This window comes from Nonomuraea sp. NPDC050663, from assembly GCF_044456985.1.
Lineage (GTDB): Bacteria > Actinomycetota > Actinomycetes > Streptosporangiales > Streptosporangiaceae > Nonomuraea.
This window is the reverse complement of the sequence record NZ_JBITGL010000007.1, coordinates 276061-333522: the sequence shown is the minus strand read 5'-3', so window position 1 is coordinate 333522 and position 57462 is coordinate 276061. Positions and strand designations below refer to the sequence as shown.

General features: G+C 72.8%; 47 protein-coding genes (2 of these 47 cut by a window edge). 13 read left to right on the top strand and 34 right to left on the bottom strand.

What is annotated here, in order from left to right:
• The 10 genes from ACIBH1_RS24205 to ACIBH1_RS24160 all read right to left on the bottom strand — a co-directional run.
• Positions 1-175 carry the start of a thioesterase II family protein gene (locus tag ACIBH1_RS24205; protein ID WP_397316158.1) on the bottom strand. 626 nt of this gene lie to the left of the window's left edge, so 175 of the gene's 801 nt are visible here — the first part of the coding sequence; its start codon is at positions 173-175; the stop codon falls past the left edge of the window.
• A gap of 7 nt (positions 176-182) precedes the next feature.
• A complete protein-coding gene (locus tag ACIBH1_RS24200; protein WP_397316157.1) occupies positions 183-1898 on the bottom strand; it encodes an ABC transporter ATP-binding protein in 1716 nt (571 codons plus the stop codon).
• On the bottom strand, positions 1895-3715 hold the full coding sequence (locus ACIBH1_RS24195) for an ABC transporter ATP-binding protein (protein WP_397316156.1): 1821 nt from the start codon (positions 3713-3715) through the stop codon (positions 1895-1897). The genes ACIBH1_RS24200 and ACIBH1_RS24195 overlap by 4 nt, the downstream gene beginning before the upstream one ends.
• A 70-nt stretch (positions 3716-3785) precedes the next feature.
• Positions 3786-4817, bottom strand: a complete 1032-nt coding sequence (locus ACIBH1_RS24190; RefSeq protein WP_397316155.1) for a Gfo/Idh/MocA family oxidoreductase — start codon at positions 4815-4817, stop codon at positions 3786-3788.
• Complete coding sequence (locus tag ACIBH1_RS24185; RefSeq protein ID WP_397316154.1) at positions 4814-8677, bottom strand: amino acid adenylation domain-containing protein; 3864 nt, start codon at positions 8675-8677, stop codon at positions 4814-4816. The genes ACIBH1_RS24190 and ACIBH1_RS24185 overlap by 4 nt, the downstream gene beginning before the upstream one ends.
• A complete protein-coding gene (locus ACIBH1_RS24180) occupies positions 8674-13227 on the bottom strand; it encodes an amino acid adenylation domain-containing protein (protein WP_397316153.1) in 4554 nt (1517 codons plus the stop codon). Before ACIBH1_RS24180 ends, ACIBH1_RS24185 begins: the two co-directional genes overlap by 4 nt.
• Before the next feature lie 28 nt (positions 13228-13255).
• The gene (locus ACIBH1_RS24175; protein ID WP_397316310.1) at positions 13256-14080 is read right to left on the bottom strand and encodes an alpha/beta hydrolase; all 825 of its coding nucleotides are present in this window, start codon (positions 14078-14080) and stop codon (positions 13256-13258) included.
• A gap of 87 nt (positions 14081-14167) precedes the next feature.
• On the bottom strand, positions 14168-15775 hold the full coding sequence (locus tag ACIBH1_RS24170) for a tryptophan halogenase family protein (protein WP_397316152.1): 1608 nt from the start codon (positions 15773-15775) through the stop codon (positions 14168-14170).
• The gene (locus ACIBH1_RS24165) at positions 15772-16566 is read right to left on the bottom strand and encodes a tryptophan 2,3-dioxygenase family protein (protein WP_397316151.1); all 795 of its coding nucleotides are present in this window, start codon (positions 16564-16566) and stop codon (positions 15772-15774) included. The genes ACIBH1_RS24170 and ACIBH1_RS24165 overlap by 4 nt, the downstream gene beginning before the upstream one ends.
• A gap of 27 nt (positions 16567-16593) precedes the next feature.
• Positions 16594-18207: a (2,3-dihydroxybenzoyl)adenylate synthase gene (locus ACIBH1_RS24160; RefSeq protein WP_397316150.1), complete on the bottom strand. Its 1614-nt coding sequence runs from the start codon at positions 18205-18207 to the stop codon at positions 16594-16596.
• Between the two features lie 119 nt (positions 18208-18326).
• Here ACIBH1_RS24160 and ACIBH1_RS24155 point away from each other — a divergent pair, with 119 nt between their 5' ends.
• The 6 genes from ACIBH1_RS24155 to ACIBH1_RS24130 are packed head-to-tail and all read left to right on the top strand — an operon-like array spanning position 18327 to position 23822.
• Positions 18327-19130, top strand: coding sequence for a thioesterase II family protein (locus ACIBH1_RS24155; RefSeq protein WP_397316149.1), 804 nt, complete (start codon positions 18327-18329; stop codon positions 19128-19130).
• Positions 19127-19873, top strand: coding sequence for an SDR family NAD(P)-dependent oxidoreductase (locus ACIBH1_RS24150; RefSeq protein WP_397316148.1), 747 nt, complete (start codon positions 19127-19129; stop codon positions 19871-19873). The genes ACIBH1_RS24155 and ACIBH1_RS24150 overlap by 4 nt, the downstream gene beginning before the upstream one ends.
• A 32-nt stretch (positions 19874-19905) precedes the next feature.
• A complete protein-coding gene (locus ACIBH1_RS24145; protein ID WP_397316147.1) occupies positions 19906-21147 on the top strand; it encodes a pyridoxal phosphate-dependent aminotransferase in 1242 nt (413 codons plus the stop codon).
• A 47-nt stretch (positions 21148-21194) separates the two neighbouring features.
• On the top strand, positions 21195-22748 hold the full coding sequence (locus tag ACIBH1_RS24140; protein WP_397316146.1) for a tryptophan halogenase family protein: 1554 nt from the start codon (positions 21195-21197) through the stop codon (positions 22746-22748).
• A gap of 34 nt (positions 22749-22782) precedes the next feature.
• The gene (locus ACIBH1_RS24135; protein ID WP_397316145.1) at positions 22783-23328 is read left to right on the top strand and encodes a flavin reductase family protein; all 546 of its coding nucleotides are present in this window, start codon (positions 22783-22785) and stop codon (positions 23326-23328) included.
• Positions 23325-23822 carry a winged helix-turn-helix transcriptional regulator gene (locus ACIBH1_RS24130; RefSeq protein WP_397316144.1) on the top strand — a complete coding sequence of 166 codons (498 nt, stop codon included), beginning with the start codon at positions 23325-23327 and terminating at the stop codon, positions 23820-23822. Before ACIBH1_RS24135 ends, ACIBH1_RS24130 begins: the two co-directional genes overlap by 4 nt.
• 62 nt (positions 23823-23884) lie before the next feature.
• On the opposite strand, the gene ACIBH1_RS24125 is transcribed toward ACIBH1_RS24130, so the two are convergent.
• Together ACIBH1_RS24125 and ACIBH1_RS24120 are read right to left on the bottom strand one after the other, a co-directional pair.
• Complete coding sequence (locus ACIBH1_RS24125; protein ID WP_397316143.1) at positions 23885-25831, bottom strand: multicopper oxidase family protein; 1947 nt, start codon at positions 25829-25831, stop codon at positions 23885-23887.
• Positions 25828-26247 carry a DUF6220 domain-containing protein gene (locus ACIBH1_RS24120; protein ID WP_397316142.1) on the bottom strand — a complete coding sequence of 140 codons (420 nt, stop codon included), beginning with the start codon at positions 26245-26247 and terminating at the stop codon, positions 25828-25830. The genes ACIBH1_RS24125 and ACIBH1_RS24120 overlap by 4 nt, the downstream gene beginning before the upstream one ends.
• A gap of 141 nt (positions 26248-26388) precedes the next feature.
• On the opposite strand from ACIBH1_RS24120, the gene ACIBH1_RS24115 reads away from it, so the two are divergent.
• The 3 genes from ACIBH1_RS24115 (at position 26389) to ACIBH1_RS24105 (ending at position 29568) form a co-directional block, all read left to right on the top strand.
• On the top strand, positions 26389-27624 hold the full coding sequence (locus ACIBH1_RS24115) for a sensor histidine kinase (RefSeq protein ID WP_397316141.1): 1236 nt from the start codon (positions 26389-26391) through the stop codon (positions 27622-27624).
• A gap of 5 nt (positions 27625-27629) precedes the next feature.
• A complete protein-coding gene (locus tag ACIBH1_RS24110) occupies positions 27630-28295 on the top strand; it encodes a response regulator (RefSeq protein WP_397316309.1) in 666 nt (221 codons plus the stop codon).
• Positions 28296-28356: 61 nt separating this feature from the next.
• Positions 28357-29568, top strand: coding sequence for a cytochrome P450 (locus ACIBH1_RS24105; protein WP_397316140.1), 1212 nt, complete (start codon positions 28357-28359; stop codon positions 29566-29568).
• Positions 29569-29620: 52 nt separating this feature from the next.
• Here ACIBH1_RS24105 and ACIBH1_RS24100 read toward each other — a convergent pair whose 3' ends face one another.
• From ACIBH1_RS24100 to ACIBH1_RS24085, 4 genes are read right to left on the bottom strand one after another with little or no spacing between them, the layout of a single operon-like run.
• On the bottom strand, positions 29621-31393 hold the full coding sequence (locus tag ACIBH1_RS24100) for a non-ribosomal peptide synthetase (RefSeq protein ID WP_397316139.1): 1773 nt from the start codon (positions 31391-31393) through the stop codon (positions 29621-29623).
• A gap of 29 nt (positions 31394-31422) precedes the next feature.
• Positions 31423-31923, bottom strand: coding sequence for a winged helix-turn-helix domain-containing protein (locus ACIBH1_RS24095; RefSeq protein ID WP_397316138.1), 501 nt, complete (start codon positions 31921-31923; stop codon positions 31423-31425).
• A 47-nt stretch (positions 31924-31970) separates the two neighbouring features.
• On the bottom strand, positions 31971-33362 hold the full coding sequence (locus ACIBH1_RS24090; RefSeq protein ID WP_397316137.1) for a cation:proton antiporter: 1392 nt from the start codon (positions 33360-33362) through the stop codon (positions 31971-31973).
• A gap of 4 nt (positions 33363-33366) precedes the next feature.
• A complete protein-coding gene (locus ACIBH1_RS24085) occupies positions 33367-33591 on the bottom strand; it encodes an MbtH family protein (protein WP_397316136.1) in 225 nt (74 codons plus the stop codon).
• 597 nt (positions 33592-34188) lie between these two features.
• Between ACIBH1_RS24085 and ACIBH1_RS24080 the strand changes: the two genes are divergently transcribed.
• The gene (locus tag ACIBH1_RS24080) at positions 34189-35070 is read left to right on the top strand and encodes an alpha/beta fold hydrolase (RefSeq protein WP_397316135.1); all 882 of its coding nucleotides are present in this window, start codon (positions 34189-34191) and stop codon (positions 35068-35070) included.
• 141 nt (positions 35071-35211) lie between these two features.
• On the opposite strand, the gene ACIBH1_RS24075 is transcribed toward ACIBH1_RS24080, so the two are convergent.
• The 14 genes from ACIBH1_RS24075 to ACIBH1_RS24010 form a co-directional block, all read right to left on the bottom strand.
• The gene (locus tag ACIBH1_RS24075; protein WP_397316134.1) at positions 35212-36252 is read right to left on the bottom strand and encodes an SDR family oxidoreductase; all 1041 of its coding nucleotides are present in this window, start codon (positions 36250-36252) and stop codon (positions 35212-35214) included.
• On the bottom strand, positions 36249-42377 hold the full coding sequence (locus ACIBH1_RS24070) for an SDR family NAD(P)-dependent oxidoreductase (protein WP_397316133.1): 6129 nt from the start codon (positions 42375-42377) through the stop codon (positions 36249-36251). The genes ACIBH1_RS24075 and ACIBH1_RS24070 overlap by 4 nt, the downstream gene beginning before the upstream one ends.
• Positions 42377-43951, bottom strand: coding sequence for an acyltransferase domain-containing protein (locus ACIBH1_RS24065; RefSeq protein ID WP_397316132.1), 1575 nt, complete (start codon positions 43949-43951; stop codon positions 42377-42379). Before ACIBH1_RS24065 ends, ACIBH1_RS24070 begins: the two co-directional genes overlap by 1 nt.
• Positions 43948-44187, bottom strand: a complete 240-nt coding sequence (locus ACIBH1_RS24060) for an acyl carrier protein (protein WP_181609620.1) — start codon at positions 44185-44187, stop codon at positions 43948-43950. Before ACIBH1_RS24060 ends, ACIBH1_RS24065 begins: the two co-directional genes overlap by 4 nt.
• Positions 44180-45199 (bottom strand): beta-ketoacyl-ACP synthase III, encoded by a 1020-nt coding sequence (locus tag ACIBH1_RS24055; protein ID WP_397316131.1) that lies wholly within the window; start codon positions 45197-45199, stop codon positions 44180-44182. The genes ACIBH1_RS24060 and ACIBH1_RS24055 overlap by 8 nt, the downstream gene beginning before the upstream one ends.
• A 153-nt stretch (positions 45200-45352) precedes the next feature.
• On the bottom strand, positions 45353-45928 hold the full coding sequence (locus tag ACIBH1_RS24050) for a 4'-phosphopantetheinyl transferase superfamily protein (protein WP_397316130.1): 576 nt from the start codon (positions 45926-45928) through the stop codon (positions 45353-45355).
• Between the two features lie 6 nt (positions 45929-45934).
• Positions 45935-46189 carry a hypothetical protein gene (locus tag ACIBH1_RS24045; RefSeq protein ID WP_397316129.1) on the bottom strand — a complete coding sequence of 85 codons (255 nt, stop codon included), beginning with the start codon at positions 46187-46189 and terminating at the stop codon, positions 45935-45937.
• Positions 46182-47045, bottom strand: coding sequence for an alpha/beta fold hydrolase (locus tag ACIBH1_RS24040; RefSeq protein WP_397316128.1), 864 nt, complete (start codon positions 47043-47045; stop codon positions 46182-46184). Before ACIBH1_RS24040 ends, ACIBH1_RS24045 begins: the two co-directional genes overlap by 8 nt.
• 6 nt (positions 47046-47051) lie before the next feature.
• Positions 47052-48035: an NAD(P)H-dependent flavin oxidoreductase gene (locus tag ACIBH1_RS24035; protein ID WP_397316127.1), complete on the bottom strand. Its 984-nt coding sequence runs from the start codon at positions 48033-48035 to the stop codon at positions 47052-47054.
• Positions 48035-48862, bottom strand: a complete 828-nt coding sequence (locus ACIBH1_RS24030; protein ID WP_397316126.1) for a hypothetical protein — start codon at positions 48860-48862, stop codon at positions 48035-48037. Before ACIBH1_RS24030 ends, ACIBH1_RS24035 begins: the two co-directional genes overlap by 1 nt.
• Positions 48863-48896: 34 nt before the next feature.
• The gene (locus tag ACIBH1_RS24025) at positions 48897-49724 is read right to left on the bottom strand and encodes a hypothetical protein (protein WP_397316125.1); all 828 of its coding nucleotides are present in this window, start codon (positions 49722-49724) and stop codon (positions 48897-48899) included.
• Positions 49721-49966, bottom strand: a complete 246-nt coding sequence (locus tag ACIBH1_RS24020) for a phosphopantetheine-binding protein (protein ID WP_397316124.1) — start codon at positions 49964-49966, stop codon at positions 49721-49723. Before ACIBH1_RS24020 ends, ACIBH1_RS24025 begins: the two co-directional genes overlap by 4 nt.
• The gene (locus tag ACIBH1_RS24015; RefSeq protein WP_397316123.1) at positions 49963-50844 is read right to left on the bottom strand and encodes a diiron oxygenase; all 882 of its coding nucleotides are present in this window, start codon (positions 50842-50844) and stop codon (positions 49963-49965) included. The genes ACIBH1_RS24020 and ACIBH1_RS24015 overlap by 4 nt, the downstream gene beginning before the upstream one ends.
• A 35-nt stretch (positions 50845-50879) precedes the next feature.
• Positions 50880-51815, bottom strand: coding sequence for a hypothetical protein (locus tag ACIBH1_RS24010; protein ID WP_397316122.1), 936 nt, complete (start codon positions 51813-51815; stop codon positions 50880-50882).
• A 267-nt stretch (positions 51816-52082) separates the two neighbouring features.
• Between ACIBH1_RS24010 and ACIBH1_RS24005 the strand changes: the two genes are divergently transcribed.
• Positions 52083-53039, top strand: a complete 957-nt coding sequence (locus ACIBH1_RS24005; protein WP_397316121.1) for an alpha/beta hydrolase — start codon at positions 52083-52085, stop codon at positions 53037-53039.
• On the opposite strand, the gene ACIBH1_RS24000 is transcribed toward ACIBH1_RS24005, so the two are convergent.
• Entirely contained in the window at positions 53036-53953 is a 918-nt protein-coding gene (locus ACIBH1_RS24000; RefSeq protein WP_397316120.1) for a hypothetical protein, read from the bottom strand. The genes ACIBH1_RS24005 and ACIBH1_RS24000 overlap by 4 nt on opposite strands.
• A gap of 443 nt (positions 53954-54396) precedes the next feature.
• Positions 54397-55002, bottom strand: coding sequence for a response regulator transcription factor (locus ACIBH1_RS23995; protein ID WP_397316119.1), 606 nt, complete (start codon positions 55000-55002; stop codon positions 54397-54399).
• A 257-nt stretch (positions 55003-55259) separates the two neighbouring features.
• Between ACIBH1_RS23995 and ACIBH1_RS23990 the strand changes: the two genes are divergently transcribed.
• A complete protein-coding gene (locus tag ACIBH1_RS23990) occupies positions 55260-55880 on the top strand; it encodes a maleylpyruvate isomerase N-terminal domain-containing protein (RefSeq protein ID WP_397316118.1) in 621 nt (206 codons plus the stop codon).
• A 27-nt stretch (positions 55881-55907) separates the two neighbouring features.
• Here ACIBH1_RS23990 and ACIBH1_RS23985 read toward each other — a convergent pair whose 3' ends face one another.
• Complete coding sequence (locus ACIBH1_RS23985; protein WP_397316117.1) at positions 55908-56261, bottom strand: nitroreductase/quinone reductase family protein; 354 nt, start codon at positions 56259-56261, stop codon at positions 55908-55910.
• A 60-nt stretch (positions 56262-56321) separates the two neighbouring features.
• Between ACIBH1_RS23985 and ACIBH1_RS23980 the strand changes: the two genes are divergently transcribed.
• Positions 56322-56951 carry a TetR/AcrR family transcriptional regulator gene (locus ACIBH1_RS23980; RefSeq protein WP_397316116.1) on the top strand — a complete coding sequence of 210 codons (630 nt, stop codon included), beginning with the start codon at positions 56322-56324 and terminating at the stop codon, positions 56949-56951.
• A gap of 185 nt (positions 56952-57136) precedes the next feature.
• Here the strand turns inward: ACIBH1_RS23980 and ACIBH1_RS23975 are convergent, their stop codons facing one another.
• Positions 57137-57462, bottom strand: partial view of a VWA domain-containing protein gene (locus ACIBH1_RS23975; protein WP_397316115.1) — the 3' portion only. It continues 733 nt past the right edge of the window; the window shows 326 of its 1059 coding nt (coding positions 734-1059); its start codon lies beyond the right edge, outside the window; it ends in the stop codon at positions 57137-57139.

The following is a 57462-nucleotide window of genomic DNA, read 5'->3' as shown; positions in this document are numbered from 1 at the left end:
ATTGCACGGCCACGAATTCGACGTCCCACGGCGCGGCGGCGCTCCAGGAGCGGTAGTAGCTGGCGCTGCCGCCGCCGTGGGGGAACAGCAGGACCCTGGCCCGGGCGTAGGGCCGGGGGTCGAGCCGGCGGAACGCGCCGGCCCGGTGGTCTCTGGGCAGGGGGTCGGTCAGCATGGCGGCCTCATTCGCTCGCGACCGGCGCCATGGAGATGCTCCAGAAGTCGGCGTAGCGCCCGCCACGCCGGAGCAGCTCGTCGTGGGTGCCCTCCTCGGCGACCCGTCCTTGGTCGAGGAAGACGATGCGGTCGGCGCGCTGCACGGTCCGCAGCCGGTGGGCGACCATCACGACGGTGCGCCCGGCCATGAGCCGTTCGATGCCTTCGTGCACGGCCGCCTCGTTGACGGGGTCGAGTGCGGAGGTGACCTCGTCGAGCAGGACGATGGGCGCGTCCTTGAGCAGGGCGCGCGCGATGGAGACACGCTGGCGTTCGCCGCCGGACAGCAGCGCGCCGCCTTCGCCGACGTCGGCCGACCAGCCGCCGGGCAGCCGTTCGACGACCTCGTCGAGGCGGGCGGCGCTCGCGGCGGCCCGCACCTCGGCGTCGGTGGCGTCGGGGCGGCCGAGGCGCACGTTCTCCTCGATCGTGCCGTCGAAGAGGTAGACGTTCTGGAAGACGATGGCGATGTGCCGCATGAGCTCCTCGGTGCTCATGGAGCGCACGTCGACGCCTCCGACGCGCACCGTTCCCGATTCGGCGTCGTAGAAGCGGGCGAGCAGTTGCAGCAGGGTGCTCTTGCCCGCGCCAGACGGTCCGACGACGGCCAGGCGCTGCCCTTCGGGCAGGGAGAGCGTGACGTCGTCGATGACCGTGCGGCCGTCGTGGCGGAAGGAGACGTTCTCGAAGGTGACGTCGTGGCCGGCGGGGAGGAGCGGCTCGGCGGGTTCCGGTAGCGGCTCGGTGCGCAGGACGGTGTCGAGCCGGTCGAGTTCGGAGCGGGCGCCGCGCAGCTTGCCGCCGATGTCGGACAGCGACAGCAGCGGGTCGGCGCACCGGGCGGCGAGCACGAGGATCGTGAGGATCTCGGCCGCGCCGATGCTTCCGCCGATGACCAGGTAGGCGCCCAGGACCAGCAGCGCGGTGAAGATCGCCTGCACGGTGAGGGTGAGGCCCACGGCGCCCGGCAGGACGGCCAGCACGGTGCGGCGGGAGGTGCTCTCCACCTCGCGCAGCGAGTCGTCGAGCAGGTCGAAGCGCTCGCCTGTCCTGCCGCCGGCGCGCAGCACGGGCTGGGCCTGGAGGAACTCGATGACGCGGCTGGTGGCCTCCTTGTCGCGGGTGTGGCGTTCGTGGTCGGTGGCGGCCATGGAGCGGGCCGTCCACGCCTGGATGGCGGCGACGACGGGCGCGGCGGCCAGCGCGGCGAGGCCGAGCTGCCAGTTGAAGGCGGTCATGACCACGACGATGGTCAGCGGCGTGACGCAGGCGGAGACGAAGGGGGCGAGCAGGTGCGCCGACACGCCCATGGCCTGCAGCAGGCCGCGGCTGGCCATGATCGACACCTCGCCGACCCTGCCGCTGTCGTACCAGCCGATGGGCAGGCGGGCCAGGTGCTCGCCGAGCCGGTAGTACATGCCGCGCAGCATCGTGGTGCCCACGCGCATGCCGGACAGGTCGCTGAAGTAGCGCAGCACGGCGTAGACGGCGACCGCGCCGCCGAAGCCGGCCAGCCAGGGCACGGCCTGGCCGGGGTCGTCGCCGAGCAGCGCGGCCAGGACGGGCACGAGCAGGGCGTAGGACAGGCCTTCGACGACCGCAGTGACGGTCATGAGGGCCACGGTGCGGCGCATGGACCGGGCGTAGTCGTCGCCCAGCACGCGCAACAGCATGCGGATCATCGGGGGTCGCCTCCTTGCTGTGCGTGACCCAGGGTGTCGATCTCGTCGTCGAGGACGGAGCGTTGCGCCTGCCAGAAGGCGGCGAACCTGCCGCCGCGTTCGAGCAGTTCGCCGGGGCTGCCGCTCTCGACGATGCGGCCGTCGTCGAGCACCACGACGGTGTCGGCGTCGGCGACGGTCTCCAGGCGGTGGGCGATCACCAGGATGGTGCGGTCGCCGCCGAGGCTCGCCAGCGCGTGCCGTACGGCCTGCTCGGTCTGGGGGTCGGCGAAGGCGGTCGCCTCGTCGAGCACCAGGACGGGCGCGTCGGCGAGCAGCGCGCGGGCGATCGCGATGCGTTGCGCCTCGCCGCCGGACAGGCCTGCCTCCTCGCCGATCACGGTCGCGTAGCCGTGGGGCAGTTGCAGGATGCGTTTGTGGATGTTGGCCAGCTCGGCGGCGCGCACGACGGCCTCGGGGTCGGCGTGTGGCACGGCGAGCGCGATGTTGTCGGCGACCGAGGCGCGCAGCAGGCGCACGTCCTGGAAGACGAAGGAGACGCGCTGGTACAGCTCGCGGCTGCCGATCTGGCGCAGGTCGACCCCGCCCAGGGTGACCGAGCCGCCGGTCGGGTCGAAGAAGCGGGGCAGCAGTTGCACCAGTGTGGACTTGCCGCTGCCGGAGGGTCCGACGACGGCGGTGACGGTGCCGGGTTCGAGGACCAGGTCGATGCCGCGCAGGACCTCGCGGTCGGTTTCGTAGCCGAAGCGCACATCGCGCAGCTCGACCCGGTGTCCGCTGGGCGTGACCGGTCGCGCCGGCTCCGGCAGCGGGGGCACGCCGAGGACCTCCTTGATGCGGCCGACGGCGCGGCCGGCGGCCTGCAGGTCGTCGAAGCCGTGGCCCAGGGCGGCGACCGGCGCGGTGAGGCCGAGGCCGAGCAGCAGGAACGGCAGCAGATCGACCGGCGCCAGGCCGCCCGAGGTGATGAGGAGCGTGCCGCCGGCGAGCACGACGAGCAGCACGAACGGCGGCGACAGCACGAGTTGCATGCCCGCGGCGACCAGCGACATGCCGCGCACCCACCGGAAGAAGGTGCCGACGAAGTCGTCGACGGCGGTGAGGAACGTGCGGTGGGAGCGTTCGGAGCCGCCGAACGCCTTGACCACGGCGATGCCCTGCACGAACTCGATCACGGAGCTGGCGATGCGTCCCATGGCGCCGTCGAACTCCTCCTGCTCGCGGGTGCGCGCGGGGAGCATGAGCAGCGGGACGTGCGCGATGGCCAGCACCACCGGGATCAGCGTGAACAGTGTCATCCGCCAGTCGATGGCGAACAGGTAGACCAGCGACACCAGCGGCACGACGAAGGCGGCCACCAGTTCGCCGGGGGCGTGGGCGATCAACGGGTGCACCGCGCTCACGTCCTCGCCCACCACCTTGGCCAGCTCGCCGGTGCGGCGCCTCGAGAACCAGCCGATCGGCACCCGCCCCAGATGGGCGGCGAGCTGCCGCCGGAAGGTCAGCTGCACCTTGCCGTCGAGCACGTGGCCGAGCCCGGAGGAGGCCGCGGTGAACACCAGGCGGACGAACAGGCCGGCCGCGCCCGCGATCACCACGAACCACACGTGGGCCTCGTCGACGGGCCCGGGTGTCAACAGGGTGCGGCCCAGCTCGACGACGGCCAGCAACGGCGCGAGGCCCGCGACGGCGCCTATCACCTGGAAGGCCACGACGGCGGCGAAGCTCCAGGCATGGGGGCGCAGCAGCCGTCCCATGCTCCAGCCGGGCGCGGGATCCGCCTCCCTCAGCGCCGCGGCGGAATCAAGTGCGCTCATGGCTCTCCCATCCGATTCGTACGCGTACGATTATCATCCTCCGTCTGGCCGGACAGCGCAACCGCACGCCTCAGAGATCGGCTGCCGTCAGAGGCTCTCCCGGCTCCGGCTTGGCCGCCTCGGGGTAGCCGAGAGCTTCGGTCAGCTCCCTCCAGGCGCGCGCGACGGTCAGGTGGCGCTGCCCGCCGCGCAGCGGGTCGGCGCCGAGTTCGACGCGCTCGCGCAGGGTGTCCAGGGCGGTCAGCACGCCCTGGCCCCAGACGTCGTTGACGGCCCGCGCCCAGGTGGGCGATTCGGCGGCGCCGACGAAGTCGCCGGTCACGCCCAGGCCATCGGACGGCAGGACCTGATCGTCCGGGTTCGACGGCAGCCGCAGCACCGGGCTCCAGATGACCGGGCCGTGCGTGTTGGCCAGCATGAGGTTGCCCGCGTCGGTGCCGACGGTGATCCGGTGCAGCAGCAGGCTGCTGCTGTCGTCGCCCTCCCGCATGCGGTTCTCCACCCGCAGCGTGAGCGGTACCCCGGCGACCTGCCCGTCCACGCTGGTGAACGGCCGTCCGCGCGGTACGGCCACGGCCGCCAGGCTCCAGGGGCGCAGCCCGTCGAAGATCCCGGCCAGGATGTCGAGCAGGTCGAAGGAGACCTGCACGGCGCACAGCGCGTCGACGAAGACGGGGGCGCGCAGCGCGACCAGGCGGCGGGCGGCGGCGGTGAAGCGGCGGACGGGTTCGAGGTGCGGGTAGAAGGTGTTGAGCACGTACTGGGTCCCGGCCTTGCGGGCCGCGCGCAGGCACGCGGCGAGCTCGTCCGGGTGCACCGGGTGCTCCTGCAGCACGTGGATGCCGCGCCCGAGCAGCTCCTGGGCGAGCTGGGCGCCCCTGCCGCCGCCGACCGCGCTCGACACCACGACGCACGCGGCGTCGACGTCGCCGGGCAGCCGCTCCACCGCGTCGTAGAGCGGCACGCCGTACTGCTCGGCCAGGGCCACGGAGCGGGCGCTTCCCCTGGCCAGGATGCCGGCGAGCCGGTAGCGGCCTGGGTCGCGGGCCAGGGCGGCCAGGTAGATCTGGCCGAAGCGGGTGCCGCAGACGACGACGTTCACCGCGCCTGTCCCCGCGGCGAGGTGATGGCCCGCGCGATGCTCGCCACGTGCGGCGGGAGCAGCCATCCGTCGGCGCCGCCAGGCAGGTCGAGAACCGTCAGGTCGCCAAGGCAGGTCTCGGCCCAGGCTCCGGCGCCGGACGCCGCGAGCAGGGTGATGTCGCCCGCGTAGGGCTCGTCCGGGGCCGGGCCGGGGGCGATGAGCGTCAGGCGGCCGACGGTCACGTCGGCCTCGGCGAGTGCGCGGGCCAGGTCCAGGGCGATCGGGGCGCCGGGACCGTGGCCGATGATCTCGACGTCGCCGATTCCCGCCTGCCGTACCTCGTGGGCGGGCGTTCGCGCGGTGACGCCCAGCAGCGGACCGGCGGCGGCGAGCTCGTCGATGAGCGCGCCGTAGCCGGTGCCGTCCTGCACGAGCAGGCGCACCGGCCCGGTTCCCGCCGTTGACAACGGCACGAGCGACGACGTGGAGGCGGCGGCCTCGGGCTGCGGTGGCAGGTCGGCGCGTGCCTGCAGCCACCGCGCCAGCCCGGCGACCGTGGGCTCGTCCAGCAGGGCGCGCAGCAGCACGTCGAAGGTGACCCGCGCGGCCTGCGGGAGCCGCTCGCGCACCTGGCCGACGAACTGCGCGGCCAGCAGCGAGTTGCCTCCCGCGTCGAAGAAGCCCTGCTCGCGGCTGGGCGGTTCGCCGCCGAGCACCTCGGCCCACAACCGCGCGATGCCGCTCTCGACCCCCGGCAGGGGCGGCTCGGACACGCGACCCTGGCGGGCGCCCGGCGCGGGAGCGGAGGCGAGCAGCCGCTTGCGGTCCACCTTCCCGTTCGCGGTCAGGGGAAGCGTCTCGACGACGCGGACCATCGCCGGGACCATGTGCGGCGGCAGCCGGTCGGCCACCCATCCGGCGAGCTCGCCCGGCTCGGCCGTGGCCCGGGGCTGCGGGACGACGAAGGCGACCAGGGCGCGCTCGAACGCGTCGCCGCCGGTCGCGAGCACGACGCAGGCGGCCACGCCCGGGTGCTCGCCGAGCACCGCCTCGATCTCGCCCGGCTCGATCCGGTGCCCGCGGATCTTGACCTGCTGGTCGGCGCGGCCGAGGAACTCGATCTCGCCGTCCTGCAGGTACCGTCCGAGGTCGCCGGTGCGGTAGAGCCGCTCCCCCGTCGCCGGGTGCACGATGAAGCGCTCGGCGGTGCGCCCTGGATCGCCGAGGTAGCCGTCGGCCAGCCCGGCGCCCGCGATGTGGAGCTCGCCCGTGACCAGGTCGGGGCAGTCGCGCAGGGCGCCGTCGAGCACGTGGAACCGCTGGTTGGCCAGCGGCACGCCGTACGGGATGCTGCGCCAGTCCGGCTCGACGCGCCTGATGCGGTGGTAGTTCGACCAGATCGCCGCCTCCGTCGCCCCGCCCAGGCTGACCAGCTCGGTTCCGGGCAGGTGACGTACGGCGTGGCCGGGCAGCGACAGCGGGATCCAGTCGCCCGACAACATCGCCAGCCGCAGCCCCGTGAGGTCGGCTGGCTCCGCGTCGAGGTAGTGCATGAGCATCTGGAGCTGCGCGGGCACCGAGTTCCACACGGTCACGCCGTGCCGGGAGACCGTGTCGGCCCAGTGCGAGGGGTCGCCGCGGCGCGCGGGGTCGGGCAGGACGAGGGCGGCGCCCAGGGCCGGGGGCCCGAACAGGTCGTAGACGGACAGGTCGAAGCTCAGCGCCGCCAGGCCCAGGACCCGGTCGTCCTCGCCGACGCCGAAGCGCCGGTTGATGTCGTGCACGGTGTTGGCGGCGGCGCGGTGGCTGATCATCACGCCCTTGGGCACGCCGGTCGAGCCGGAGGTGTGCATGACGTAGGCGAGGCCGGTGTCCGGGACCGCAGGCGGCGCGGGGAGGTCCGGGAGCGAGCCCGCGGCCGTCACGTCCACGGCTGTCACGTCCACGGCTGTCACGCCGGGCGGGAGGCCGACGTCGCCCGCGACGACCGCGAGCCGGGCGCCGCTGCCGGTGAGGATGCGGTCGCGGCGTACAGCCGGCTGGGCCAGGTCGACGGGCACGTACACGCCTCCGGCCAGGAGCACGCCGAGCACGCCGACGGCCTGCTCCCTGCTCTTGTCGATCAGGACGCCGACGAGGTCGCCCGGCCCGCAGCCCTCGGCGCGCAGCCGCCCGGCCACGGCGGCGGCGCGTCCCAGCCATTGGCCGTAGGTCATCGTCCCCTTGGGGTCGATCACCGCGATCCGGTCGGGGAAACGCCGCGCGTACGCCACGAGCGGATCGTGCAGCAGGCCGCCGGGCGCGGGCGCGTCGGTGGCGTTCACGGCCAGGCGTACGGCACGCTGCGCCGGGGGCAGCGGCTGCGGGTCGGCCGCCGACCACGTCTCGTCCGATGCGGCGAGGCAGCGCAGGAGCGTCTCGAACGCGGTGAACATCTCCTCGGCCAGGCCGTCGGGCAAGACGCCCTCGCGCACGTCCCAGTTCATGTCCAGCCCGCCGTACTGGTCGCCGACCTGGCAGTCGATCCACACCTGCGGGGTCTGGCTGATGCCGTACGACGGCCGGGCCGCGCGCCCGGCGGCCGAGACGGCGCCGCCGCCCACGCCGATGCTGCCCGTGAACACCACCGGCAGCCCGCCAGCCTCGCGCCCGCGCCGGCGGGCCAGCTCGCGCAGCACCTCGACGCCGCTGTAGAGCCGGTGGTCGAGGTCGTCGAAGACGCGCTCGCCTAGCGCGCGGGCGCGGTCGGCGAAGCTCGTACGGCCCGCGGGCTCGACGGCGAGCAGGCTGAGCGAGGTGAAGTCGCCCAGCAGCCGGTCCACGTGCGGGTGCAGCGGCATGCGGTTGAGCACCGGCAGCCCGAGGCAAAAACGTTCGGTGGCGCTCCAGCGGCCGATGGTCTCGGCGTAGGCGGCCAGCACCGCGTTGGCCGGGGTGACGCCGCATGCGGCGGCTCGGGCCTTCAGCGCCCGCCACACGCCGTCGCCGAGGGTGGTGGTCAGGCGGCGGAAACGCGGCGGGGTGCGCGCAGGGTCGTGGTCGTCGCGCAGCGGCAGCGCGGGCGCGCCGGGCAGTTCGTCGAGGCGGGCCAGCCAGTACTCCCGGTCGCGCGCGTACGGCTCGCCGTCGCGCAGGCGCCGCTCGGCCAGCACGTAGTCGCGGAAGCTCGCCCCCGCCGCGGGCGGCTCGGCGTCGGGCCGCCGGTAGCGCCGGTCGAGCTCGTCGAGCACCTGCTGCAGGCTGAGCCAGTCGAGCGCCATGAAGTCGACCGACACGTGCAGCACGCTGCGTTCGGGCGTCAGGGTCAGGCGCAGCTCGTACATGGGCCGCTCGCCGGTGGGGTGCACCTTGTGCGACAGCTCTTCGCGCACGCCCGTGATGGTCTTCTCGATGGTCTCGGCGGAGTCCTCGCGCAGGTCGGCGACGGCGATGGCGGTGCCGGGCGGTTCGGGCACGACGCGTTGCGTGCCGTCCTCGCGGATGACCGTGCGCAGGGTCTCGTGGCGGCGAACCAGGCCGTCCCACGCCCGCCGCAGCCTGTCGGGGTCGAGGTCGGCCGGGTAGTCGAACTCCTGGTAGAGGTGGCAGGAGACGCCGCCGTAGTCGAAGGCCGGGTTGCGGCCGAACAGGTAGGCCGCCTGGATGTCGGTCAGCGGGAAGGGCTGGTCGCGCTCCTGCGGCCGGTCCTGCCAGACGCCGTGACCGGTGGCGTCGACGTCGGCCATGACGGCCAGCAGTTCGGCCTTGCGGCTGCGCAGCTGCCGCAGGCGCGGCTCCGTCATGGCGCCCCGGGGCGCGCGGAAGCGCAGCTGCTCCCCCTCGCGCCAGAGCCGGATGCCGGCGCCGGCGAACTCCTCCAGCAGGTCGCGGGCGTTCACACGGCACCTTCCTCGAAGTCGTCGCCCGCCCGGCCGCCGAGCGTGTCGATGAGCGTGCTCAGCCCGGAGACCGTGGGGGTGCGCATGACCTCGCGCATGGGCAGGTCGACGCCCCACGCGCCGCGGACCTCGGCGACGAAGCGGGTGGCGAGCAGGCTGTCGCCGCCGAGCCGGAAGAAGTTCTCGTCGCGGCCGACGGAGTCCAGGCCGAGCAGCTTCGTCCAGCGTTCGGCGACGAACCGCTCGGTGGGGCCGCGCGGCGGATCGCCCACGTCGCGGGGGCGGTCGGCAGACTGGCGCAGGACGTCCTCGATGCGGCGGCGGGCGACCTTGCCGTTGGCGCTGAGCGGGAGCGCGGGCAGGACGGAGTAGTGGGCGGGCGCCATGTGCTCGGGCAGGCGGTCTGCCACCTTCCGGCGCAGGCGGTCGACGTCGATGCCCGCCGCGGTCTTCGGGCGGTCGGCGGTGAGCAGGATCTCGCCGGTGTCCTCGGCGCGCAGCACCCGGACGTCCGTCAGGCCCGCTTCCAGGCAGGCGCGTGCCCAGCGGCCGGAGGCGTGCAGCCAGGCGTCCGCCGGGCGACCCTGCTCGAACCTGCCCGCGCGGGCTTCCAGCGGGAGGGCGGTCAGCAGGGCGAGCGGGGTCGGGTGGGCACGTTCGAGCAGGTAGAGGCGGCCGCCGGGGGCCAGCAGCAGGGCCATGGTGGCCACGGCGGTCCCGGGGTCGGACATGCGGTGCAGGGTGTTGGCGGCGACGACGGCGTCGAAGGTGTGCACGTGGCGGCCGTCGATCGCGGCCGTGCCCTGGACGGCGACGAGGGGCTCGTGGCCTTCCTCGCGGAGCGCCTTCTCGGCCCTGGCCAGGGCCGGGCGCGAGGAGCCGAGCAGGGTGTAGTCGACGCGACCCACGGCGACGCGGCCCTCGGCGACGCGACCCACGGCGACACGGTCCTCGTCGGCATGCCCCTCGTCGCCGTGGCCCTCGTCCAGCGCGGCGAGCAGCCGGGCGGCGCTGAGCCAGCCCGCCACGTCCCACTCGGCGACGGACTGGAGGCCGGTGCCGCGCAGGTCGTCGGCGATCTCCGCGAGGCAGCGGGCGGTGGCGGGCATCAGGTCGTTGAGCGCCTCGGGCGCGAGAACCGGGTCGTCCAGCAGGGCCGTGGCTTCCGCCTCGCCGGTCAGGATGGCGGCGTAGAGGGGCCCGGCCCACTCCAGAGCGGTGACGACGTGGTCGAGCCTGGTCCCCCGGGCGGCCTCGCGGACCTGCTTGATCCACGCGGCGCCGGTGACCTCGTCCCAGCGCGGGCCGCGCTCGAACCCGCCCGGCGTGCGGGTGAGCACCTCGCGCTGGGCGAGGTAGGCGAGCCAGAGGTCCAGCACGGGCCGCTGCTCGTCGCAGACCCCGGCGTACGGCGCGGCGAGCCTGGAGGCGACGAGCTCGGCGAGCAGCACCTCCACCAGGTGGTGCTCGGCGGGATCGACGCCCGTGGAAGGGGGCAGGAAGGGGTGCGCCGCCGCTGCGGGCGGGTGCCCGGGCACCACCGGAGGCGCCGGAGCGCTTTCGACGAGCGCCGCCACCACTTCCTTGCGCCCCTCGCTCACCACCACGGCCACGGCCTGGGCCACGGCAGGATCGTCCTGCAGGCACGACTCGATCTCCCCCAGCTCCACGCGGAAGCCGTTGATCTTCACCTGGTGGTCGAGGCGCCCCAGGAACTCCAGGTTCCCGTCGGGCCAGTAGCGGCCCAGGTCGCCGGTGCGATACCAGCGCTCGCCCTCGTGCACCGGGAACCGGGCGGCGGTCAGCTCAGGGTCGCCCCGATAGCCGAGGGCGACGCCGCTGCCGCCGATCCACAGCTCGCCCGGCACCCAGTCCGGGCAGTCGCGCCCCCTGCCGTCGACCACCCTGAACCGTTGGTTGCGCAGCGGCGTGCCGTACGGGATCGAACGCCAGCCCTCCCCCACCTCGGCGACCTCGAACGCGTTGGACCAGATCGCCGCCTCAGTGGCGCCGCCGAGCGCGATCAGCCGGCAGCGGCCGGCGGACGCGCGGGCCAGGCGGGCGGGCAGGTCGAGGCCGATCCAGTCGCCGGACAGCAGGGCCAGGCGCATCGTGCCGGGCAGCGGCGCGTCTCCGGCGGCGGTCAGCACCATGTCGAGCAGGGCGGGGACGGTGTTCCAGACGGTCACGCCGTGGGCGCGGCACAGGGCCAGCCACTCGGCGGCGTCGCGGCGTCCGGACTCGGGCACCAGGACGGCGGCGCCGCCGGCGGACAGGAGGCCGAAGACGTCCCAGACGGACAGGTCGAAGTCGAGCGCGGACACGGCGAGCACCCGGTCGGCCGGGCCGATCCCGAATCGTTGGTTGATGTCCTCGACGGTGTTGGCGGCGGCGCGGTGGCTGAGCTCGACGCCCTTGGGCAGGCCGGTGGAGCCCGAGGTGAAGATCACGTAGGCGGGGTCGCCGTCGTCGGCGGGCACGGGGGCGTCCAGCGGGTGCGCTCGCAGGGCCTCGCCGATCGGGAGGGTCTCGACGCCGGGCGTGGCGGGCAGTGCGGCGCCGTCGAGGACGACGCGGGCGCCGCTCAGCTCCAGGATGCGGGCCCGTCGTTTCGCCGGCTGGTCCACGCCGATGGGCACGTACGCTGCTCCGGCGGCCAGCACGCCGAGGACGGCGGCGATCTGGTCGGGGCCCTTGGGCGCGACGACGGCGACGTACGAGCCGCGCCCCACGCCGCGCGCGGCCAGCGCGCCGCCGATGGCCAGCGCCCGCCGCGCCAGCTCATCGTGAGCCAGCGATCCCGCCGCGCCCCACAGCAGGGCGGGCCGGCCCGCGCGCGCGGCGGCGCGCTCGAAGAACGTGGTGTGCAGCAGGTCACCGCTCATCGTGCGGACCCGCCCGTTGACCTGGGCCCGCGTCTCGACCTGTACGGCGGGCAGCTCGATCCTGGGCGCGTCCTCCCAGTCCCCGTCGAGCAGCCCGCGCACCAGCCCCTGGTAGGCCGCCATCATCGCGTCCAGCATCCCGGCCGGGAACAGCGCCTCGACGGCGTCCCAGACCAGGCGCACCCCGCCGTCGCGGGTGCGGTAGATCTGGTGGTCGAGCCAGATCTGCGGCGTCTGCGACAACATCCACGTCGCGTCGCCGAAGCGGGCCGCGAACTCGTCGGGGATGAGCGGCGCCGACAGGTCGTACGAGAAGACGACGGGCGCCGTGCGCGGCGCGTCCCTGTCGGTGCGAGCGAGGTCGCGCAGCACCTCGACGCCGGTGTAGGAGGCGTGCCCGATGTCCTCGTGCAGCCGCCGCTGGACGGCGCGCGCCCGCTCGGCGAAGCCCTCGCCCGCGAGGTCGACCTCGAGCAGCAGCAGCCCGGTGAAGTCGCCCACGAGGCTGCCGATCTCGGGGTGGGCGTCGAGGTCGCGGTCGAAGAGCGGCAGGTTGAGCAGGAACCGGTCGTCGCCGCTCCATCGCGCGAGCACCAGGGAGTAGGCGGTGGCCAGCACCGCCGCGAGCGTCAGCCCCGCCTCGCCCGCGCGCCGTTCCAGGACCTGCCACTCGCCGCCGGTGAGCGCGAAGTATCGGCGCGCGAACCGGGGCACGCCCGCCGCCTCGGGTTCGACGGCCAGCGGGAGCCTGGGTCCTCCCGGCAGCTCCGGCAGCCGCCGCTGCCAGTAGGCGTGCGCCCGCTCGCGTTCCGGGCGGCGCACCTCGGCCATGTCGGCGAGGTAGCGGCCGAAGCTGTAGGTGAGCTCGCCGAGGCTGCCGGGGTCGTCGTAGAGGGCGGCCAGCTCGATGAGCATGAGCCGGAAGCTGGCCAGGTCCGCGACGAGCAGGTCGACGTTGAAGTGCAGCCGGTCGACGCCGCCGGGCAGCCGGGTCAGGTGCACGTCGAGCACCTCGCCGCGGCTGACGTCGAGCACCCGGTGCGCCTGCTGGGCGCGCAGTTCCAGGGCCGCCGCCCCGGCCTGGCCGGCGGGCAGGTCGCGCCAGTCGCGCACGGTCATGCCGGGCCACGGCGACTCGGCCAGGATGCGGTGGGTCGCGTCGTCGGCGAAGCGGGCACGCAGCATCGGGTGGCGTTCGATGAGGCGGCGCACGGCCTGCTCCAGGCGGTGCGGTTCGACGCGCGCCACGTCGAACTCCAGGTAGTTGTGGCAGCCGACGCCGCCGAGCGGCTGGTGGTCGGCGCGGCCGATGAGGTAGGCCTGCTGCACGGGTGTCAGCGGGAAGACCGACTGATCGTGCGGCTCCGGGCCGGTGGCCGCGGGCCGCTCGGCGGCCACCGAGCCCGCGAGCAGGTCCGACCACGCGCACAGTCGAGGGTCGTCGGACAGCTGGGCGAACGTCACCTCGGCCCCGGCCCGGTTGAGCCGGTTGGCCAGGCGCATCAGCTCGATCGACTGCAGGCCCAGTTCGAAGACGTTGCTGTCGTCGTCGTCCCGGGTCAGTTCGATGCCCATGAGCTCGGAGACCGTGCGGCGCAGCGCGTCCAGGTCCATCCCGGCCTTCGCGGCGCCGGGCGCGGCGCGGTCGATCATCTCCGATGGCATTTCCAGGCTCCCTTGCGCGAATTCGAGGTCACGTCGAGATCATCCGGACCAGCTGACCGCCCAGCGCGGTTTCCGGATCGCCCAGGTCGAAGACCAGATCGAAGTGGTTCCTGGACGGCACGACGAGGTCGGTCACCCTGCCGCCCGCGGCGCGTACGGCGGCGACGAACGCGGCCTGCTGCCTGGCGAACTCGCCGGTCTCGTTCTCCCCGCGCGCCACGACGAGCGGGGCGAGCCCGGCGCGCACCCCGTGGATCGGGCTGCACGCGCGGGCGGTCGCGGGGTCCAGCCCCAGCGCCCGGTTCACATAGGTCCCGCACAGCGGTTCCAGGTCGTAGACGCCGCTGAGCAGGATCGCGCCGGAAGGCTCGACCCCGCCCCGATGCCATCCGGCCTCCAGCAGCGCCATCATGACCAGGTGCGCGCCCGCGGACATGCCGCTCAGGTAGACGGGGCCTGGGGCGTGGGCGCACACCCACCGGATGCCGTCGGCGACCATGGCGACGATGTCCGGCAGCGGATGGGCGGGCGCCAGGCCGTAGCCGAGCGCGACGACCGAGACGCCTCTGGGCACCAGGTCGAGCGCCAGGAAGGACGACTCGTGCCTGCTGAGCTCCTGCCAGTAGCCGCCGTGGACGAACACCAGCGTCGGCGTGCCGTCCCCGCCCGCCGGGAACAGGTCGAGCCGTTGCCCGGGCCGCGGGCCGTACCTGACGCCGAGCCGCGCGTCGAGCCGTTCGCGCGCCCGGGCGCTGCGCGCCGCGTACTCCGTCAGGTACACGCCGATGTCGGCCACGCGCGAGCTCGGCGAATACTGCAGGTCCAGTTCCCGCCGGTCGTGGGCAAGAGGCATGGTCACGCTGTCACGCCTTCCTGGTGTCGGGCCTGGCCGGGGTCCGGATCGGGGCGGATCCGGACCCCGGCCCCGGCCCTGCGCGCTTCAGTGGGTGTCGGCGCGCATCTGGGCGAAGTACTCGTTCTGCGTGGGAAGCTCCTGCACGAGCTTGTCGGCCTTGATGCGGATGCGCTGGAACTCCGCCAGCGCGGCCCGCTCGTCGGCCAGGTCGAGCGCCGGCGAGTGCTTCACCTCGATGCCGCCGGCGCCCAGCAGGATGCAGTTGTAGGAGTACGGCGGCAGCCCGTGGTAGTACGGGTAGACCGACTCCGTGTCGGGCACCTTGTGCTTCCAGATCTCGATGCGCTCGGCCAGCGCGTCGGGGATCTTCCGCGTCTTGGTGTCCTTCCAGTACTGGTTGTCGGCGCGCCTGGCGCCCACGTAGTGCAGGCACAGGAACTCGCGCACGCCGTCCATGACGTGCGCGATGGAGCGGTTGTACAGCTCGCGCTGCAGCTCGTCGCCGCGCCCTGACGGGAAGTACTTCACCATCTGCTCGATGGCGTGGTGGATGAAGAAGATCCCCGTCGACTCCAGCGGCTCCACGAACCCGCTCGCCAGGCCGACGGCGACGCAGTTCTTCACCCACGAGCGGCGGCTGCGGCCGATCCGCATCTTGATGTGGTTGGCGGGCACGTCGGCCGCGGCGGGCCCGACGAAGTCGCGCAGCACCTGCTCGGCCCGCTCGGGCGTGGAGTAGTCGCCCGCGTAGACGTAGCCGGTGCCGATGCGGCTGATCAGCGGGATGGTCCAGATCCAGCCGGCCTCCTGGGCGGTGGCCGTCGTGCACGGCCGCAGCGGCTCGCGGTCCATGTCGAGCGGCACCTGGAGGGCGACCGCGCTGTCGTTGGGCAGCGTGTCCTGGTAGGAGACGAACGGCTCGCCGAGCGCCTTGTTCAGCAGCAGCGCGCGGAAGCCTGTGCAGTCGACGAACAGGTCGGCGCTCAGCTCGCCGTGCTCGGCGGTGGCGACGTGGGTGATGAAGCCGTCCTCGTCGAGCCCGACGTCGACGACGTTGTCGACGATGTGGCGCACGCCGCGCCTGGTGGAGTAGCCGGTCAGGTAGGTGGCCAGCAGGTGCGCCTCGAAGTGGTAGGCGTAGGGGATCTGCACGCCCTGGTATTCGGCGATGGTCGAGCGGGCCGCGCCCTCGTCGTGGTGCTGCTCGACGAAGCCCTGGTCGAGCAGGGTGCCGTCGAGGTAGCGGGGCGAGCGCTCCGCGTCGCACAGCGAGGCCATCACGAAGCAGTCCTTGTCGAACCTGCTCGTGGTCGGGTGGCGCAGCCACCAGTCGCTGAGCGGGAAGCCGTCGACCGAGGCGAGCTGCTCGAAGGGGTGGTAGAAGTGGTGGCCGGGCTCGCGCCAGTTCTCGAAGCGCACGGCCAGCTTGTAGGTGGCGTTGCAGGCCGGCATCCAGTCCGACTCCGCCAGCCTGAGGAACTCGAAGAAGTGCCGGATGTCGCTGAAGGTGGCCTCGCCGACGCCGACGGTGCCGATGTGGGCCGACTCCACCACCGTCAGGTCGATCCTGTCGCCGAAGGCGGCCGCCAGGTAGGACGCCGTCATCCAGCCGGCCGTGCCTCCCCCGACGATGACGACTCTCCTGGACTTTCCCGGGTCACCGTGGTGATCGCCGGCTCCGCGGGCAGTCATCCTCGCACTCTCCTCTGGACCGGTGACTCGCCGGACTGGATGCGGGCGGCCAGCGCGGGCGCCCGCCGTTCCTGCTCCCCGCCGAAGGGCCGCCACTGGTCGGGGAAGACCTCGGGGAACATCGTTCGCGCGGCCGAGCGCCGCAGGTAGGCGGCGCCGGTCGAACCGGCGGTGCCGCGCTGGGCGCCGAGGAACAGCTCCGCCACCTCGGCGTGCCGCTCCTGCCAGACGCGCACCGAGTTGTCGAACGTCCGCAGGGCGTCGCGCAGGCGCCTGGCCAGCAGCGAGGCGGCGGGCACGCTGTCGCGGTACTCCACGAAGACGCTCGACAACGACTTCTGGGCCAGCTGGTCGAGCAGCCTGTCGCGCTCGGCCTCGGTCAGGCCGCTGACGTTGAGGAAGCGCCGGTCGCGCGCCCCGCACAGGTACTCGATCTCCCGGTACTGCGCCGACTGGAAGCCGCTCGACGTCCCGAGCGTGGCGCGGATCTCGTCGAAGGAGCGCGGCGCCAGCGTGCCGAGGATGTCGATGTGGTTGGTGATCACCTCCATGATGTGAGGCAATCGCTCCAGGTGCTCGGCGGCCGGGATCGCGTCGCCTTCGAGCAGGGCCTGCCGCGCCTCGTCGAGGTGACGCAGCACGACCGCGAACCAGATCTCGCAGGCCTGGTGGGCCGCGAAGAACAGGGTGCGGTCGGCGTCATCGCGCACGCAGGCGATGTCCAGGAGTTCGTCCAGCCTGAGGATCTCCCCGTACGCCGGATGGCGCTGGGCCTGCGCCGTGTCGGTCATCTCGCAAACTCCTTCGGGTGGCGGGGTTCAGCGATGCTGCAGCAACCGGCCCTCACGCAGGGCCTTCTTGTCGATCTTGCCCACCGGGGTGCGCGGGAGGTCGGCGACGACGATCAGCTCGTCGGGCAGCTTGTAGGACGCCAGCCCGCGGTCGCGGATGTGCTCCCTGACCGCGCGCAGCGACAGCGGGTGGCCGGGGGCGTCGGCGCCGAGCACCACGAACACGCACAGGCGCTCGTCGAGCTCGTCGTCCGGCACGCCGACCACGGCCGTGTCACGCACGAGCGGGTGCGAGAGCACGTGCCCCTCGACCTCTTCGGCCGAGACCTTCTCTCCCAGGTGGTGGATGATGTCCTTGATCCGGCCCTCGATGACGACGTTGCCGTCCTCGGTCAGGCGGGCCAGGTCTCCCGTCCGGTAGAACCCGTCCGCGGTGAACGACCGGCGGTTGTGCTCGGGCGCGGCGAAGTAGCCGCGGATGGTGTACGGCCCGCGGGTGAGCAGTTCGCCCGTCCGGCCGGTCGGCAGATCGTCGCCGTCGCCGTCGACGATCCTGATCTCGTCGTCGGGCGACAGCGCCCTGCCCTCAGTGCCGTGCACGACCTCCGGTGGGTCGTCCATGCGGGTGTGGGTGATGAGCCCTTCGCCGATGCCGTACACGTTGGCCAGGCGGCAGCCCAGGCTCTCGCTGACCCTGGCCACCGCCGCGGGACCGAACTTCGAGCTGCCGACCTGGATGGTCACGCGGCTCATGTCGACGGGCGTGAGCTGGGCCGCCTCGGCCCAGAGCAGCGCCAGCGCGGGCACCAGGGTGGTGAGCGTGACGCCCTCGCGCTCGATCAGCGGGAAGACGTGGTCGGGGCTGGGGTTGGCGGCCAGGACGGCCTTGCCGCCGGTGAGCAGCGCGCCCAGCGCGCCGGGGCAGCCCAGCGCCGCGTTGTGCGGCACGGGGTTGGCGGCGAGGTAGACGCCGCCGTCGAAGCCGGCGACCTTGGCGCATTCCAGGATGTTGTAGGCGTAGTCGTCGTGGGTGCGCGGGATCAGCTTGGGCGTGCCGGTGGTCCCGCCTGACAGCAGCAGGAGCGCCACCTCCGACGCGTCGACGGGCGGCAGCTCGCGGGGCGCGGTCCCGGCCAGGGCGGACAGCGGGGTGAACTCCTCGGCCTGGCCGGCGACCACGACGTGCCGCAGCCCCGGCGCCGCGGCGCGCACCTCGCGCGCCAGGACCCGGTAGTCGAAGCCCTGGAACCGGTCGGGACCGACGTAGGCGACCGCTCCTGAGGAGCGCGCCAGGTGGAGGATCTCGTCGCGGCGGTGGCCCGGCAGCCCCATCACGGGGATCGCGCCGATGCCGAACAGGGCGAAGGTGACGGAGAGGAAGTCGATCACGTTGGGCAGGTGGAGCACGACCCTGTCGTGCCTGGCGATGCCGAGGTCGAGCAGCCCGGCGGCGATCCCGGCCGCCTCGCCGGCCAGCTGCGCGTAGGTGACCCGGCGGTGCACGTCGACCGCCGCGATCCTGCCGGGGTGGCGCGCGGCGCCGTCGGCGAGGTAGTGCCCGAGGGAGAGACCCTTCCAGTAGCCGGCGCGGCGGTATCGGTCGGCCACATCGGGTGGCCACGGCACGAACCCGTCCAGCATGATGTCCTCCTCGGTTGCGACGTCCTCAGCCTCGACCACCGGCGCCGTGCCGTACCGAGCCCCGACAGAGCTGTGAAAGTTTTGCCTTGGTAGCTCGTGTATCGGTGACGCTCGGTGGCGTGAACCGAGTACGAACACGTGGCCGGGGTTGGACCCGCGCCCTCACCAGCGTGGAGTGCCCGGCTGACCGGCTGGTCTGCTTTCCCCATTCCGGCGGCACGGCGGCGACCTACCGTGCCTGGGCGGCGGCGATGCCGCCCGGCACCCAGCTGATGGCCGTCCAGTATCCCGGTCTCGCCGACCGGCTCACCGAGGCTCCGGCGATCAGCGTCGCGGCGATGGCGGCCGCGGTCGCCGAGGAGCTGGCGCGGCTGGAGCCGGTGCCGTGCGCGCTGTTCGGGCACAGCCTGGGCGCGCTGGTCGCCTACGAGACCGCCAGGATCCTGCAGGACGACGGCCTCCCGGCCCGGTGGCTGTTCGTCTCCGGGGCGCCCGCCCCTTGGCGGCCGCGCGGCGGGCTCACCCACCGCGCCGGCGACGAGGAGCTGTGGTCGAGGTTGTGCGACCTGGGCGGGATCGCGCCCGAGGTCGCCGGGGACCGCGAGTTCCGCGACCTGCTGCTGCCGGTGCTGCGCTGCTACATCGGGCTCAACGAGACCTATCGTCCCTCGCCGCGGCGTGAGCCGCTGCGCTGCCAGGTGCGCGGTTACCACAACACCGAGGATCCGCTGGTCGACGGTGCCGCGTTCGCCGCGTGGGCCGGGGTCTCCAGCGGCGGCTTCAGCGCGCGTTCCCGGCCGGGCGGGCACTTCCAGGTCGTCGCCGACCCGTCCGAGCTGATCGCCGACATCCTGGCGACCCTGGCCGCCGGCGCGGTGCAGGGCACGGCCGGAAGCACAGCCGGAAGCACGGCCGGGCGATGACGCTGACCGGCAGCGCGGTCGTGGTCACGGGCGCGGCCACCGGCATCGGGCGGGGCATCGCCGAGAGCCTGCTGAAGGCGGGCGCGGCCGTCACGGCCGTCGGGCGCCGCGAGGAGGCGCTGCGCGACCTGGCCGGCCGGCACGGCGACGCGGTCACGGTCGTGGCCGCCGACGTCTGCGCGCCCGGCGCCCCTGAACGTGTCGTCGCCGCCACGACAGCGGCCTTCGGGCGGCTCGACGCGGTCGTCAACAACGCGGGCCTGGCCAGGTTCGGGCGGCTGGAGACGATCGACCCCGCGGTGTTCGACGCGATGTTCGCCGTCAACGTGCGCGCGCCCGCCGACCTGATCAGGTGCGCCCTGCCGCAGCTGCGGGCCCGCCGGGGCGCGGTCGTCAACATCTCGTCGGTCGGCGGCGCGCTGTCCATGCCGGGCCGCTCCTTCTACGGCGCGACCAAGGCCGCGCTCAACAGCCTCACGCGCTCGCTGGCCAGGGAGCTGGCGCCGGACGTCCGGGTCAACGCCATCATGCCCGGCCCGGTGCAGACCCCCATGTGGTCGGAGACGGGCCTGGACGAGGCGGGCGTGCGGAATCTGCGTGACGACCTGCTCTCCGCGACGCCGATGGCACGCTTCGGCGACGAGGCGGAGATCGGCGGCTGGGTGTGCTCGCTGCTCGACCCGGAGCTGTCGGGCTGGGTGACCGGCGCGCTGATCCCCGTGGACGGCGGCCGTACGGCATGACAGACAACACTCCAGGGAAGGGCGGAAAGAGCATGCGGTCGGAACTCCAGTCCGTCGCCGGCAGCATCCCCTCATCGTGTCTGCTGCGCATCTTCCGCGCCGCGGAGGCGAGCGCCGCGGGCGGCGCCGAGGTGATCAAGCTGCACGTCGGCGACCCGTACTTCGACCCCTCGGGCGTGGTGTCGGGCGCGTTCATCGACGCGGTACGGCGCGGCGACACCAAGTACACCGGCGTGGAGGGGCTGCCGGCGCTGCGTGAGGCGCTGGTCGACAAGCTGCGCACCGACAACGGGATCGACAGCGCCGTCTCCCGCCTCCTGATCTCGCCCGGATCGTGCCAGGGCCTGGCCGCCCTGCTGCAGTCGCTGGCCGAGCCCGGCGCCGAGATCCTCCTGCCGGAGCTGCACTGGCCGGTCCACCTGCAGCAGAGCCTGCTGGCGGGCTTCCGGCCGGTGCTCTACCCGCTGGGTCCCGGCTTCCGTCCCGACCCCGAGCGCATCGAGGCGGCGGCGACGTCGAACACGCGGGTCCTGCTGATCAACTCGCCGGCCAACCCGACCGGGGTGGTCCTGACGCCCGAGGAGATCACCGCGCTGCTGGCGCTGGCCCGCAGGCGAGGCTGGCAGGTCATCAGCGACGAGGCGTACGAGCACTTCTGCTACGAGCGCGAGCACGTCTCGGTGGCCTCCTTCGAGCGGGACCTGCCGGTGGGCGAGCGCATCGTGCACAGCGTCTTCACCTTCTCCAAGAGCTTCGCGATGACCGGCTACCGGCTCGGGTACGTCGCGCTGGCCGACGAGCGCGCGGCCGACGTCATGAAGGTCGTGCAGGAGGCCAACATCATCGGCACCTCCACCCCGGTGCAGCACGCCGGGATCGCCGCGGTGGCCGGCAGGTCCGGCGCGGCGGCGGCCAACCGCAAGCTGGTGCAGCGCAACAGGGACGTGGCGCTGCCGCCCCTGATCCGGGCGGGCCTGCTGCGGGAGCTGCCCGCCGGCGGGTGGTACGCGATGGTGGACGTCGCCCGCTCGGGCCTGGACGCCGAGGAGTTCGCGCTGCGGCTGCTCGAACGCAAGGGCGTCGCGGTCGTGCCGGGCAACGGGTTCGCCCTGCGCCCCGACGTCGACGAGCGGGGCAGGATCCGCTCCCACGACTACGCGCCCTGGTCGCGGCACCTGATCCGGGTGGCGTTCTGCGTGGACCCGGCGTGGCTCGAATCCGGGGTGCTCAAGCTCATCGAGTTCGTCGACGAATGCGCAGGAGGAGCCCGATGAGACCCGTCGCCCCGTTGACGTCTTCATCCCAGACAAGTGAGGAGACCATGGCCAGGAGTGTTGTCATCGTCGGAGGCGGGACGGCGGGGTGGATGACCGCCTCGTACCTGAAGGCCGCCTTCGGCGAGCAGATCTCGGTCACGCTCGTCGAATCCAGGAACGTCTCCACGATCGGAGTCGGCGAGGCCACCTTCAGCACCATCCGCCACTTCTTCGCCTACCTGGGCCTGGAGGAGGCGGACTGGATGGCGGCCTGCCACGGCACCTACAAGCTGGCGATCCGCTACGAGAACTGGCGGGAGAAGGGCCACTCCTTCTACCACCCCTTCGAGCGGGCGCGGGTCGTCGACGGCGTCTCGCTCGCCGACTGGTGGCTGCACAAGCGGCCCAGCGACGACTACGACCGCGACTGCTCGGTGATCGCCGCGTTGTGCGAGGCGGGGCGGGCGCCCAGGTTCCTGGAGGGGAACCTGTTCGAGCGGAGCCTCACCGGCGACGAGATCCGCTCCACGATGGCCGAGCAGACCACCCAGTTCCCCTACGCCTACCAGTTCGACGCGACGTTGCTGGCCGGATTCCTGACGAAGTACGGCACCGACCGCGGGGTGCGTCACGTCCTGGACGACGTCGTCGACGTCGCCGCCGACGAGCGCGGCCACCTCACGCACGTGCGCACCGGGGAGAGCGGCGAGCTGGCCGGCGACCTGTTCATCGACTGCACGGGCTTCCGCGGCGTGCTCCTCAACCGGAAACTCGGCGTGCCGTTCCTGTCCTACCAGGACAGCCTGCCCAACGACCGGGCGGTCGCCCTGCGCGTGCCGCTCGACATGGCCACCCAGCCGTTCGGGCCCTACACGACGGCCAGCGCCCAGGACGCGGGCTGGATCTGGACGATCCCGCTGTTCGGCCGCATCGGCACCGGCTACGTCTACGCCGGCGACTACTGCACGCCCGAGGAGGCCGAGCGCACGCTGCGCGCCCACGTCGGGCCCGCCGCCGACGACCTGGAGGCCAACCACATCAGGATGCGCGTCGGCCGCAGCGAGGACTCGTGGGTGAACAACTGCGTGGCGATCGGCCTGTCGAGCGGGTTCGTCGAGCCGCTGGAGTCGACCGGCATCTTCTTCATCCAGAACGCCATCGAGCAGCTGGTCAAGCACTGGCCGGGCGGGCGCGACGACGAGCGGCTGCGCCGCTCCTACAACCGGCAGGTCTCCAACGTCATGGACGGCGTGCGTGAGTTCCTCGTGCTGCACTACTACGCGGCCAAGCGCGCCGACAACGCCTACTGGCGCGACGCCAAGACCCGCCCGATGCCGGACTCGCTGGCCGAGCGCATCGAGCAGTGGCAGGTCAAGCTGCCCGACGAGGACACGATCTTCCCCTACTACCACGGGTTCGAGCCGTACTCCTACATCGCGATGATCCTCGGACTGGGCGGGCTGCCGCTGCGCGCGCCGCACAGCCTGGCGATGATGGACGACCTGGCCGCCGGCAAGGAGCTGCGCCTGATCCGCGACCAGGCGGCCTCGCTGGCCGAGCGGCTGCCGAGCCACTACGAGTACCTGGCCCATCTGCACCAGCAAGGAAGCCGTTCGTGATGGCCCGCGCCGGCCAGCGAGGAGGTAGCCGCCCATGCCGGACTCCGTGACCACCGCGATCGCGCGGGCGCCCGTCGACGCCGCGCGGTTCCGTTCCCTCATGACGACCCATCCGGCCGGGGTCGCCATCGTGACGACGGCGACCGCCGACGGCGAGCCCTGGGGCATGACCGTCTCGTCGATCTGCAGCGTCTCCCTGTGCCCGCCCACCCTGCTGGTGTGCCTGCGCTCCGGGAGCCCGACGCTCGCGGCGCTCCTGGAGGTGTCGGCGTTCGCCGTCAACCTCCTGCACGACCGGGCCGCGCCCGCGGCCAGGCTGTTCGCCTCCGGCGCCGCCGACCGGTTCGACCAGGTGGAGTGGGTCCGGGAGCCGGAGTCGGGGGTGCCGCTGCTGATCGAGGACGCCCACACCATCGCCGACTGCCGGCTCAGCGGGACGATGCCGGTCGGCGACCACGTCGTGGTCTTCGGCGAGGTGACCGGCGTGGCGGCCCCGTCGATGCGGGCGCCGCGGCCGCTGTTGTACGGCATGCGCAGGTACTGGTCGCTGGCGGCCGGACCCGAGGCACGGCCCGCGTGAAGAGCCCCGGGGCGGTGGTCGCCGGTCCGCGCGTGCCCGACTGCCCGCTGGCCCGCACGGTCGAGACGGTCGGGGCCTGGTGGACGCTGGAGATCCTGCACGAAATCTTCGACGGCCGCGCGGGCTTCGAGGAGATCCGGGCCAACCTCGCCACCCCCGCCGGCGTGCTGCTGGAGCGGCTGGCCCAGCTGATGGCCAGGGGGCTGCTCGAACCCGCCGCCGGCGCCCCCGACCCCGAGGGCCGGTCCTACCGGCTGACCGCCCTGGGCCGGTCGCTGCGCCCGCTCATCGTGGTGCTGGCCGCGTGGGGCAACCACCGGCTGCCGCCCGAGGAGCGCAGCCTCGTCCTCGTCGACCGGCGCACCGGGGTGGCGGTCGACCCGGTCGTGGTCGACCGGGCGAGCGGGCTGCCGGTCGACACCGGCGACTACGTCTTCGCCCGCGGCCCGATGGCGAGCGAGGCGATCACCGCCCGCTACCCGGCGATCCCCTGACGACCCTGAGGCGCCGGCCTTCGCGGCCGGCGCCTCGGCGTTGCCGGGGGCCGCACGAGTCGTCAGTGGCCGTGTCCCGCTCCTGCCGTGTGCGTGCCGTCGAAGGGCGTGGTGACGCCGTCGTAGCGCAGCTGCAGCATCATGCCCTGGTGGGCGTGCGGCAGGTTGTGGCAGTGGTTCATCCACACCCCCGGGTTCGCGGCGCGGAAGGCGACCTCCCACACCTCCCCCGGCCGCACGTCGAACGTGTCGACCCACAGCGGGCTGCCCGTGGACGGCCTGCCGTCCACGGACAGGATCAGCACCGGGTGACCGTGCAGGTGCCACGGGTGCGTCTCCAGGCTCCGGTTGACCACGGTGAACCTGACCACGTCGCCCTCGGCGACCAGCTGGTGCGGGATCGAGGGGTGGCCGCGTCCGTTGACGGTCTGCGCGTAAGCGGGCGCCCCGTCGACCATGGCCAGGCCCCGGTCCAGGACGAGGGTGAAGTGCCGGCCGGCGGGGGCGGTGCGCAACGGCTCGCGGGTCGCGGTGCCGTACGACAGCAGGTCGAGCTCTGGCCAGCCCGAGACGTCCTGCGTCACGGCGCCGGTGGCTCCGGCGGCGGGCCGTACCCACAGGGCGGCCCTGCCGTCGAGCGACAGCGCGACGGGGGCGGCGGGCATGACGAACACGAGGTCGTGGCGGCCTCCGGCGGCCAGGCGCAGCGTCTTCTCGCTGACCTCGCCGGGCCGGTGGAGGTCGCGCCCGTCGACGGCGGCCACCGTGAACGGGGCGCCCGCGAGCGCGAACCTGTGCGGGTCGGAGTCGGTGTTGATCAGGCGCAGCCGGACCGGTGACCCGGCGGGGGCGAGGTGCTCGGCCCCTCCGGACAGGACGACGGCGCCGTCGAAGGTGTGGACGGGCAGCGTCAGGTCCAGGTGCGCGGGGCGGGCCTCGTGGCGCGGCTTGACGACGAGCGTGCCGTACAGGCCGCGGCGCACGCCGAGGTGGGAGGCGTGGTGGGTGTGGTACCAGTAGGTGCCCGCCTGGTCGGCGCGGAAGCGGTAGACGAACCTGCCGCCGCGCGCGACGACCTCCTGGGTGACGCCCGCGGCGCCGTCGTTGGCGCAGGGCACGTCGTAGCCGTGCCAGTGCAGGGTCACGCCCTCGTCGATGTCGTGGTTGACGAGCTCGACCTCGATGAGGTCGCCCTGGGTGGCGGTGATCGGCGGGCCTGGCAGGGTGCCGCCGAAGGTCCAGGCGTCGACGGACGGGCCCGCCTCCAGGCGGACCGTCGCCTTCCTGGCGACGAGCGTGTGGGCCCTTCGCACGCCGCCCGGCGCGGGGGTCGAGGGGCCGCGCAGGTCGGTCACGGGTACGGCGGAGCGCCTCGTGTGGGCTCGCCCGCCTCCCAGGTCGATCGCCTCGGCGCGCGGCCAGGCCGACAGGCCGGCACCGGTCCCCGCCGCGCCCGCCACCACCACGCCGCCCGCGACGCCGCCCGCCACCCCGAGGAATCGGCGGCGCGACACCTCGGCCAGGACGGGCGGGACGGGCGGCTCCTCCTCGGGGCGGGCGAGCACGCGCGCGGTCAGCAGCCCGGCCCCGGCCACGAGGGCGACCGCGATGAGCCCGCCGCCCAGTGTCAGGGGGTAACCGACGAGGAACGTCAGCACGAAACCGGCCACCGCGGCGTAGGCGGCGGTGAACACCGCGACCACCCCACGGTTGCCGCGGCCTGCCGAGGGCGCGCGCAGCCGGGGCCACGCGAGGAGCGCGGCGGCGGCCGAGGCGACCACGAGCAGGGGCACGCCCAGCAGCACCTTCTCCTGCACGAACCACCACCCGCGGCCCGCCAGGAACACCACCGCGGCCACCCGCCCCGCCGTCACCAGCAGGGCCGCGACCAGCAGCACGAACGCCGCCCCCGTGCGCCTGAGCGCCATGGTGACGGCCGCCGCGAACCACGTGGCGACCGCCAGCAGCGCGACACCGTGGTCCAGGATGATCAGGGTCCCTGCCGTCATGACACCGGCTGGCGGGGCTTGGCGGGCGTCGCCGCGGCGCCCTGCCGCGAGCGCCGTACCAGGGTCGCGATCACGCCGACGATGGCCAGCGCGTTGACCGCGTGCAGGCCGAAGACGAGGTCGCCGACGGGCGAGCCGTCGCCGAACGCCTTGGCGACCTCCCGGATCAGCGACTGGACCAGCACCAGCCCGACGACCAGGCCCGCCATCCCGATCAGCCGTCCCGGCACGCGCGCGACGGCGCCGGCGACGACGAGCACGACCGACAGGCCCAGGATGGCGTAGCCGAGCATGCGGTGCGGCTGGAAGGCCTCCTCGATCGGCGCCTTGTCGAAGGCTCCGCTGGCGGCCAGGTAGAACTGCGCGATGACGGCGAGCAGCAGCAGGCCCGCCAGGCCGGTGAAGACTCGTTTCATGCCGTCATGGTCGCCGTGGCGTGGTGGGCGGCGCTTCCGGCGACGGGAGTGAGCTCGTACGTAAATACGCGTACGAAAATTCTGACCGGCTACGCCGTGGGGAGTAGGGACCGGCGCGGTCCTGTCCCGTACGATCGGCTCATGGATCTGCGAGCCGAGCCGCGGCGACCGTATCCCTGGTTATCACGGCGGCCGGCCTGGTTCTTCGATGTCCTGCTGGCGCTGTTCGTCACCGTGATCCAGATCGAGAACGTCAACGACCTCGTGACGTTCGCCCCCGCGGCCAGGCCCGTCTCCGACCTGGGCAACGCGGGCTACATCCTGCTGGTGGCGAGCAGCCTGTCGCTGGTGGCCCGTCGCCGCCGGCCCGTCGCGGTGTTCGCCGTCACGGCCGGGACCAGCCTGGTCTACTTCGGGCTCGGCTTCCCCGACCAGCTGTCGTCGATCAGCCTCTTCGTCGCCCTCTACACCCTGGCCGCCTACGGCGACGGGCGCAGGTCGCTGATGATCGCCGGCGCCGGGATCACCGTGCTGGCCGCCGGCTGGCTGCTGGCGGCGGCCGACGTCGAACCACGGGTCGCCCTGGGCTGGGTCTTCTTCCGCATCGGCGCGTCGGTGATCAGCACCACGCTCGGCGAGTCGGTGCGCTCGCGCCGCGTCATCGCGGCCGACGCCCAGGAGCGCGCCGAGCTGGCCGAGCGCTCGCGCGAGGAGGAGACCAGGGCGCGGGTCGACGCCGAGCGGCTGCGGATCGCCCGCGAGGTCCACGACACCGTCGCCCACGCCATCGCCATCATCAACGTGCAGTCGGGCGTCACCGCGCACGTGCTCGACAAGCGGCCCGAGCAGGCACGCGAGGCCCTGCGCACCATCGAGCAGACCAGCTCGCGCGCCCTGCGGGAGATGCGGGCCATCCTGGGGGTGCTGTGCGACGCCGACGAGCGCCAGCCGTACCCGGGCCTCGACCAGATCGGCGAGCTGACCGACAAGGCCCGCCACGCCGGGCTGGAGATCACGGTCGAGCAGACGCCGCCGGTGACGCCGCTGCCGAGCGCGGTCGGCAGCGCCGCCTACCGCATCGTGCAGGAGTCGATCACCAACGTCGTGCGTCACGCCGGTCCCACGCGGGTCAGGGTGGTGCTCGAACCGACCGTCGACGACCTGCGGATCCGGGTCATCGACGCGGGCAGGCGCGGCCCCGCCGCGGCCCGCGCGGACCTCGACGCCGCCGGCACGCCGTCGTCGGGGCGCGGGATCATCGGCATGCGCGAACGGTGCAGGCTGCTCGGCGGCGAGCTCGCCGCCGGGTCGCGGCCCGGCGGCGGCTTCGAGGTCAGCGCGCGCCTGCCGCTCTCGCCGGTAGGGTCGCGCTCGTGACGCCCATGACCCCGATCAAGGTGCTCCTGGCCGACGACGAACGGCTCGTCCGTTCCGGCTTCAAGGTGCTGCTCGACCTGGAAGACGACATCACGGTGGTCGGCGAGGCCACCAACGGCGCCGAGGCCGTCGAGCAGGCCCGCGCCACCCGGCCCGACGTCGTCCTCATGGACATCCGCATGCCGCGCCTCGACGGCATCCGCGCCACCGGCCAGATCGTCGAGACCCCCGGGCTCGAACAGGTCAAGGTACTGATCCTGAGCACCTACGACACCGACGAGAACGTCTTCGAGGCCCTGCAGGCGGGCGCGAGCGGCTTCATGCTCAAGGACGCGGGACCCGCCGAGCTGCTGCACGCCATCCGCGTCATCGCCGCCGGCGACGCGCTGCTCGCGCCCCGCGTCACCCGGCGCCTCATCAGCCAGTTCACCGCCCAGCGCCGGGCGGCCAAGTCGGGCCAGGACCGGCTGGCGGTGCTGACCGAGCGCGAGCGGGAGGTGCTCGCGCTGGTCGGGCAGGGGCTGAGCAACGACGAGATCGGGGCGGCGCTGTTCCTCAGCCCGGCCACGGCGCGCACGCACGTCAGCCGCACGATGGGCAAGCTGGGCGCGCGCGACCGGGCGCAGCTGGTCGTGATCGCCTACCAGACGGGGCTGTGCGACGTGTCCTGACGGCGGAAAGGATCCGGCAAGACTTCCGGGCCGGGCCGGGCCCGGCTGTCACGATCGGAGCATGAGCCGGCCCACTCTTGGCGCGCGCTGCCTGGATCTCACCGATCCGGCCACCTTCGTCGACAACGACATCCACGAGTTCTGGCGCGAGGTGCGCGCCGAACGCCCGGTCTTCTGGCACGAGCCCACGGGAGAGAGCCCCGGATTCTGGGCGGTCGCCCGCTACGCCGACGTCCAGGCCCTCTACCACCACGAGGCGCTCAGCTCCGAGCGGGGCAACATCCTCGACGTCGTGCTGCGCGGCGACGACTCGGCCGGCGGCAGCATGCTGGCCGTCACCGACGACCCGCGCCACCGGCCGCTGCGCAACCTCGTCTGGAGCGCGTTCACTCCGCGGGTGCTCGGCGAGGTGGTCGAGAAGGTACGGCGGCGCGCCGAGGAGCTGGTCTCCGGGGTCGCGGGGACGGGCACGTTCGACTTCGCCACGCAGGTCGCCGAGCAGATCCCCATGCACACGATCTGCGACCTGCTGTCGATCCCGCACGCCGACCGCGCCGACCTGCTGCGGTGGAACAAGATGGCGCTCTCGTCTGTCCACGCCGACAGCGACGAGCTCGACGCGCTCAGCGCCCGCAACGAGATCGTCCTGTACTTCATGGAGCTGGCGCAGGAACGGCGCGACGCCCCCGGCGACGACGTGGTCAGCATGCTCGCCACCAGCCGCGTCGAGGGACGCCTCCTCACGGTCGAGGAGCTGGCCGTCAACTGCTACAGCCTCATCCTCGGCGGCGACGAGACCTCGCGGGTCTCGGCGATCTGCGCGGTGCTGGCGCTGATCGACAACCCCGGCCAGTGGCAGGCCCTGCGGGCGGGCCAGGTGCCGGTGGAGGCGGCGGTGGAGGAGGTCCTGCGCTGGGCGACGCCCGGCATCCACCTGGCCCGCACCGCCGTACGGGACCTCGAGATCGGCGGGCGGCCGGTGCGCGCCGGCGACATCGTCACGCTCTGGAACGTGTCGGCGAACAACGACGAGAGCGTCTTCGACGAGCCACGCAGGTTCCTGCTGTCGCGCTCGCCGAACAAGCACCTGTCGTTCGGGCACGGGCCGCACTACTGCCTGGGCGCCTTCCTGGCCAGGGCGGAGCTGAAGGCGCTGCTGTCGGCCCTGGCCGGCGGGGTGGCGCGGATGGAGTTGCGCGGCACGCCCCGGCCGATCTACTCCACGTTCCTGAACGGCTACGAGAGCCTGCCGGTGAGCTTCGCCGGCCGCTGAAGGACGGGGCCGCGGACCTCCCCGGAGAATCCGCGGCCCCGCTCGCCGCGCCTCAGACGTGCTCGGCGCGCTCCATGATCTGGGCCAGCTCGGCCAGCGTCTCGGCCGCGAACATCGAGCGCATCGGCACCACCACGCCCAGCTCCTTGCGCATGCGGCTGGCCAGCTTGGCGGCCAGCACCGAGTGGCCGCCCAGGTCGAAGAAGTTGTCGCCGGGGCTCACCTCGCCGACCTTCAGCGTCTCCCTGACCATGCCGCACAGGATCTGCTCGTAGCTCCGCGCTCCGTCCGCCTGGGCCGCGGCGCCGGGTTCGGGCGTCCAGGCACGGGAACGCCTGGCCCGCTCCGCGAGCTCCTTGCGGTCGATCTTGCCGTTGGGCAGGGTCGGCAGGCGGTCGAGCACGAACACGGCGGAGGGCACCATGTGCCCGGGGAGCGTGGCGCGCGTGTGCTCGCGCAGCTCGGCCTCGGTGACAGTCTCCCGCGCCGCCGGGCTGACGAAGGCGACGATGTGCTGCGTGGGCACGTCGTCGCCGCCGACGGCCGCCACCGCGATGTCGACGGCCGGGTGGCTCTCCAGGCGCGTCTCGATCTCGCCGAGCTCGATGCGGAAGCCCCTGACCTTCACCTGGTCGTCGATGCGGCCGGTGAAGTAGAGCGCGCCGCCCTCGCGCCTGCCCTTGTCGCCCGAGCGGTACATCCTGCTGCCCGGCGGGCCGTACGGGTCGGCGACGAAGCGGGAGGCGGTCAGGGCGGGACGGTTCAGGTAGCCGCGCGCCACGCCGGTCCCGGCGAGGTACAGCTCGCCCTCGCCGCCGTCACGCAGGTCGCGCAGGCCCTGGTCGAGCACGTACACGGCGCCGCCGTCCCAGGGCGTGCCGATGGTGACCTCCTCCTGCACGCCCTCGATCGGGCCGCCGATCGAGGCGCCGACCGTCACCTCGGTCGGGCCGTAGGCGTTGTAGAGCCGCCTGCCCTTGGACCATTCGGCGGCCAGGGAGCGTGTGCACACGTCGCCGGTGGAGGTGATCGTGCCCCCGAGCAGCAGCCCCTCGCTCTCGGTGACGCCCAGCGCGACCGGCGGCAGCACGGCGTGGTTGACGTCGTGCCTGAGCAGGGTCTCGCGCAGCGACTCGCCCGGCATGAGGGCGTCCTGGCCGGCCATCACCAGGGTCGCGCCGTTCAGCAGGGCCAGGGTGACGTCCCAGAACCAGGCGTCGAAGCTGAAGGAGGCCCACTGGAGCACGCGGTCGCCGGGGCCGACGCCGTACAGCCGTTCCTGGGTGGCGACCAGGTCGGCGACCCCGGCATGGCTGAGCGCCACCCCCTTCGGGACGCCGGTCGAACCCGAGGTGTAGATCACGTACATGAGGTGGCCGGTCAGCAGCGGCGCCAGGCGCTCGCCCTGGGTGACGTCACCGCCGCTCTCGCTCGCGCACCGCCGCTCGGTGCCGGGATGGTCGAGCACGATCTCCGGCACGTCCAGGGCCAGCGAGGTGACGTCGGCCGTGCGCAGCAGCAGGACCGGCCGGGCGTCCACGGCCATGTGCGCCAGCCGCTCGGCCGGGTAGGCCGGATCCAGCGGCAGGTAGGCGCCGCCGGCCTTCAGGACGGCCAGCACCGCGACGATCAGCCGCTCCGAGCGCGGCACCGCGACGGCGACCAGCGAGTCGGGTCCCACGCCCGCCGCGACCAGCAGCCTGGCCAGCCGGTTGGCCCGGGCGTTGAGTTCCGCGTAGCCGACGACGTTCTCGCCGAAGACGACCGCCGGGGCGTCGCCCGAGGCGGCGACCCTGGATTCGAAGAGGTCCGGGACCGTCCTCATCGCTGCCATCCTTTCCTGAGTCTTTCGCGCTAGATGGGCTCGACGACGAAACCGCGGCCCCACACGTTGCGCACCGCCAGGCCGACCAGCTGCAGGCGGCGGCGCAGGCGCATCACGTGCAGGTCGATCGCGTTGCTGGAGGAGCTGGCGCCGGACCGCTCCAGGATGTCCTTGAGCTCGTTGCGGTAGACCAGCTGGCCGTAGCGGGAGATGAGCGGCGCCAGCATCTCGCACTGCGTCAGGGAGAGGGTGACGGAGGCTTCCCTGAAGTACAGGATGCCCGCCGGGTCCAGCACGGGTTTCTCGTTGAGCACGGCCCGCGCGGCCAGCTGCCGCACGCGGGCCTGCAGATCCTCGGCGACGATCGGGGGGCGGACCCAGTCCTCGTAGATGCTGACCTGTTCCGGCGGGGGCGCGCCGTGCTCGACGATCAGAAGACACAGGTGCTGAAGCGCCTGGCACTCCTCGCGGACCTCGCTCTCCGCGGGCCAGCGAACGAACTTGACCCGGTTCTTCACATCAGCCTTCATTGGGAACTCCCCTGGCTCCTTCGAGATCGAGAAGTAGGCGCCCGGCCCTAGGTCCTCGCGGTGTCGGCGTGCATGACGGTCAGCGGCGCCCGCGTGACGCCGTCGTCGTGGGTGCGTCGCAGAGACCAGCGCACCAGCGGTCCCGTGGCGGCCGTGGTGATCACCGCGACGAGGACCAGGAGCGTGTAGGCCAGCTGGTTGATCAGGTGGGCCTGGTAGCCGATGGTGAGCACCACCAGCTCGGTCACGCCGCGGCAGTTCATGAGGAACCCCACCCGCCAGGCCTGCGCGGACGGCATGCCCGCCAGCCGCACGGCACCGCCCGCCCCTGCCACCTTGGTCACCACGGCGGCCACGAGCACGACGGCGAGCACCAGCCAGCCGACGGGGTCGGCGCCGAGCAGCCCGGCCGAGACCTTCAGCCCGACGCCGGCGAAGAACAGCGGCAGCAGGATGGTCAGCGTGAAGCCCTCCAGCCGCCGCCCCACCCGCTCGACGGCGAGCGAGTCGCGCGGCACCGCGACGCCGAACAGGAAGGCGCCGACGACGGGGTGCAGCTGCAGAGACTGCGTCAGTACGGCGTAGCCGATCGCCCCGGCGATGAGCACCACGGCCAGCGACTGGCTGGAGCCCAGCCGCCGCACGAGCGCGGCCAGCGCCGGTCGCACGCAGAGCGCGGTGACCATGACCAGCGCCGCCGCGAGCAGCAGGACGCGCCAGCCCTGTCCTCCCGCGACCTGCTCGCCCGCGCTCTGCCCGGCGAGCAGGAAGGCGAGCGTCAGCCAGGCCACGCCGTCGCCGATCGCCGCGGCGGAGATCGACAGCGCCCCGACGCCGGTCTTGTCGAGCCCGAGGTCCGACAGGATGCGCGCGAGGACCGGCAGGGCCGTCACCGCCATGGCCAGCCCCACGAAGAGCATGGCCTCCAGCGGCGCGGCCTTCGCTCCCGCCAGCAGGTCGCCGGTGGCGAACACGATCGCCGCCCCTGCCAGCCACGGCAGGATCATGCCTCCGGCCACGGTCGCGGCCACCATGCCCTTGCGCTCGATCCTGTCGGTGCGCAGCTCGCAGCCGAGCAGGAAGACGAAGACGACGAGCCCGAGCTGGGCGGCCTTGTCGAGTCCGTCGATCACCGCGGGCGGGAACAGGAACGTTCCCGCCTGCGGCCACACCGCACCGAGCAGCGACGGCCCGAGCACCAGCCCGCCGACCATCTCGCCGAGCACCGGCGGCTGGCCCAGGCGGCGGGCCAGCGCGGCCAGCCCCTGGCAGACGACCAGGATGAGCGCGACCGCGATGAGGAAGTGGGTGAGGGCGTCGACGGGATGCGCTCCGGTCGTGGCCCACAGGCCGGCCCACAAAGGCGCCGCGCATCCGATGACCGCGAGCCCGGCGCCCACCCCGATGGCCGTCCTGACACGGCGCGAGAGGGAGCTCATCGCCTCACGCGCCGGCCTCGTGGGCGGCCATCGCCTCCCGCAGGCTCCTGGGCCGCATGTCCGTCCATGACCGCTCGATGTGCCCGAGGACCTCGTCGCGTGCGGCCGGGCCGTACACGGCGCGCCAGCCGGCGGGGACGTCGACGCCGTCCGGCCAGAGGGAGTACTGGTCCTCGTCGTTGAGCAGCGCCAGAAAGGCACGGCCGGTGTCCTCGAAAGGATTGGACATGCGTACAACACCCCTTGATGAACGGAACAGTTCCCGAACGTTTCGAGAATGGACAGCGGACAATCCCCCGTTGTGCGGGAATTGAGCTGTGGTTCACCAGGACGCCGCGACGCTGCAGCGCCAGATTCGGCCGACGGCGGCCTTCCTTAATTGACAGCCGCCGGAGCCGAATTCGACCGCCGCCCCCGCTACGTGCCCTGCGTCACGACCGGGTGCGGCACAGTCAGGCTTCTGAACGGGCAGTTCGCCCGGTCGGCGTAACGATCTAGACGCTACCAGCCGGGGACTGAAATACAACAGTTATTTCCGCACGCATCCCTATGCGTTTCGCATCTTGGCGGTGCTGGGAAAATATGCTCGACCTGCGTCCAGACTGGCCGTCATGGCCATGCTCAAGGGTGCCGATCGTCAATACCTGACCTTTTTAGCGGCCAATGTCAAGGGGCGATTCAGGAAATCGGTTCTGTCGACTTCCTGTCGGCGCGGCCAGGTCTGGACCTCGCCCCCTGTATCACGGGTAGAGGCTCTCCAGGCTCTCCCGAGGGGGATCATGCTGCTGTCCAGCGGCCCCGTGGCCTCCGTGGCGTGGCCGGCGTCATGACGACCACGCACACGGTCGCGCGCGCCGACGCGGTGCTGGTGTACGACGTCGACGGGCCGCCGCCTCCGGCCGGGGGACGGCGGCCGCTGTTCATGGTCGGGCAGCACATGGACGCGAGCGGCTTCGCGGAGCTGGCGGCGTGCTTTCCCGAACGGGCCGTGGTCAGGTACGACCCGCGCGGGCGGGGCCGCAGCGTCTGCGGCCGGACCGGCAGCGCGCCGGCCGTCCAGGCGGGGGACGTGCACCAGGTCGTCCAGGCGCTCGGCGGCGGGCCGGTCGACGTGTTCGCCTCCGGGGGCGGCGCAATCACGGCGCTCGCGCTCGTGGCGGCCTTTCCCGCTGACGTGGCGACGCTGGTGGCGCACGAGCCGCCGCTGGCCGCGCTGCTGCCCGACGCCGCGGCGGCCTGGCGGGCGTTCACGGCGTGCATGGAGGTGTACGAGGCCAAGGGCTACGGGGCGGGGATGGCGGCGTTCCTGACGATGGCGGGGTGGCGCGGGGAGTTCACGGAGGAGTACTTCGCGCTGCCGCCGGCCGATCCGGCGCGCTTCGGGCTGCCGGTGGAGGACGACGGGCGGCGCGACGACCCGCTGTTGTCGGACCGTTCGACCGGGGTCGCCGACTTCCGGCCGGACGTGGCGGCGCTGCGGGCGGCGGCGACGCGGGTGGTGGTCGCGGCCGGGGCGGAGTCGGTCGGGGTGTTCACGGGGCGCGCCGCCGTGGCCACCGCGGCGGCGCTGGGGCAGCAGGCGGTGCGCTTCCCCGGCGGGCACCACGGCTTCCGCGGCGCCGCCGCCCCGGCCTTCGCCACGGCCCTGCGCACGGCCCTCGACGGGGGCGGGGGTGACGACCCACCTGACCCTCCGCGAGGCCCGTGACGCGGGACTCGGGACGCTCTGCGCGGCACCCGGCGGCGCGGGGCTTCCGGGGGCGTGGCCCGTCCCGGCGTCGCTCCTGGCCCTGTCCGGGAGCGACGCCGGGTGCGGTCGGCTCCGCCGTGCCCCGCTGTCCCGCGGAGGTCAGCGGACGGCGGTGCCGATCGCCAGGGTGGCCCGCATGTAGTCCACGTCCGCCCGGGGCTCGTCGGGCACGCTCAGCCCCACCGACGCCAGCGACGCCAGGCTGTAGGTCCTGGTGAACCGCCCGTGCCCGAAGATGCCCGGGAAGTCGGCGTGCGCCGCCTCCTGCTCGGGCGTGCGCGCGTCCCCCACCCACGCCGGGATCCCGAGGTGCTCCCCGAGCACCGCCACGAAGTCCGCGAAGGGCGTGGGCGAGGCGGCGGCGATGTTGCAGCTGTGCACCCCGGCCGATCCGAGCCTGCGCACGTACGCCACCATCAGCGCCGCCGCGTGCTCGACCGGGATGATGTTGGTGATGGCCTGCGGGGAGGCGGGGAAGGGCAGCCCCCCGCGCAGGCCGGGGTGGTTGGCCAGGACGAACGCGAGCGCGTCGGCCACCGACTCCACGATGTGGCGGGGCCGCCCCGGGTAGCCGGGGCGGTCGGTGGCCAGGCCGCTGGGCCGCAGGATCGTCGCCTCGTGCCCGTGCTCGGCGGCCCACTCGTGCACCAGGAGTTCGGCGTCGTACTTGGCCCGCTCGTAGGTGTTGTTGAAGCCGTGCGAGTCGTCGAGGTCGCCGTCGCCGACGCATCCGTGGGCGCGGCGCCCGGCGACGGCGACCGTGCTGATGTGCCGCAGCGCGGGCCGCCGTTCGCCGGCGGTGAGCAGGTCGAGCACGTGGCGGGTGCCGCGCACGTTGACCCGCCTGACCTTGGGCGCGTCGGTGGCCAGCGAGGTGTCGCCGGCGCTGTGCCACAGTTCGTCGATCTCGTCGGCCAGGCGCCGGAACTGCGCCTCTTCCAGGCCCAGGAGCGGCTGGGCGACGTCGGAGCGGATCACGGTGATCCGCTCCGACAGGCCGGGGCTGAACCTGTCGAACTCCTCGGCGGCCTGCTCCTGGGTTCGGCGGGCCAGGACGATCAGTCGTTCCTCGGTCTTGGCCAGCTCGGCCGCCAGGTGGAGTCCCAGGAAGCCGGTGGCGCCGGTGATGGCGACGGTCATGCGGAGGCCAGCCTCTCGGAGAGGTAGACCGCGAGCTCTGCCACGGTCTCGTGGGTGCGCAGCACCTTGACCGGCACCCGGACGCCCAGGCTGCGCTCGATCCCGCCGCGCAGCTCCAGGCTCATGAGCGAGTCGACGCCCAGGTCGGTCAGGTTGACGTGCGGATCGACCGTGACGCCCTTGAGGATGCCCTGGAGCAGGGTCAGCAGGTGCCGTTCCAGCTCGGGTGGCGTGGTGCCGACCGGTCCTGCGAGTTCGCCGCCTGCCTCGTCGGCGCGGGCGAGCTCGGACCAGAAGGGTGCGGTGGCGACGGCGGGGATCTCCTTGCGCCAGACCTCGGGTTCGCAGGGCAGGTAGGCCACCCTGGCGCGGTCGTGGCGCAGGAGCCGGTCGATCGCGGCGATGCCGTCGGCGGGGTCGATCATGGTGTAGCCGCGGGCGGCCATGCCGGTGCCCGCGCCGACCTCGGCCCAGGCGCCCCAGGCGATGCTGACGGAGGGCACTCCCCTGGCGCGTTGCCAGGTGGTGAAGCCGTCGAGCCAGGCGTTGGCGGCGCCGTACACGCCCTGGCCCGGCATGCCGAGCAGGCCGGCGCCCGAGGAGAAGTTCAGCCACCAGTCGAGCGGCGTGTCGCCGACGGCCTCGTGCAGCCGCCGGCCGCCCTGGACCTTGGGCCGCCAGACCCGCTCGATGAGCTGGATGTCGGCGTTGAGGAGGGTGGCGTCGGCGACGACGGCCGCGGCGTGGGCGACGCCGGCGAGGCGCAGCCCGCCCGCGGTGGCCGCCTCGACCAGCGCGGCGGCCTGGTCGGCGAGGTCGCCGCGCACGACCTGGACGTCGCATCCGGCGGCGCGTGCGGCGGCGATGGCCTGCTCGGCCTGCGGGGTGGGCGCGGACCTGGCGTTCAGCACGACCCGGCCGGCGCCGTTGCCTGCGAGGTAGCCGAGCAGCTTGAGCCCGATGCCGCCCAGGCCGCCGGTGACGATGTACGACGCGTCGCGTGCCACGGGGCTGTCGGCTCGCCAGGCCTCGACGGGCCCTTCTGGCAGGGTGATGACGAGCTTGCCGAGGTGGTCGGCGGCGGCCATGGTGCGGAAGACGTCGGCCGCCTGCGCCAGCGGGCGCGCGGTGACGGGCAGGGCGCCCAGCTCCCCGTTGTCGAACCGCTCGGCCAGCTCGGACAGGACCCGCCCGAGGTCGGCGGGACGCCGCTGCCCGACCAGGCCGAGGTCGACGCTGGCGAAGGTGATGTTGCGGCGGAACGGCGTCAGCTCGATGCTGTTGTCGGCGTAGATGTCGCGCTTGGTCAGCTCGATGAACCGCCCGCCCACCTTGAGCAGGGCGAGACCGGCACGCTGGGCGGCCCCGGTCAGGGTGTTGAGCACGATGTCGACACCCTCGCCGCCGGTGATCTCGGCGACCTGGCCGGCGAACTCCAGGGTCCGCGAGTCCAGGACGTGCTCGATGCCCTGCTCGCGCAGGTAGGCACGCTTGAGGTCGCTGCCCGCCGTGGCGATGATCCGGGCGCCGAAGGATCTGGCGATGCGGATCGCGGCCTGGCCGACGCCGCCGGTGGCCGAGTGGATGAGCACGGTCTCGCCGAAGGCGATCCTGGCGCAGTGCACCAGCCCGTACCAGGCGGTGGCGTAGACGCTGGGCAGCGCTGCTGCGGTGACGTCGTCGAAGTCGTCGGGCACGGGCATGAGCGCCGTTTCCGGCGCGGTCACGTGCGAGCCGAGGGTGCCGGGCGCGAGCAGGGCGACCCGCCGGCCGGGAGTCACCCAGGTGACTCCCGGCCCGACGCGGACGACGACGCCCGCGCCGTCGGAGCCGAGGGGCACGGGGACCCCGTCGACCGTCTTGTACAGCCCCATGGCGTTGAGGACGTCGGCGTAGTTGAGGCTGGCCGCGCGCATGCGCACCTCGACCTCGCCAGGACCGGGCTCGCGGCGCGAGGCGCCGCGGATCTCGAGGCTGGACAGGTCTCCGGGCGTACGGCAGGCCAGCACGTACTCCTCGGTGGAGGCGATGCGCCTGCGCTCGTCGACGTGGAGCGGCGCGGGCGTGAGCCGGGCGACGAAGCGCCGCTCGCCGCGCAGGGCGACCTCGTCCTCCGGCGTGTCGGCGGCCAGTTCCCTGACGATGGCGGCGGCGTCGGCGCCGCCGTCCAGGTCCAGGTGGGAGACGCGCATCTCGGGGTGCTCGTGCCCGGCCGACTTGATGAGAGCCCGCAGCGCCGACTGCGCCACGGCCTGACCGTCGCCGTCGAGGACCGGCTGGGCGTCGCGGGTGACGAACCAGACCCTGGGCGCGTCGTCGGAGAAGCGGGCGATCACCTCGATCGCCTTCTCCACCAGCACGCGCCCGCGCTCGCCCTGGTCGCCGCGTTCGGGCGCCACCAGGTAGACGACGCCGCCCGGCGTGTCCTCCGCGGCTTCGAGCCCGCTGCGCAGGGCCTCGGCGAGCGGGTCGCCCGGGTCCTCGGCCATGACGGCCCAGCGGCCCGTGCCCGCGGTGTCGGAGGGTTCGGGCAGCGGCGCGGTCTCCTGCCAGGTGACGGCCAGCAGCCGCGAGTCGTCGGGGCCCGGCTCGGCCAGCCTGAGCCCTTCGGCTTCGAGCAGGACGGCGCCGTCCGCGGACAGCAGGCGGAAGCCTGTCAGGCGGGCCGCGCACAGGCCTTCGGAGGGCTGGGCGGCGTGCAGGCGGACGCGGTCGATGCCGACAGGCAGCACGGCCGCGTTGGAGTTCCCGGTGACGAGCGGCGCCGCCGAGGCCTGCAGGCAGGAGTCGAACAGCCCGGGATGGATTTGCAGGTCGTGCCCGACCGACCTGGCCACGGGAGGGACCCTCACCTCGGCGAGTACGCCGCCCTCCGGCTCCCGCGCCAGGCCGGTCAGGCCGCTGAAGGCGGGACCGTGTTCCACTCCCCTGGCCCGCAGTCCCGCGTAGACGGCGTCGGGGTCGAGCGTTTCCGCGTGCGCGGCGCGCAGCCGCCCGATCTCCTCCGCCGCCAGGCCGGACAGCCCGGCGGGAACGGCGGCCTCGTCGAGCACGCGCAGCCGGGCGGTGGCGACGGTCTCCCACTCGCTCTCCAGGACGCGCACGCGGAAGAGGCCGTCGGAGGAGACGCTGGTGCTGATCCTGGTGCGGGCGTCGAGTTCCAGGGCGCGCGGGATGCGCAGGTCGGTGATCTCGATCCGCTCGGCGGGTACGGCGAAGGCGGTGCTGCCCGCGGTGAAGGCCATCTCGACGTATCCGGCCGTCGGGAAGAGCGGGATGCCGTTGACGCGGTGGTCGCCCAGCCACGGCACGGACTCGAGGCCGACGTCGGCGCTCCACCGGTGCCCGTCGGGGGTGTCGGCGTGCGCGCCGAGCAGCGGGTGGCCGCCCCCGGCGCGCCTGCCCGCGCGCGGCACCGGCACCAGGAAACCGGTGTGGTTCCAGGCGGTCGGCGGCGCGTCGGCCAGGGAGCCCTCGGGGTGCCAGGCCGTCAGGTCCAGCTCGGCGCCCGCGCAGTGGGCGGCGGCGATCTGGGCGGGCACGGTCGTCAGCGGGTCCTCGCCGCGCCGCATCGCGCCCAGGGCCGTGGCCTCGGAGCGTCCGGCGTGGGCGCAGATCTCCTCGATGTTCTTGGTGATCAGCGGGTGCGGGGAGAGCTCGACGAACAGCTGGTAGCCGTCGGCGGCGGCGGCCGCCACCCCGTCGGCCAGCTGGACGGGCCTGCGCAGGTTGGCCACCCAGTAGGCGGCGTCGAAGTCGGGTACGGCACGCGGGTCGTCCAGCACGGTGCCGTAGAAGGCGATCGCGGGCCGGCCGGGGTCGAGGTCGGCCAGATTCGCGGCCAGCTCGTCCAGGATGGGGTCCACCTGCGGCGAGTGCGAGGCGACGTCGACGGAGATGCGGCGGACCGGCACGTCGCGGTCCTCCCACAGGTCGATGAGCCTGTCGATCTCGGCGGTGTCGCCCGCCACCACGGTGGTGCCCGGCGAGGAGACGACGGCGACGGTGACGCCGTCGGGCAGGTCGCGCTCGGCCTCGGCGCGGGGCAGTTCGACCGAGGCCATGGCGCCGGCTCCGGCGATCCTGCTCATGAGCCTGGTGCGGCGGCAGATGACCTTGACGCCGTCGGCGGGGGTCAGCGCGCCCGCGACGATGGCGGCGGCGACCTCGCCCATCGACTGCCCGATCACGGCGGCGGGCGTGGCCCCGTGGGAGCGCCAGATCGCGGCCAGGCCGAGCTGCATGACCAGGAGGGTGGGCTGCACCCTGTCGATGCCGGTGACGACCTCCGCGGCCTGGAGGGTCTCGCGCACGGAGAAGCCGGACTCGGCGGCGATCAGCGGTTCGAGCTCGTCGACGACGGCGGCGAACGCGGGCTCGTCCAGCAGGGCCGCGCCCATCCTGGCCCACTGCGCGCCCTGCCCGGAGAAGGCCCAGACCATCGGCTTGGCGCGGGTGGCGGTGCCGGCCGCGGTGCCGATGGCCGAGCCGATCTCCTCGCGCGCGGCGGCGCGCAGCCGGTCGGCCAGTTCGGTCCTGGTGCCGGCGACGACGGCCAGGCGGGCGTTGCGGTGGTCGCGCAGGGCGGCCAGGGTGGCGCCCACGTCGGCCAGCGGCGTGGTGCCGCCGCCGTTCTCCATCCAGTCGGCGATGCGGTGGGCGGTCTCGGCGGCGGCTGCGGCGGTGCTGCCGGAGACGGTGAAGATGCCCTGCGGCCGGGTGCGCGGGCGGCGCACGGCGCGCTCGGGCGCCGATTCGACGATGGCGTGGGCGTTGGTGCCGCCCAGGCCGAAGCTGGAGACGGAGCCCAGCAGGGGTCCCTCGGCCCCGTCGGGCCAGGGGGTGGCGGCGGTGGGGATGAACAGGCCCGTGCCGTCGGGGTCGATCTCGGGGTTCCAGCGGCGGAAGTGCAGGTTCGCCGGAATGGTCCGCGCGCGCATCGCGACCAGGACCTTGAGCAGGCCGGCGACGCCGGAGGCCGACTCGGTGTGGCCGAGGTTGGTCTTGATCGAGCCCAGGGCGCGCGGCACGGGCACGGTGGCGTAGGTGGCCGCCAGGGCGGAGAACTCGATGGGGTCGCCGATCGGCGTGCCGGGACCGTGGGCCTCGATCAGCCGCACGTCCTCCACGTCGATGGAGGCGGCGCTCAGCGCCTGCTCGATGACGTCGCGCTGGGCGACGGGCGAGGGCGCGGTCAGGCCGTTGGAGCGGCCGTCGTGGTTGACGGCGGTCGCGCGGAGCACGCCGAGGATGCGGTCGCCCGCGTCGAGGGCGTCTCCCAGGCGCTTGAGGACGACCACGCCGCAGCCCTCGCTGCGGACGAACCCGTCGGCGTCGGCGTCGAAGGCGCGGCAGCGCCCGCTGGGCGACAGCATGCCCCACTGGGAGAAGGAGACGGCGGTCTTCGGGTCCATGTGCAGGACGGCCGCGCCCGCCAGGGCCACGTCGCACTCGCGGTTGCGCAGGCTCTGCGCGGCCTGGTGCACGGTGACCAGGCCGGTGGAGCAGGCGGTGTCGACGGCCACGACGGGCCCGTGCACGCCGAGCAGGTAGGCGACCCGGCCGGCGCCGACGCTGTGCGTGATGCCGGTGGCCAGGTAGGTGGAGCCGATGTCGCCGGAGTCGGCGAGCCTGACCAGGTAGTCGGCGTGGCAGAAGCCGGCGAACACGCCCGTGCGTCCGCCGCTCAGCCCGCGCGGCCTGATGCCGGCGTGTTCGAGCGCCTCCCAGGCCACTTCGAGGAAGACGCGGTGCTGCGGGTCCATGGCCTCGGCCTCGGACGGGTTGATCCCGAAGTAGCCGGCGTCGAACCCGGCCGGGTCCTCCAGGTAGCCGCCCCAGCGTGACTGGGTGCGGCCGGGCGTGCGCGGCTCCGGGTCGTAGTAGCGGCCGACGTCCCAGCGGGTCGCGGGCACCTCGGTGACCGCGTCGACGCCGTCGAGCAGCAGCTTGGCCAGCGACCCGAACGAGTTCACCCCTCCGGGGAAGCGGCAGCCCGCACCCACGATCGCGATCGGCTCCCCGCGTACGGCTCCCGCGAACGCGGTGAGCTTGCGGTCGAGCTCGGCGCGCCGCTGCTCGCCGAGTTCGGCGATGCGCGTGACCTGGCTCGTGCTCCGTTTCATCACTCCACCCCAGTTCCGATTTCCTTGAGCAGCAGCTCGAACTCGTTGCCGAGGCCGTCTTCGCCGCTGGCGTCACGCCGTCCCGGCACGGGGACGGCGCGGTCCTGCGGCTCGCGCAGGTAGGAGGCGAGCGCCGCCGGAGTGGCGTGCTCGAACAGGGCAGCGGCGGTGAGCCGCGTGCCGGTGGCGGCGCTGAGGCGGCTGGCCAGCCGTACCGCGCCGGCCGAGTCCAGGCCGCACGCCTGGAAGGTGTCGTCGGGGAAGGCGCCCAGGCGCCCGGTGAGGGTGGCGAGTTCGGCGAGCACCAGCGCGAGCAGGTCGCCCGACAGCTCGCCGGAGGGGGTGCGCAGGTCGGCTCCGCCCGCGGGGGCGGACTTCCAGTCGACGGCGACGCCCGCGACGTGGGCCTCGGCCAGGCCTCTCAGGAAGCCGGAGGCGGTGTCCTCGGGGGCGCCGACGACGGGAACCTCGTCGGCGATCGCCTGCTGCATGCCGTAGGCCACCACCGGGGAGGGGCTGACCTCCACGAAGGCGACCGGCTGGGCGAAGGCGGCCGAGCGCAGGACGGAGGTGAACTGCACGGGGGCGCGCAGGCACTGGAACCAGTGGCCGTCGGACAGGCCGTCGATCACGTGGGAGCCGCCCTCCGCGGCGGAGTACAGCGGCGTCTCGGGTGTCCTGCGGGGGAAGCGCAGCGCCATCAGGGGCTCGCGGACCTGCTCGACGCCCTTCCAGTGCACGCCGTACCCGCCGGGCATCAGCTTGCAGGCGATCCGCATCTGGCGCAGCAGCAGGGCCAGGGCCCGCACCTCGCCGTCGGGGCCGGCCACCATGACGACCCTCGGCCCGTTCACGGCCGCCAGCTCGACGCCCTCCACCAGCAGGCCGTTGATCTTCTCCGCGGGCGCGAGCACGGACAGCATGGCGGAGCTGCCGGTGAGCTCGCCGACGGCCGCGCCCATGGTGCGGGTGACCGTGGCGGCCTCGTCCAGGGTGAGCGCGCCGGCCACGTACGCGGCGGCGATCTCGCCGATGCTGTGCCCGATCACGGCGGCGGGCGGCGCCAGGCAGCGCGCCCACATCGCCGCCAGGCCGACCTGCGTGGTGAACAGGGCGGGCAGGTGGATCTCCGGGCGTTGCATGTCGGGGGCGCCGCGCCGGCCGGCGAGCGCGTCGGCGACGCCGCCGCCGAAGAGGTCGAGGGCCTCGCCCGCCGCCGCGCGGAAGTCGGCGTCACCTTCCAGCAGTTCACGGCACATGCCGGGCCGCTGGGCGCCCGCCCCCGAGAAGACCAGGACGGGACGGCGCTCGCCGTCGGCGCGGCCGCGCACCACCAGGGGGTCGGGCCTGCCCTCGGCGAGCGCGGTCAGGCCGGTCAGCCGGGCCGGGCCGCTGGCCAGGATCACCGCGCGCTCGGCGCCCGTGCCGCCCCGGATGTCGAGGCCGGTGCGCAGGACCGCGCGGATCGCGGGCAGCGCGTCGTTCAGCGTCGTGTCGAGTCCTGAGCGCAGGTCGGCCGCGCGGGCGGCCAGGCCCGCGGCGTCCGGGGCGGACAGGACCAGGGGGCCGATCATCCCACCCCCAGGCGCCCGTTGATGAGCCGGAGAGCCTCGTCGACCGTGGTGTCGGCCTGGAAGGCCTCCTCCTCGATCGGGACCGCGAACGCCTCCTCGGCCTGCATCGACAGCTCGACCAGCGCGAGCGAGTCGAGGTCGAGCTCGCGGAAGGTGCTGGTCTCGGCGATGGTCTCGGGACGCGTCTCGGCGATGACCGCGATCAGGGCGATGAAGCGATCTTTGATCTCAGTCATGACAGACCTCCAGTTTGGGCCAGGTGAGCAGGCAGGAACCCCAGGCCAGCCCGCCGCCGAACGCGGTCAGCAGCACCCGGTGGCCCTGCTCGAGCTGACCGGCGGCGGCCGCGTCGGCCAGCGCGATCGGGATGGACGCCGCGGCCGTGTTGCCGACCTCGGCGATGTTGCTGACGCAGCGGTCCGCCGGTATGCCCAGATGGCCCGCGACCGACTCGATGATGCGCATGTTGGCCTGGTGCGGGACCAGCCGGTCCACCTCCGCGCAGCTCAGCCCGGCCCGGCCGAGCACCTCGCGCGAGGAGGCGGACATGCGCTCGACCGCCTGGCGGTAGACGGAGCGGCCGTCCATGGAGAAGAACTCCTCGCCGGCCCGCGGGGGCCGTCCCGACGACCGTTGCCTGGCGCCACCGGCCTCGACCTTGATGAGGTCGCCGCCCGCGCCGTCGCTGCCGAGGTCGAACGGTCCCACGGCGCCCGGCTCGTCAGGATCGCCCGCGCGGAGCACGACCGCGCCCGCGCCGTCGCCGAAGATCGCCGCGTTGGTGCGGTCGCCGGGATCGACGATGGCCGAGTAGGTCTCGGCCGCGACCAGCAGGACCCGCTCGGCGATCCCGGCGCTGATCAGGCCGGCCGCCGTGGCCAGGCCGTAGACGAAGCCGGCGCACGCCGCCGAGACGTCGAAGGCCGGCACGGTGCCCAGGCCGAGCCGTTGCGCGACCTCGGGGGCCGTGGCGGGGCAGAGCCGGTCGGGCGTGGTCGTGGCCAGCACGACGGCGCCGGCCTCACCGCCTCCGATGCCGGCCGATCTCAGTGCCAGGGATCCGGCCGCGACGGCGAGGTCCGAGGTGGACTGCCCGGGGGCCACCCGGTGCCGGCGGCGGATGCCGGTGCGGCGTTCGATCCATTCTGCGGTGGTCGCCAGGCGCCGCTCCAGCTCGTCGTTGCCGACGACCCGTTCCGGGACGACGCGGCCCAGCCCGCACCACACAGCCGTTCGACAGGGTTTCACGCGACATCCTCGGATGCGAAAAGAATGGACGCAATCAGATGTGCAGGAGAGTCATTCACGACTCCTCCTAAAAGGACGCTATCAAGATCGACCAGGAGCGTATACGTGCGAAATTCATTCATGAACGTGAAAAGTGAATTCGGCATTTCCGCGTCAGCGGCGAATGGCGACCGCGAGCGAGAGATCGGGCTCGGAGCGGATCCACACCGGCACCTGCGAGCCGCGGTAGGAGGCGATCAGCACACCGTCCGCCTCGGCCAGCTCGATCCACCAGAACGGGAACTCCTCCAGCGCGCCGCTGGCGTACAGCGCCTTGAACGCCGCCTCCTTGGCCGCGAAGAGCTCGCGCATGGTGTAGTCGCCCACGGGCGGGAGCAACGTCTGCGACTCAAGGCCGCGCAGCACGAATCTGGCCATGCGCGCGGTGATGACCGCGCTCTCGATGTCGACGCCGACCGACGAGGCGCCGGGCACCACCAGGGCGATCGCCAGGCGGTCGGTGTGGGCGATCGAGCCGGGGAAGCCCGGCGGGAATCCAGGACGGCCGTCGGGCTCGCGGGGCACGAAGCGTTTGCGCTCGGCCGCCCCCGCCGCGAACAGGGCGGCGCCGGCCGCCCTACGGCCCGCGTCGAACTGCTCCGGCGGGCCGTAGGGCGGCTGGACCGGTCGCCACACGGTCAGCGTGCCTTCGGCGGCGGCACCGTCGGGGACCTGCGGTCTGACTGCCATGGGCCGTCACTCCGGAAGGGACAGGACGTGACCGGCCAGCGACTCGATCGAGCGCAACGCCTCCGGCCGCACGTCGTCGTCCCACTCGAATCCGAACTCGTCCTCCATGGCCACCAGCAGGGCGACCAGCGCGTGGGACGACACTCCCGCCTGGCGCAGCGAGATGCCGTCGGACACCGTCTCGACGAAGCTGTCACCGCCGTACAGCTGCGCGAGCAGCCCGCGGATGCGCTTGCGTACGGCCGCCTCGCTGTCAGGCACGGGCGTCCACTTCCTCGAAGAACTTGCGGACGATCGCCTGGAATCCCTCGGCGTCGTCGACGAAGGGCACGTGACCGGCCTTCGGCATGATCTCGGCCCGGCCGTCGGGGAAGAGCGCGGCCAGCTCCCTGGCGGCCGTCGGGCCCATCAGGAAGTCGTCGTCGCCGACGACCACCAGCGCCGGCCGCTCCACGCCGGCCAGGATGCCCGGGTCGCCGACGTCCTCCATAGCCCGTTTGAGGCCGTTGACCAGGTCGTCGACGGTCGACAGGGCGGAGAACGCCTCGCGGAAGCCGAGGAAGCCCGGCGTGCCGATGGCCTCGTTCATCTCCGCGCTGAACACCTCTGGGTACATGTGCTCGTACAGGCCCGCGATGCCGTGGCTCTCCAGCGTGCGCAGCCACGCGCGCTGGACCTGGCGCTGGCGCCGCATGCCGCGCGGGCCGAACACCGGGCCCGCCAGCACCACGCCCCTGACCCTGTCGGGGTGGCGCAGCGCGACGTCCCTGGCCAGGATCGTCGAGGTCGAGGCGGCGATCAGGTGGGTCGACTCGATCTCCAGCCCGTCGAGCAGGGCGATCAGGTCGGCCGCGTGCTCCTCCCACGTCGGCTCCGGCCCCACGTGCGAGGACTTGCCGTGGTTGCACAGGTCGTAGCCCACGACCTGGTAGCTGCCGGCCAGCTCCTCGGTGAACACCCGCCACGACGGGCTGGGCAGGAAGAAGGCGTTCAGCAGCGTGATGGGCGTGCCCTCGCCGCGGGTCTCGTAATAGAGCTCCACGCCGTCCCTGACGCGAATGCGCCGGTCCTCGCGGTAGGCCAGATCCAGCTGTGCCAGATTCGCGTAACCCGACATCGCTTCCTATCCTTTCCCTGATTCGACGATTTCCGCGCCCGGAAGGATGCGCGCGAATTGCGCGACGACGTCGGCCGCCGCGAGTTCTCCGAGAATGGCGCCGCACGACAATCCGCAATACAGCGCCATTTCCTCGATCTTGCCGGTGGTGGTGTCGGTCGGCACCGCGGCGCTGAATCTCGGCACCAGGAACGTCTGTCCCTCGACCACCGTGCGGCCGATGAAGTTCTTGGGCTGGTGCGGGTTGCGGGTCACCTCCGTGGCCAGCACCCGGTGCCTGCGCCCCGGCCAGCCGATCTCGTAGACGTCGGTGATGACCGTGTCGCCCTCGTCGGCCGCGCACACCGCCCGCTTGAAGTAGGGATGCGCCCGCGACTCGTAGGTGACCACGAAGGCGGTGCCCAGCATGATGCCGTCGGCCCCGGCGGCCAGGGCCCTGCGCGCCTCGTGCGGCGAGCCGATCCCTCCCGCCGCGACCAGGCAGGCGTCGGGCAGGCGCTCGCGCAGCCCGGCCACCAGCTCGTCACGCTTCGAGTGGCCGAGCAGGTGGCCGCCCGCCTCGATGCCCTGGGCGACCACGACGGCTCCGTATCCCGCCGCGTGCACGCCGTCGGCCACCGTGCCGACCTGGACGACGAGCTTCCTGCCGTCCGCGGCGACACGTTCGAGCACCGCGTCGTCCGGCATGCCGAACAACGACAGGTACACGTGTCCGGGGGTCTCGGCGAGGATCTGGGTCACCTGCCGGTCCAGCTCGTCGGGGCCGACCACCTCCGGGACCAGGTTGAGGCCGACAGGCTTGCCGGTCCCCTCGGCCAGCCGCTCGAGCATCGCCGTCAGCGGCGCGCCGACCAGCTTGTAGCCGCCCGCGCACCCGGCGCCGCCGGCGTTGGACACCGCGCACGCCAGCTCCGTGCCCGAGACGCCGCCCATCCCCGACTGCAGCAGGCTCACCTCGGTGCCGAGGACCGCTGCGACCGTGGTGCGCATCAGAGGAGTCTCTCGACGGCGGACAGCGCGGCCCGCGCGCTGCCGAAGGCCTGCGTCAGGGTGTGCACCCACCGCTCCAGCCCGAAGCCCAGGCAGCTGGTGTGCGCCGTCTCCTGGCCCGCCTGGATGCCCAGCCGGCCGGTGAAGAACTTGCGGTGGTAGTTGGCCGAGCCGATCGCCAGGCCGTTGACGACGAACTCCTCCTTGACGGGGAACTCCCGCTGCGAGGCGTCGTCGTTCTTGAACGCCTCGAAGAACGGGTCGCCCGCGACCTCCAGCCGCATGTCGAGCCCCAGCTCGGCGCCGAAGGCGAGCACGGTCTCGCGGCCGCGCAGGTAGTGCTCCCTGGCCGCCTGGCCGGAGCCCACGCAGACGAACTCGCGCATGGTGAAGCCGAGGACCCGCTGCAGGCCGTCGTACTGGGCCTCGTTGCGGAAGCAGCTCGCCACGGTGGTCCGTACGGTCCCCTCCTCGGGCAGCACCGCGCCCGCGAGGTCGATGTAGACCCAGTAGCAGGCCGCCATCGGCAGGGCGAAGCCGGTGGCTCCCATCACCTCGCCCGGCAGCCGGTCCACCGGCCGCGAGGTCTCGGCCAGCACCGGTCCGAGCCGCTCCGGGTCGAGCTGGGCGACCGACAGGCCGGCCTGCGGGAAGGCGTCGAAGTAGTGGAAGGTGTCGAGGTCGCGGGCGCGCAGCAGCGGCGGGTAGCGGTGCTCGGGGGCGTTCCACATGCCGGCCCAGCGCAGGAAGACGCCTTCGATCGCGCGCAGCAACCGCGTCTGGCTGTCGTCGAGGACTCGCAGGCCGTCATCGGTCAAGGTCGTCATCGGACCACCTCCGTGGTGTCCTGGTCGTGAGGGGTCAGAGCAGCCCGGCCACGGCCGCCTGCGCGGCGGCGACGGAGCCGAAGTGGTCCGTCAGCGTGTGCACCCAGCGCTCCAGGCCGAAGGCGAGGCAGCTGGTGTGCGCCGTCTCCTCGCCGACCTGGATGCCGCAGCGCTCGCCGAAGAAGTTGCGGTGGTAGTTGACCGAGCCGATCGCCAGGCCGTTGACGACGAACTCCTCCTTGACGGGGAAGAGCCGCTGCATCTTGGCCTTGCCGCTGTTCTTGTCGAAGAACGGGTCGGTGGCGACCTGCAGCTCCAGGCCGAGCCCGAGCTCGGCGCAGAGCGTGGTCACGGCGTCCTTGGCGCGCAGCAGGTGCGCCTTGGCGGCCTCCTCCGCCCCGATGAAGACGATCTCCCGCATGGTGAAGCCGAGCAGGCGCTGCAGGCCCTGGTAGTAGTCCTCGTTACGGAAGCAGGTCGCCACGGTGGTGCGCATGACGCCGTCGCCCGGCAGGCGCGAGCCGGCCAGGTCGACGTAGATCGCGTAGCAGGCGGCGGACGGCAGGGCGAACGCGGTGGGCTCCATCACCTCGGCGGGCACGTGCTCCACCGGGCGGCGTGCCTGCGCCAGCGTGGCGCCCAGGCGCTGCGGGTCGAGGCGGGTGGCCGCCAGGCCCAGGTGCGGGAAGTTGTCGTAGTAGTCGAAGGTGTCGAGGTCCTGGCAGCGGATCAGGTGCGGGAAGCGGAACTCCGGCGCCTCCCACCCGTCGGCCAGGCGCAGGAACACCGCGTCGATCGCGCGCAGCAGGCGCAGCTGGCCGCCGTCGAGAACGCTCAGGCCGTTGTCGGTCGCCGTGGTCATAGTGTCGCCTTCTGGGTGAAGAATCGTGCTTCGATCGCCTTGAGGGTGCGGAAGTCGTCCAGGTCGAGCTCTTCGGGGTCGATCGCCTCGCCGGTCAGCTCCTCCAGCAGGAAGATGAACTCGACGAAGGCGAGCGAGTTGATCGCCCGGCTGTCGATCAGGTCCAGGTCGTCGGGGATCTCCTCGATCTTGGGGTTGCGCTCGAGGATGAACTCCCTGACCTTCTGCAACGGCTCGCTCATCGCTTGACCAGCTCCCTGCCGACGCCCGCCTTGGAGAGGAACGCCCTGGTGCGCTTGAGCACCTTGTCGTGCGCCTGCACCCGGGCGGGGTGGCCGAGCGCACGCCGGCGCAGCGCCAGCGCGTCCGGGATGCCCGCGTCGCGGTAGGCGGCGGGGTTGTACAACGTGCCGATGCTGTACTGCAGGTAGTCCTCCAGGTATTCGGCGACCACCGGCACCTCCTCCGGATCGCGCCTGGCCACCTGCTTGAGGAGGTTGAGGAAGATCATCCGGCCGAAGGCGACGTGCCTGCTCTCGTCCTGGTGGTGCACCCGGTTGATCTCGCGCGCGATGTGCGGCAGCGACTGGTCGGTCGCCATGAGGGCGTTGTAGTGGTCGACGATCTCCTCGAAGATCAGGATGCGCGCGAACACGATCAGCTCGCGGGCGACCTGCGACAGGTGGTCCACCGAGGCCGCCTTCAGCGTCGGCTGCGCCGGGTAGAGCTTGCCGCCGTAGCGCAGGCAGAACTGCGCGAAGAACCACATGTGCTCGTTTTCCTCACCGATGAAGTGGTGCAGGAATTCCGAGACGTTGGAGTAGGTCCGCTCGTGGATGCGCATGACCACTTCGCTCATCAGCTCGCGGATGCCGTGGATGTTGAGGCTGAAGAAGTTGATTGCCTCGTACTTGGTCAGCGCGAGTTGCTGCTCGCGGGTCAGCTCGTCCCACATCGGCGTGCCGGCCAGCGTGGTCAGGCTCTCGCTCATCCACGGCTTGTCAGGCTCGAGGGCGTCGGGCCATTCGAACATCGTGTACGGGTTGTAGTAGCCGGACTCGGCCATCTGCTCCAGCCGGTCCAGCTCCAGCACGATCGGTTCGATCTCACGTACCGCCATTTTCGCTCGTCTTCCTCGTGGAGTGGCTCGAGAGGTCAGCTTCTGCGCGCGGACCTGATGTCCGCGCGCACCTGGATCGGCAGCGGCGACCCGCATTCGTGGTGGCCGAAGGCCGCGTTGCCCGACGCCGTCGACGGGATGACCTTGTTGTAGATCGATCCCAGGCACAGTTCTTGGAACGGCCCGGTGTCGGGCGAGAGCCTGGCCGCCAGCTGGGCCTTGGCGATGTCGACGGTCCTGGTCGCGCCGTCGTCGTCCTCGACCTCCACGCAGGCGTGCGGCAGGTCGAGCGCGCCGCCCAGGACGCCGCAGAACCAACCGCGCCTGGCCTCGGCCCGGTATCCGGCCTCCCGGAACCGCTCGGCCAGGAACAGGCTCGCCGCGATGCAGCTCGTGGCGCCCAGCGCGTGCACCAGCTCGTGGTCGGCCTGCATCGGGACGGGGATCATCTGCCACCGGTAGCCGGCGTCCAGGTAGTCGCGGGTCAGGCGCCGCAGCACCGGCGAGACCAGCGGGGTGCGCGCTCCGGTCGTGGTGACCATCGCGGAGTACTCCGCCGATCCCCGGCCGCCGGTGAGCGGCGACAGGTCGGCGACCTCTCCCCCGAAGCGCACGACGTCCGGCTCCTCCAGCTTCCAGGCCGCGTCCTCGTCGCATCCGGGGCACTCCAGCGTGACCCGGAAGTCCCAGGTCTTCGGCCGCAGCAGGTCGTCGACCGGACGGCCGGCGAACCGGAAGAGCATGCGGAAGGCCAGCTCCGGCTGCGTGGTCGCCTTGCCGGAGTACATCCCGAGGTTGTAGAGGTCGTTGACGTCGAAGTGCCGCACCCCGGCCCGTTCCTCGTACGGCAGGCCCGCCCCGACGAGCTCGTCGATCTCCGCCCGGTCGGCGCGCAGCATGTCGCGCGCGACGGACTCGGGCTCGACCCTGCTGGAATACGCGGGCGGGATGAATTCGATGGAATTCGCCACCCGTTCCCATAAGACTTGGTGCGGCACAGCTGTCTCCGTTGCTCTATTGTTTCGGATGCCCACAGCACCGACATTGACGGTAGCAGCCGACCGCCAGGAGACAGTAGATTAATTTCACATATCTCGGCGTGCGTTTCACATCATGGCCTCGACCTGCAGTGGAACCATAACTCATGAGAAATTCACTCGCGCGGATGCATTCTTCACAGCCACACGGAGATGCATTTTTATCTACGATGGAATTACTCTGCCGACTGGAGGGCCGCGATGCCGTTGGACCGCATTCTCCGCAACCTGATCACGTGGCAGCGCGCCGGCGGCGCGCCGCTGCCCGCGCGGGAGATGACCATCGAGGCGGCCAGGGAGAAATACCGGGCCAACGCCTGGCGGCCGCGCCGCGACGGCGGTCCCCACGCGAGCGTGCGCGCGGCCGACCGGGCGATCGGGACGGCCGACGGCTCGTCGATCCTGTGCCGGGTGTACACCCCGGAGGCCGACTTCGGACGCGTGATCACCTTCCTGCACGGCGGCGGGTGGGTGCTGGGCGACCTCGACAGCCACGACTCGGCCTGCCGCATGATGGCGGCGTCGCTGGGCGCGGTGGTCGTGTCGGCCGGCTACCGGCGGGCGCCGGAGTTCCCCTACCCCACACCGCTGCTCGACGCCGCCGACGCGGCCCGCTGGACGAGCCGGACGTTCCCCGGCCGCGACCACGTGATCGCCGGTGACAGCGCGGGCGCCCACATGGCGCTCGGCATCGCGATGCGGGCGCGCGAGAGCGGCGACCTGCCGCTCGCCGCGCTGCTGCTGGTGTACCCGCCCGTCGATCCGAGCCTGCGCATCGCCGCCGCCTGCGAGCACCCCGACGGGTACCTTCTGAGCGTCGACGACATGGCCTGGCACTACGAGCTGTACGTCCCCGACCCGCGGCGGCGACGCGAGCCGCTCGTCGACCTCATCAACGCCGACCTGCGCGGGCTGCCGCCGACGGTGCTGGCCACGGCCGAGTTCGACCCGCTGCGCGACGAGGGGGCCGAGCTGGCCGAGCGGCTGTGCGCGGCCGGCGTGCCGGTCCGTTACGTGCCGGGTCCCGGGCTGGTGCACGGCTACTTCCTGATGCAGGAGGTCGTGCCGGCGGCGGCCGCGTGCGCGCGGCGGGTGGTCCAGGAGCTCGACGCGGTCCTCAGGTCGGCGCCGGTCCAGGCCGCTCGGGGTGAGCGCTAGTGCGACGGCCCGACGGGTTTGCAGGTCATCACCCTGCGTGCCCGCTGCTGGGCGGCGTGCTTGGCCCGCAGGGTGTTGCGGACCACCTCTCCGGTCACGGTGACGATCACCTGCGGCGCGATGCGCTCGGCGCGCAGGGTGAGCGGGTACTGCCGCCTGGCCAGGTCGCCGGCGGGCGGCACGCCGCAGATCTGGTCGTAGCCGGTGGCCCTGATGTCCCACACCTGGACCCGCCACTGGGTGTCGTGCTCGTCCTCGTGGAGGAAGAACTCCGCCGCGCCCGGCGCGCGCTCGACGAGCCGGTGAAGGTAGGAGTCGAGCGCCGCCCGCGCGAAGTCCTCGGGGCTGCCCCGCAGCTCGTCGGCCACGCCGCGCCCGACCACGTCGCCGAAGTCGACGATCCACGACCAGCGGCGTTCCTGGTTGTCCTTCGTCTCGATGACGAAGGCGTACGGCCTGGCCTGGGCCTCCCCTCGCGCGCTGCGCACGGCACGGTCCATCAGGTGCCGCACGTCGGAGGGGCCCTGTGCCCTGCCGTACAGGCCGTAGGCGCCCTCGGGCAGGCTGATGACGTGCACCACGGCCTTCGGTTGCGGATTGCCCTCCGCCTCGCCCAGTTCGGTGGTGATGCGGGAGATCAGGTAGTCGCTCATCTCGGTGCCCCACATGCCGGCGATCACGTTGACGATGTACCGGGGGCCCTGCGCGGCGTCGAGCAGGTGACCGCCCGCGTTCCAGACCTCCTCCTCGCGCACCACCACGTGGGTGAGCTCGTCGAGCAGGTCGACCACGTCGGGGGCGACGCTCCCGCCCGCCGCGGCCAGCAGATGCCGTCCGGTCAGCCGCCCTGCCAGCCTGCGGCGTTCTCGTTCATCGAACACGCCCTTGGGCACCAGCAGCTCAACGAACAGCATCGTCGGTTGGTCCTTTCCAAGACGGGCCGATCGGTCAACACGCTCCCCGTGACCACCACCCCCCGGGGTCGCCGGCTCCTACCTCCGCCCGTCGCCCGCACCCGGTGTCTCCCACGGCCGGGCGGCGTCTTCACGCTCCGGCCGCCGTCCTTCTGGTCCAGGTTGCGGCAGTCCACCACGATCACCACTTCCTCGAGCCGCCCGGTCACTCCGAAAGCGTCCGATTCCCGCCCGCTGAAGAGCGCTGATGCGTTCTCGTGATTGAAATCGAGGCTACCATGATCATGGTTTCTCATCCAGCGGCGGCACGGCAGAGGTGAGAATCGCGTGACAAGGCGTTAAGAACTCATTCATTCACTGTTTGAAAGAAGTCCCGGGAGTCCACGCCGCTGGGGACGCCCGCCCGTATCCGTGCTTTTCCTGCACCCCGAAAACCGGGCCGCTCAAATCCAGTGCGAATCGCGGGCGATCCGCAACGCGTCTATCCGGTTGCGCGCCCCCAGCTTCGCCACCACGGAGGACAGATAGTTGCGCACCGTCCCCTCCGACAGGTGCAGCCGGGCCGCGACCTCCAGCACCGTGTCGCCCTGGGCGACGTACTCCAGCACCGACAGCTCCCGCAGCGTCAACGGGCATCCCCCGTTGGCCAGCGCGGCGACCGTCAGCTCCGCGTCGAACACGCGCTCACCCTGGTGGACCCGGTGAATGGCGTCGAAGAACTGGCGCGGCGGGGCGCTGCGCTGCACCATGCCGTCGATCCCGCTGGTGAAGGCCTGGCGGACGATGGTGCGGCTGAAGGCCGAGGCCAGGAGCAGGCTCCTGCACCCCGGAAGAGTGGCGATCTTCTCGGCGATGACGATCGCGTCGGTGTCGGCGCCTTCGAAGCTGATGATCGCGACGTCCGGGCGATGCGTCTCCGCGCATTCCAGGGCGTCGAGACTCGCGTCGGCAGAACCGACCACGCGGATGTCGTCGCTTCGCTCCAGCAACGCGGTGAGTGCGCAGCGGGATAATTGCAGGTCGTCGGAGACCATGACATCGATGGGCACTTGAAGCCTCCCATTGTTCATCTCAGTAGGACCGCACAATGGGTCGCGATGTGCGACTCACTCACCATGACGAATTGATGTGGCGATCACCCTGCTTCCTATGTTGATTTGCCGAACGGCACAAGGGGTGGAGCCACTTACTCACACTTACTGACATAGGCACTTGCATGAATCATACGCGTACGAAAAGCCTTTCTCAAGAGCGGATAGCCAGGCCTTCCCCTGGTGGGGGCCCAGGTGCGGGCTAGGGTGTGGGCATGCCGTCGAGCGGCGCCGACGTGCGCCTTGCCGTCGCCCTGAGCGTGAAGGTTCTCACCGGCGTCCCCGCCGCCCGGTGGGACGCGCCCGCGGGCACCCTGGAATGGACCTGCCGGGAGACCCTCGAGCACCTGGCCGACGACCTGCTGACCTACGCCCTGCGCTTCGGGCTCGCACAGCCGATGGCGGTGCCCAGGGTGCCGCTGCGGATCACCCACGACCGGCCAGGCGGGCCGGGCAACGTCGTGTTCGGCGACGCGGCGGCGGGTCCCGAAGGGCTCCTCACCGTCGTCGAGGCCTGCGGCGGGCTGCTGGCGCTGGCCGTCGACGCGGCCGCGCCCGGCACCCTGGCACCCCACGTGTTCGGCGCCTCCGATCCCGAGGGCTTCGCCGCGATGGGCGTCGTGGAGACGCTCGTGCACACGCACGACATCGCCGAAGGGCTGGGACTGACCTGGGAGGCGCCCCAGGACCTGAGCGAACGGGCCCTGGCGCGGCTGTTCCCCGACGTCCCCGTCGTGGAGGCCCCGTGGCCGAGCCTGCTGTGGGCCACCGGCCGCATCGACCAACCGGGCCGGCCCCGCCGCATCGACTGGCGCTGGTACGGCACGCCGCGCTGAAGGGCCCGCCCCGCCGATCGCAGGGCGTCAGCCGTCGAGGCGGACGGTCACGGTGACGCGGCGAGGGCCGACGCGCTTCGCGACCGCGTGCCCGCTCCGGTCGGCGCCGTCCAGTTCGAGCGAGATCGGGCCGCCCTCGCCGGTGAAGTTGCGCCACCAGCGCTTGGCGTCGGGGAACTGGACGGGGATCGTGACCGTGTCCCCCTTGCGGCGGAACCCGACGGGCGTGCTGACGGTCCGACCGGTGCGGCGCCCCGTGTAGGTGACGACGGTGAGGTGCCTGCGCACGAGACGGCCCACCCGAGGAGAGGTCCGCAACGACAGGACACACGCGTTGACCCGGCCGACCAACTGCTGAGGGAGGGGACCCTGGAATGGCATGACCCCCACCGTATTAGCGTAAGTGGAGAGCATCGTCCATTTGCCCGGGAAGTGAGAGACATGAGCACCCAGGCCTCTCACCAGCCGTTGCGCTCCGACGCGCGCTCCAACCGCGACCGCATCGTCGAGGTCGCCAGCGAACTGTTCGCCAGACGCGGGCTCGACGTGCCGATGGCGGCGATCGCCCGCCACGCCGGCGTGGGGGCGGCCACGCTCTACCGGCGCTTCCCCACCAAGGAGTCGCTCGTCACCGAGGTCTTCGCCGACCGGTTCCACGCGTGCGCGTCGGTGGTCGACGCCGCGCTGGCCGACCCCGACCCCTGGCGCGGATTCCGCACCGCCGTCGAGCGGGTCTGCGCCATGCAGGCGGCCGACCGCGGGTTCAGCGCGGCGTTCATCGCGGCCTTTCCCCAGGCGGTGGACGTCGAGGGGCAACGGCTGCGCGCCGTGGAGAGCTTCACCGAGCTGACGCGCCGCGCCAAGGCGGCGGGACGGCTGCGCGCCGACTTCCAGCTGGACGACCTCTTCCTGCTGCTGGTGGCCAACGGCGGCCTGGCCTCCCGGTCCGCCGAGAACGCCGCGGCGGCCTCACGGCGGCTCGTCGCGTACATGCTCAGCGCCTTCCGCGCCGAGGGAGCGGAGCCCCTCCCACCGCCCGCCCGGCTCGACCTGCTCGACCTGCTCACCTAGCCCGCCGCACCCGCGCCCGACTCGCACCGCTGCCGGAAGCCGGGAGGCGGACGGCGGACGGCGGACGGCGGGAGCCGGAAGCCCCAGGCGGGAGCCGGAAGCCCCAGGCGGGAGCCGGAAGCCCCAGGCGGGAGCCGGGAGCCGCCCGACACTCGCCAGGTCACGTTCGCCTGGCGCGGGCCGGGTCACGTTCGCCGGGCGCGGTTCCACCACAGCGACAGCGCCGTCGCCAGGCCCGCGAGCAGGCCGCCGAGCACCGCGAACCACGCCGACAGGTCGCGCTGCTCGTGCACGACGCTGAACGTGCCCGGCAGGTCGGCGAGCACGTCGTGGAGCTGTCCCGCGTCCTCGGCGCGGCTGTAGGTGCCGCCCGTGGTCGCCGCGACCTCCTTGAGCGCCGCCTCGTCGATCACGCCCCGGCTGCGCCACCCGCCGCCGCCGCGCCCGCTGTCGAAGCCGCCCCGTCCCCCGAACCCGCCGAACCCGCCGTCGATCTGCGAGCTGTCGCACA

Coding starts and splice junctions, on each gene's coding strand:
- ACIBH1_RS24200 (WP_397316157.1), bottom strand. CDS start 1,898: ATGATCCGCATGCTGTTGCGCGTGCTGGGCGACGACTACGCCCGGTCC.
- ACIBH1_RS24195 (WP_397316156.1), bottom strand. CDS start 3,715: ATGAGCGCACTTGATTCCGCCGCGGCGCTGAGGGAGGCGGATCCCGCG.
- ACIBH1_RS24180 (WP_397316153.1), bottom strand. CDS start 13,227: ATGCCATCGGAGATGATCGACCGCGCCGCGCCCGGCGCCGCGAAGGCC.
- ACIBH1_RS24175 (WP_397316310.1), bottom strand. CDS start 14,080: ATGCCTCTTGCCCACGACCGGCGGGAACTGGACCTGCAGTATTCGCCG.
- ACIBH1_RS24170 (WP_397316152.1), bottom strand. CDS start 15,775: ATGACTGCCCGCGGAGCCGGCGATCACCACGGTGACCCGGGAAAGTCC.
- ACIBH1_RS24165 (WP_397316151.1), bottom strand. CDS start 16,566: ATGACCGACACGGCGCAGGCCCAGCGCCATCCGGCGTACGGGGAGATC.
- ACIBH1_RS24160 (WP_397316150.1), bottom strand. CDS start 18,207: ATGCTGGACGGGTTCGTGCCGTGGCCACCCGATGTGGCCGACCGATAC.
- ACIBH1_RS24150 (WP_397316148.1), top strand. CDS start 19,127: ATGACGCTGACCGGCAGCGCGGTCGTGGTCACGGGCGCGGCCACCGGC.
- ACIBH1_RS24145 (WP_397316147.1), top strand. CDS start 19,906: ATGCGGTCGGAACTCCAGTCCGTCGCCGGCAGCATCCCCTCATCGTGT.
- ACIBH1_RS24140 (WP_397316146.1), top strand. CDS start 21,195: ATGGCCAGGAGTGTTGTCATCGTCGGAGGCGGGACGGCGGGGTGGATG.
- ACIBH1_RS24135 (WP_397316145.1), top strand. CDS start 22,783: ATGCCGGACTCCGTGACCACCGCGATCGCGCGGGCGCCCGTCGACGCC.
- ACIBH1_RS24125 (WP_397316143.1), bottom strand. CDS start 25,831: ATGACGGCAGGGACCCTGATCATCCTGGACCACGGTGTCGCGCTGCTG.
- ACIBH1_RS24120 (WP_397316142.1), bottom strand. CDS start 26,247: ATGAAACGAGTCTTCACCGGCCTGGCGGGCCTGCTGCTGCTCGCCGTC.
- ACIBH1_RS24115 (WP_397316141.1), top strand. CDS start 26,389: ATGGATCTGCGAGCCGAGCCGCGGCGACCGTATCCCTGGTTATCACGG.
- ACIBH1_RS24110 (WP_397316309.1), top strand. CDS start 27,630: ATGACCCCGATCAAGGTGCTCCTGGCCGACGACGAACGGCTCGTCCGT.
- ACIBH1_RS24105 (WP_397316140.1), top strand. CDS start 28,357: ATGAGCCGGCCCACTCTTGGCGCGCGCTGCCTGGATCTCACCGATCCG.
- ACIBH1_RS24100 (WP_397316139.1), bottom strand. CDS start 31,393: ATGAGGACGGTCCCGGACCTCTTCGAATCCAGGGTCGCCGCCTCGGGC.
- ACIBH1_RS24095 (WP_397316138.1), bottom strand. CDS start 31,923: ATGAAGGCTGATGTGAAGAACCGGGTCAAGTTCGTTCGCTGGCCCGCG.
- ACIBH1_RS24090 (WP_397316137.1), bottom strand. CDS start 33,362: ATGAGCTCCCTCTCGCGCCGTGTCAGGACGGCCATCGGGGTGGGCGCC.
- ACIBH1_RS24085 (WP_397316136.1), bottom strand. CDS start 33,591: ATGTCCAATCCTTTCGAGGACACCGGCCGTGCCTTTCTGGCGCTGCTC.
- ACIBH1_RS24080 (WP_397316135.1), top strand. CDS start 34,189: ATGACGACCACGCACACGGTCGCGCGCGCCGACGCGGTGCTGGTGTAC.
- ACIBH1_RS24075 (WP_397316134.1), bottom strand. CDS start 36,252: ATGACCGTCGCCATCACCGGCGCCACCGGCTTCCTGGGACTCCACCTG.
- ACIBH1_RS24070 (WP_397316133.1), bottom strand. CDS start 42,377: ATGAAACGGAGCACGAGCCAGGTCACGCGCATCGCCGAACTCGGCGAG.
- ACIBH1_RS24065 (WP_397316132.1), bottom strand. CDS start 43,951: ATGATCGGCCCCCTGGTCCTGTCCGCCCCGGACGCCGCGGGCCTGGCC.
- ACIBH1_RS24060 (WP_181609620.1), bottom strand. CDS start 44,187: ATGACTGAGATCAAAGATCGCTTCATCGCCCTGATCGCGGTCATCGCC.
- ACIBH1_RS24050 (WP_397316130.1), bottom strand. CDS start 45,928: ATGGCAGTCAGACCGCAGGTCCCCGACGGTGCCGCCGCCGAAGGCACG.
- ACIBH1_RS24040 (WP_397316128.1), bottom strand. CDS start 47,045: ATGTCGGGTTACGCGAATCTGGCACAGCTGGATCTGGCCTACCGCGAG.
- ACIBH1_RS24035 (WP_397316127.1), bottom strand. CDS start 48,035: ATGCGCACCACGGTCGCAGCGGTCCTCGGCACCGAGGTGAGCCTGCTG.
- ACIBH1_RS24030 (WP_397316126.1), bottom strand. CDS start 48,862: ATGACGACCTTGACCGATGACGGCCTGCGAGTCCTCGACGACAGCCAG.
- ACIBH1_RS24025 (WP_397316125.1), bottom strand. CDS start 49,724: ATGACCACGGCGACCGACAACGGCCTGAGCGTTCTCGACGGCGGCCAG.
- ACIBH1_RS24020 (WP_397316124.1), bottom strand. CDS start 49,966: ATGAGCGAGCCGTTGCAGAAGGTCAGGGAGTTCATCCTCGAGCGCAAC.
- ACIBH1_RS24015 (WP_397316123.1), bottom strand. CDS start 50,844: ATGGCGGTACGTGAGATCGAACCGATCGTGCTGGAGCTGGACCGGCTG.
- ACIBH1_RS24005 (WP_397316121.1), top strand. CDS start 52,083: ATGCCGTTGGACCGCATTCTCCGCAACCTGATCACGTGGCAGCGCGCC.
- ACIBH1_RS24000 (WP_397316120.1), bottom strand. CDS start 53,953: ATGCTGTTCGTTGAGCTGCTGGTGCCCAAGGGCGTGTTCGATGAACGA.
- ACIBH1_RS23990 (WP_397316118.1), top strand. CDS start 55,260: ATGCCGTCGAGCGGCGCCGACGTGCGCCTTGCCGTCGCCCTGAGCGTG.
- ACIBH1_RS23985 (WP_397316117.1), bottom strand. CDS start 56,261: ATGCCATTCCAGGGTCCCCTCCCTCAGCAGTTGGTCGGCCGGGTCAAC.
- ACIBH1_RS23980 (WP_397316116.1), top strand. CDS start 56,322: ATGAGCACCCAGGCCTCTCACCAGCCGTTGCGCTCCGACGCGCGCTCC.